The sequence below is a fragment of the Clostridioides sp. ZZV14-6387 genome (assembly GCF_020657835.1).
In the GTDB taxonomy this organism is placed as follows: domain Bacteria; phylum Bacillota; class Clostridia; order Peptostreptococcales; family Peptostreptococcaceae; genus Clostridioides; species Clostridioides difficile_A.
The window spans coordinates 1-57,671 of the sequence record NZ_JAGWCW010000016.1; the positions used below are offsets into that span (position 1 = coordinate 1).

Consider the following 57,671-nt stretch of genomic DNA (forward strand, 5'->3'; position numbering starts at 1 on the left):
AGATAATATGTTTTTATATAGGAGTGATTATAATTCAAATAAGAAGACCTTTATTAATTATATTAATATTTGTAATAGTTATAGCATTTATGACCACAAATAGCAAAAAGAAAGATGAAGAACTTAATGATAAGATAATAACTATACAGGGAGCTGTTAAAGGTAAAAGTGAAAAGAAAAAATACAATCAATATAAGGTAGGTGTTTTTTTAATAAATGATTATTCAAGAAATAAAAATTTGAAAATTGGACAAAAAGTTAGTATTACAGGAAAATTTAAGAGTTTAGACAAGATGAAGTATGATGATTTTGATTATGGAAGATATATAAAAAGCACTGGATATAGAGGTATAATATATATAAATAACTATAAAGTTATTGGTAAAAATAAAATATATTCTTTAGTTGGAAAAATAAAGCTTTATGTAAGTAAGACTTACAGATATTTATATAAGAAAAATTCTGATTTCATAAATTCTATATTATTAGCTGAAGTTGAAAATCTGACTGATGAACAAAAAGAAATGTTCACTAGAACAGGAACTAGTCATGTAATATCTATATCTGGCCTTCATACAGGTATACTTTGTGTAATTATATCTTTTTTATTAAGAGGTATAAATAAATTGTATAAATTATTAATATTGTCGATTTTTATAACTTTATATTGTATAATGGTAGGTGCGTCTCCATCCATAATTAGGTCTATAACATTTGTTGTAGTGTTCTATTTGTCAATATTTATTGATAGAAAAAAGGATGGTATATCAACATTGTCTCTAATAGGGATAGTTTTAATTATGAATAACCCCTATGTTATATATAATGTAAGCTTTCAATTGTCTTTTTTAGCTACACTTTCTATATTAATATTTTATAATAGAATAAATAGTATTGTAAAATTAAGTATGGTATCATTGACAATATCATCAAATATATTAACTCTACCTATAATTTATTATACATTTAAGGGCATACCATTACTTTCAATTATAGGAAATTTGATTATAGTACCATTTGTAGGTGTAATAATGTATTTGAGTATTGCAAGCTTAATAGTATTTAAAGTAAGTGTAGTTATAGCTAAAATTATATCCTTTTTCAATAGTTCGTTGATAGAAAGCATATTTTTTTTACTAGATAAGCTCAGCAACTTAAATTTTGCATATATTAATATAGAAAATCCTAAATTTTATATTGTAGTGATTTATTACATAGGAGTGTTTTTTTACATATTTTACATAGAAGGAAAAGAGATAAAGGAGCAAGAAAATGGATTACAAGGATATTATAAGGAATGTAAAAGAGAATAATTTTGAAAAAATGTATCTTTTTTATGGAAGAGAGTATTATTTAATCGAAAATGCAATAAAGGCATTTAAAGAGAGTTTAAACGAGGGAATGCTTGATTTTAATTTAGATATAATAGATGGAAAGGAAATAGTCTTAAATCAGCTTATAAGCTCTATAGAAACACTTCCATTTATGGATGATAGAAAAATAGTAATAATAAAAGATTTTGAATTACTAAAAGGAAAGAAAAAGAATTTTACTGATAGTGATGAGAAATACTTAATAGAGCATTTAGACAATACTCCAGATACTACCACTATAGTTTTTGTTGTGTATGGAGATGTTGACAAAAGAAAATCTTTAGTTAAGAAAATTGGAAGTAATGGAATTGTTTTTGATTGTGATAAACTTTCTGATATGGATTTATTTAAGTGGATAAAAAAATCTTTTGCTCTAAATGAAGTTATAATAGAAAATTCTCAAATAATGTATTTCATCGAGCAAGAAGGATACAGAGACAAGAGTAGTGAAAAGACTTTATCTGATTTGGAAAACGAGATAAATAAAATAAGTTCATTTGTTGGTAAGGGTAATAATGTAACTAACGAAGTAATTGATAAATTATCTCAAAAAAAAGTTGAGAATGATATATTTAAATTAATTGATTATATTGGAGAACAAAATGCTTCTAATGCAATGAAAATATTGAATGATATGATACAAGAAGGCGAGTCTGTTTTAGGGATATTTTCTATGATAGCAAGACAATTTAAAATAGTGATGCAAGTAAGACAGTTACAACTTGATGGATATTCAACAAAACTCATATCTGACAAACTGAAAATGCATCAATTTGTTGTAGGAAAAGCATTAAAGCAAACTAAGAATTTTTCTGATGATATAATTGTAGAAATCTTAAATTATATATTAGAAAGTGATTATAAAATAAAAACAGGTCTTATAAGGGATACTTTAGCAATAGAAATGTTGGTCAGTAGATACTGTAAAAGACAAATTATATAAATTAATAATATATAGAAAATAAATAGTAGAGTTATTCTAACTATTTATTTTTTTATTTTTTATTGTATAAATTTACAAAATAAAAAACCCCTACATAGGGGTTATTATATATAAGAAATATAAACTGGTAATTAAGCGTTCATACCGTTTAATTTTTGAGCTAATTTAGCTACTTTTCTAGCTGCAGCATTCTTATGTATAGTTCCTTTAGAAGCTACTTGGTATATTCTTTTTTGAGCGTATTGGAACTTAGCAACAGCATCTTCTCTGTTTCCAGCTGCAACAGCATCTTCGAATCTTCTTATTGCAGTTTTTATTTGAGATTTTCTAACTCTATTTAAAGCAGTTTTCTTTTCGATAACACCTATTCTTTTCTTAGCTGATTTTATATTTGCCACCGTGTTCACCTCCCTGTATTTTTTTATCATATTCATCGTCAACATATTAGATTTTAACAGAAATAAATCTAAAAATCAAGGATTATTATTTATATATTTTAATAATGTTTTTTATTTTGATTTTTTAGATTGTAGATTGTGTATAAATAATTTGCAATATCTTGTTTTTAGGTTGGGTTATGTTGTGTTTTAAATATTTTAATGTATATAAATTAATACTTCATTTTTGCAACAAATATTTTGAGATAACACAAACTATTAACATACATTTTGATAGTATTTCCAATTATTATAAGATAATACAAGAAATTGCTCATTTTTATAGATTTAGTAAAAAAATTTATAAAAATATAAAGTTATATGGTCTATTATGATAAATTTTCCATTGATTAAGATGATTTTTTATTTTATAGTCCATTATTTAAGGAGAGAAATAATATATAAGAAAGATTTATATTATTAAAATATAAAAAGAATTATTAACTGTGGAAATTTCGTTGTCACTAGTATTTTCTATTTTTCAATAATATCAAGTGTATCCATATTATTGACTAATTCAGTCATAAACAATATAATTATAATATGACTAATATAGTCATATTATTGGGTAAGGAGGTATCTAATTGAATAAGACGTTTGAAAATCTCAACAAGGAAAAAAAACGACGAATAGTAAATTCTGCAATAGAAGAATTTGCAAGCAAAGGATATAAAAGTGCAACGATAGATAATATAGTATCAAAAGCAGGTATATCAAAAGGCTCTATATTTCAATATTTTAAAAATAAAGAAAGTCTATACATATACCTTTGTAATTATCAAATAAATATCATCAAAGACGAGATATTGAATCAAAAAGAAATTAATGAAACTGATTTTTTTGAACTGTACAGACATGCAGTGCATACTAAGTTTAAAATACTTAAGAAAAATCCATATGTTTTTAAATTCTTTAAAACCTTATACTTAGATGATTCAAAAATAGCAAAAAAATGGTTAAATGATATATCTATGAACAAAAATCAATTAGTATTAAGTTTTATGGGGGATTATGATAAGACAAAATTTAGAGATGATATAGATATTGATATGGCAATAAAAGCGATTGAACTTACATTTGATGGACTATCAATGAAATGGATAGAAAAACTATCATATGAGAATTATGAAAAAGATTTGAAAAGTTTATTTGATGAAGTTGAAGATTATATAAATTTTTATAAAAAATTATACTATAAGGAGTAAAATAATGTTTATTGAAATCAATAACTTATGTAAATCATATAAGAGTGAGGATATAGAAACCATAGCATTAAAAAATGCGAATATTTCGTTAAATAAAGGGGAGATAGGTGTAATATTAGGACCTTCAGGAAGTGGTAAATCTACCTTGATGAATATTCTTGGAGGATTAGACAGTGCTGATAGCGGTGAAGTGATTGTAGATGGTATTGATATTGTTAAATTATCAGATGATGAATTAGTTGAATACAGACGAGAAAAGACAGGTTTTATATTTCAGTCATACAATCTTATTCCACATTTAACGGTACTAGAAAATATAGAAATAATACAAAATATTAGTAAATCACCACTTGATATTAATGAAGTATTAGAATCAGTAGGATTAATAGATAAGAAAAATAGATTTCCAAGAGAATTATCTGGTGGACAACAACAACGTGTAGCAGTAGCAAGAGCTATAATAAAAAATCCAGCAATATTACTTTGTGACGAATTGACAGGAGCCCTAGATTATGAGTCTGCTATTGATGTACTTTCTCTTGTACAAGAAATAAATAGAAAGTTTAATACTACAATTTTAATAATTACACACAATGCAGCAATAGGTGAAATGGCAAACAGAATATACAAATTTAGAAGTGGAGAAGTTAAAGACTATATTATTAATAATGACCCTATTGATGCAAAGGGAGTGGAGTGGTAATGAAGCTAAATAAAAGTATATTACGTGTAATGAAAGAAAATAGAGGGCAATACATAGGTATGTTATATATGTTGATATTATCAGTATTTCTGTTTGTTGCTTTAACTATTACAGCTCAAAACTTAAAGTATAATAAGGACATGTATGTAAAAAATAATGTTCAAGAAGATTTGGAATTTTATACTAGTAACAAAATTGATAATATAAGAGAAATAGAAGATAAGTTTGATTTAAAGTTTCAAGAGACGCTTGTAAAAGAATATAAATATGGTGATAAAACATTAAGATTATTTACACCAAATAAAAAAGTGAATATTACAGCAGTATTAGAAGGTGCTATGCCAAGAGTTGGAGAAATAGCACTAGACCCTCAATTTGCTAAATCTAATAAATTAAATATTGGGGATGAATATCATATTGGAAATTCTTCTTATAGAATATCAGGATATATTGGTATACCAAATTATGCTTATATACTTGAAAAAGATGGAGATGTGATTAATAATCCAAAGAATTTTGGTATAGGTATTTTAAATAAAGAAGATATGGTAAGTGGAGATTATTTATATTCAGTAAAATATAATAAAAATAGAGAGATATATACACAGTCAAAAAATCTTAAAAACTACCTGAACACTAATGAAGTAAATATAATTGATTGGACTTATGCTAAGAATAATATGAAAATATCAATGTTAGATATCGAAGTAACAGCAATAAGTGTTTATTCAGTTATTTTACCTACAGTCATATTACTAATAACAGTTGTATTAATAAGTATTGTTTTAGGTAGAATGATGAAAAATGAGATGGCAAACATAGGTACTTTATATGCCTTAGGTTATAGAAAAAAAGAAATAATGATTCATTACATGAACTATCCTATAATACTTTCAAGCATCTCAGGAGTAATTGGTGGGATAATTGGTATTATAGTACAGAAGTATCTATTTGATTTATTCCTTACGTTTTTCCCAATACCAATAGAAAAAATATCATATAGTCCTATTTATTTTATACTGGGTATAGTTTTATGTATGGTGTTTTCAATTATTGGAAGTTATTTATCAATTAATAAAGTATTAAAATTGTCACCAGTGTTGCTAATGAAAAATGAAAATAAGAGACAAAAGGTAAATATAATTGAAAGAAAGTTGACTTTAAATAATTTAAAATTTAAAAATAAATTTGCTATAAGAGAACAATTACGGTCAATATCTCGTTTAGCATTTTTGGTAATTGGAGTTTCTATAGCTACAGTATTTTTAATGTATGGGTTTATTGCTAAATGTTCTATGGATTATATGATAAATCAAGAAAGAAATGATGTAATTAGTTATAAGTATGAGTATATATTAAAGCAATTAAGTACAGATAAACCACCTATAGGTGGAGAAGGAGTATCAGGAGTTAAGTTCGTACTTGATAGTGAAATGAATAATGACTTTGAGTTAATAGGTGGAAATAAAAATTCACAGATGATTAGTTTAAAGGATAAAAAGGGAAATGAAATAAGTATAGATGATAACAAGTTTATTATTACATCTATAATGGCAAAAAAATATAACCTTAGTATTGGTGATAAGTTATCTTTTATTAATATAGTTGATGATAAGGAGTATTCTATAAAAATCACTGATATCGCTCAGACCAATTCGGGAGATTATGTATTTACTTCATTAAATAGCTTTAATCAGATGATGGGGTTGGAAAAAGGTTCATATAATGCGATTATGTCAAAAACGCCAATTGAAATTAACAAAGATATGGTATATATGACAAATACACCAAACAATATAACTAATATGTTAGAAGACTATATGCAATTAATGTCAGCTTTTATATATGGAATAGCATTTGTAGCATTTATTATAGGTGTAATTATCATATATGTAGTTGCATCTATAAGTATAGATGAAAATAAAAATCATATAGCCCTTATGAAGGTGTTTGGATATAAAAAGAAAGAAATAAACTCAATGATGCTTAATGGCTCAAGAATATATGTAGTCCTTGGATATATTATAGGAGTTCCTATAGGTTACTCTATAATAAAAGTAATATTTAAGATATTTGAATCATTAGATATAGCTTTAGAAGCAAGACTCAATTTATCCTATGTGATAATTGGTTTTGTTATAATAATTCTTACATTTGAAGTATCCAAATTTATGTGTGCTAGAAAAATTGATAAAATATCTCTAAGTGAAGCTCTTAAAACTCAAAAAGAATAGTAAAATAAATTATTTAAATCCACAAAGGGTTGTTGCACTAAAAATTACTTTTTTTAGTGTGACAACTCTTTTCTATACTCCTATATAAATAGATTATTTGATATTTTTATATCTATAAAATGGATTGATAAAAATACAATTTAAGTTATAATTACTATTTATATCATATACTTGAATAATCTAAAAAATTAGACTATAATATTTTTATAGACTAAAGAAAGGGATGATAAGATGGACATAGCAAAATTGATTTTAAATCCTGTTAGACTTCGTATTTTACAGTATATTAGACTTCATGGTAGTGTTCGAACATCTGACATTGTAAAGTATCTAAATGATATACCTCGTGCAACAGTTTATCATCATGTAAAAATTTTAGAAGAGAACAACATGATTGAAGTGGTAAAAGAAAATCGTGTGCGTGGCACTATTGAAAAAGTTTATGCACTAAAAGAATATACAGCAGATATGGAAGGAGAAACATTTGTTGCACTTTCAACAGCATTTCATGTAGGATTGATGCAGGAAATGAATGAGTATTTTAGTAGAAAAGAGCAAGAACATAAAAAAGATAATGTATTTTTTACTTCAGCATTACTATATATGAGTGATGACGAATATGAAAATCTTCTTAAAAGTATGGCTGATTTATTGAAGCCATATGTAGAGCAGAAGCCTAAGTCAAATCTAAAACTTAGAAAACTTTCAATTATATCTTCTCCACCAGTTGATAATGATAAGACAAAATAGTATACATCTCATCTTTATAGAAGGAGGTTACGTATGAAATTTCATGAATTTGGAAATGAAAACAAACCACATATTATGTTGATTCATGGAGGAGGGAATGCTTGGTGGAACTATTTACAACAAGCAGAAATTTTGTCCAAAAATTATTATGTGATACTTCCTACATTGGATGGTCATGGAGAAGAATATGAAACAACATACATTTCCACTGAGGATACAGCAGACAAGTTGATGGTATATATAGATGAAAAGTGTGATGGACACCTTTTTGCTCTGTGTGGGGTATCACTGGGTGGTCAAATTGTAATGGAGCTTTTATCTAGAAAACCTGATATTGCTAAAAAAGCAATTATTGATGGAAGTATCTGCTACCCAAGACCTACTATGGCACGATTTTGTATTGCTGGTATTCGATTTTTTGGAGGACTTTTATTCAGTGAGAAAGCTTGTCGTTTTCAAATTGCTATGATGCCAAAATTGTTACCTAAAAATATGCAGTATCCAGAGAAAATTAAAAAATATTATATGCAAGATATGCCACATGTCAGAAAAGAAACATTTTACAATATATATCGTACTTATATGATGAAATATACGCTTAAAGAGAGTATAAAAACCACCAAAGCAGAAGTAATGTACTGGTATGGAGAAAAAGAAATGAAATGTGTTAAAAACTCTGCAAAGATGTTTAAGTCTTTTGTTAGTACTTGCCAAATTTATGAAGCTAAGGATTATAATCATGGATATTTATCTCTTTATCTTCCAAATGAATGGTTGGAAATTGCTGAACCATTTTTTCAACAAGAATAAAGGAGTAAGGTGGTTATAGGGTAATCTATATAACGAATGAAAACTTAATAGGAAAATGATAAATAGATGAAAAGGTAGCGCCTATATAAATAGTTGCTACCTTTTTACATTTGTAAATAAATGATAGATAAGAATGTTTACTGACAAATTACTGACCAATCTCAATTTTCTTACATTGAAAGCCTTAATTTTACTTGTTTTAAATAAATTTATAGTTTTTTGTTATAAAATACTAAATTTTGTTAACAATTATAATTAGCATTTAATTTATACTGGAGGTTTATATGATTAGCGTAAGAACAGATTTAGCTTTAGAAGCTAGTGAAATGTGTGAAAAGTCTCAAGAAGGAAGTAGTATTCCTGGTGTAAAAATAGAAACGAAAGAATTAGAAAATTGTATTGTAACAAAAGTTGAAGTAATAGACAGGCAAGGCGCAGAGATAATGAATAAAGATATAGGAAAGTATATAACTCTGGAAAGTAATCTTATGAAGTTTGATGATGATGAGTCAAGAGAAGAAATGATAAATTATTTAAAAGAAGAGTTAGTAGATATATTTGGACAAGACAAAAATAAAAAAACCTTGGTAATTGGTCTTGGAAATAGAAATATTACTTCTGATGCGTTAGGACCAAAGAGTGTATCAAAAACACTTGTCACTAGACATCTTTTTAAAAATTATAATAAAGACTATGATGATGATTTCACTGAGGTATCAGCTTTAAGCCCAGGAGTTATGGGTGTTACTGGAATAGAGACTAGTGAAGTAGTAAAGTCATTGGTTGAGAAGGTTAAGCCAGATAGAGTAGTAGCAATAGATGCATTGGCTTCAAGAAAAATGGAAAGAGTAAATTCTACTATACAAATATCAACAGCAGGAATATCACCTGGTGGAGGTGTTGGAAATACTAGAAAATCTCTAACTAAGGAAACTTTAGGAGTAGAAGTTATTGCAATAGGTGTACCAACTGTGGTTGATGCAGCAACTCTTACTATAGATGTTTTAGATATGGCAATAGACAATTTAATAGCTCAATCAGAAGAAACAGAAAGCTTTTATGAAATGTTAAAAAAACTTAAAGAAGAAGAAAAATATCATCTAATAAAAGATTCATTAGACCCATATGACAAAAATTTAATAGTAACACCAAAGGATATAGATGATACAATCGAAAATCTATCTATAATAATAAGCGAAGGCCTAAATAGGTCTTTACATCCAGGTAGATTGGTATAAAATAAGGAGGAACAATTATGTTTAAAAAATGCATTAAAGTAGTAACCTTGACTTTTATATTAGCATGCATTTTACCAGGAAAATCATTGGCTTTGAATCAAGATGATTTTTTAAAGTTTCTAGTAAATTCATCTTATCCAGAAGCTAAAGTCGAAGGAAATAATACAGAAGATAAAAAGAATAATAAAAATAAAGAAGTAAATAAAGAAAGCAAAAACGAAAATGAAAAATCTGAAGATGTAAGTAAAGTTGATAATAAAAAAGAAAGTGAAAAAGAATATATAAAACTTTATGTTGGTAAAGAGAATGTACCAGATATTGAATCAAAAAATTCTGATACAACTGAAACTAACACTACATCTAGTTCAGAATACAAGGATGATTTAAGAGTAACTAAAGAAAATCCAAGGATTTTAATATATCATACTCATGGATGTGAAACTTATTCAAATTCACCTGATGGAAATTATCATTCAAGAGATAAGAAAAATTCAGTAATGGAAGTAGGAAGTGCATTGACTAGTGCTTTAGATAGTAAGGGATGGGGTGTAGTGCATACAACTAAGTACCATGACTATCCATCTTATAATAATTCTTATGCAAGTAGCTTAAAAACAATAAAAAGTATACTCCCTAAATATAATTCAGTGGACATAGCAATAGATTTACATAGAGATGCTAGGGATTTAACTAATCCAGCCACTAAAGAAAAAGACCATTTAAAATATACAACTATGATAAATGGAGAGAGAGTAGCAAAGTTTTTCTTTGTTGTAGGAGGTAAAAATACAAATAGAGCACAACTTAGAGCTTTAGCAGATGATATAACTGCTTTTGCTGAAAAGAAATACCCTGGTTTGGTGTCTCCAATAGTAGAAAAAGACTATGCTAGATTTAATCAATTTGCAGTTAAGAATCATATGCTAGTAGAAATAGGAAATAATGCAACAAGTATAGAAGAATCGAAAGCTACTACAAAGTATCTAGCTGAGATTTTAGATGAATATTTTAAACAAAAAAATTAGATTGTCAGGTATAATTAGGAGCATGTTAAATGAGCCGATTAGAAAAAAATATAGAAAGTAAAAGTAAATTAAGAAAATATAAGTATATTATGAGAATTGTGTTTTTGATTACTATGATTATAGGGACATCAGTTTGTGTCTTTATAGTAGATAGTAATGCAAAAAGCATGTTAGGAATGAAACAATATGATTTTCCAAGTATTAATTTTGATATAACAAATTTGAATTTTGATATAACGAGCTTTGATATAGATGGAATCCTCAAAAAATTTAATAAGTAGTAATAAGTGAATAAGGTTTATTGATTAAAATAAGCCTTATTTTAGTTATATGTTCCTAGTGTAGAAAATAAAAATACATTAACTGTGTCTTATAGGATTTACTTTAAGTTTATGATATTATATAATATTTAGTGTTAGACTTGATAATCCACATATAATGTGGATAATTTTGTTTAATGCCAATTAGTTTATATTCAAAAATTTTACATTATATATAAAGAGTTTTTATATAATGTAAAATAATAACTATAAGAATAATTAAGAGGAGGGAATTTTAAGGTGGACAATAAACAAAGTAGAACTAGAAATTTTAGTATAATTGCACATATAGACCATGGAAAGTCTACCTTAGCTGATAGATTAATACAACAAACGGGGCTTGTTAGTGAAAGGGACATGAAAAGTCAATTGCTTGACAATATGGACCTTGAAAGAGAAAGAGGAATTACTATAAAGCTTCAAAACATAAGATTAATGTATAAAGCGAAGGATGGAAATGAATATTATTTAAATCTTATAGATACTCCTGGACATGTAGACTTTAACTATGAGGTATCAAGAAGTTTGGCTGCATGCGAAGGGGCATTACTGGTAGTTGATGCAGCTCAAGGTGTTGAGGCACAAACCTTAGCTAATGTTTATCTTGCTATAGACCAAGATTTAGAAATATTACCAATAATAAATAAAATAGATTTACCAAGTGCAAGACCAGAGGAAGTAAAACATGAAATAGAAGATTTAATAGGACTTGACTCAAGTGAAGCACCTCTTATTTCTGCTAAGACTGGTTTAAACATAGAAGATGTCTTAGAAGATATTGTAAAAAATGTTCCGCCACCTAAAGGAGATAATGAAGCACCATTAAAGGCATTGATATTCGATTCTTACTATGATGCTTATAAAGGTGTTGTAGCTTATGTTAGGGTATTTGAAGGAACTGCAAAAAAAGGCATGACAATAAAAATGATGAACACTAATAAAAAGTTTGAAGTAACTGAAGTTGGTGTTATGGCTCCAGGTCAAACTGAGCTTAGTGAATTATCAGCAGGTGATGTTGGTTATATTGCAGCCAGTATAAAAGATATAAGAAGTTGTCGTGTGGGAGATACAATAACAGATTCAAACAATCCTACAGATGAACCTTTACCAGGATATAAAAAAGCTACTCCAATGGTATACTGTGGTATATATCCAGGAGAAGGAGAAAAATATGAAAATGTAAGAGATGCTCTTGAAAAGCTTCAAGTAAATGATGCTGCACTTGAGTATGAAGCTGAGACTTCAGCAGCATTAGGATTTGGTTTTAGATGTGGTTTCTTAGGTCTTTTACATATGGAGATAATGCAAGAAAGACTTGAGAGAGAATTTAATCTTGATATAATTACGACAGCACCATCAGTTATATACAGAGTTACAAAAATTGATGGAGAAGTTGTAATGATACAAAATCCTGCAAACCTGCCAGAGCCATCTGAGATAAAGATGATAGAAGAACCTATAGTAAAAGGAGATATAATAGTTCCTAAAGACTATGTAGGTGTAGTTATGGAACTTTGTCAAGAGAGACGTGGAAACATGTTAAATATGGAATATATAGATGAGAGAAGAGTAATGCTTCACTATGACCTTCCTCTTAATGAGGTTGTTTACGATTTCTTTGATGCTTTGAAATCAAGAACTAGAGGTTATGGTTCTCTTGATTATGAAGTTAAAGGTTATGTGGCATCTACACTTGTAAAACTTGACGTATTAATTAATAAAGAGCAAGTTGACGCACTTAGTTTTATTGTTCATGAAACTCGAGCATTCCCTAGAGGAAAGGCAATGTGTGAGAAACTAAAAGGTGAAATTCCAAGACATCAATTTGCTATACCTATACAAGCTGCTGTTGGTAATAAGGTTATAGCAAGAGAGACAATAAGTGCGTTAAGAAAAGATGTACTTGCTAAATGTTATGGTGGGGATATATCTCGTAAGAAGAAACTTCTTGAAAAACAAAAAGAAGGTAAGAAGCGTATGAGACAAATTGGTTCTGTTGAAGTTCCTCAAAAAGCATTTATGTCTGTACTTAAATTAGATGAGTAAATTTTTATAAATTTAGATAAGGATATTTAAAAGCTAGAGTGATTTTAGAATTATTTCTAAATTAATCTAGCTTTTTTGTGGTATATTTTAAGTAAACTCATAGAAAATATAAACAAGAGTATATTAAAGAAAAATAAAAAGGTGATACTTATGATTAATATAGAAATTCCTAAAAAAGTAGATTGTATAATTAAAGAATTAGAAAAACATGGTCATGAAGCATATGTAGTTGGAGGATGTGTCAGAGATTGTTTGTTAGAAAGGATTCCAAATGACTGGGACATAACAACTAGTGCTAGACCAGAAGAAGTAGTAGAGTTATTTGAAAAAACAATTCCAACTGGTATACAACATGGCACTGTAACAGTTATGATTGAGCATGAACCATTTGAAGTGACAACTTACAGAATAGATGGAAATTATAGTGATGGTAGACATCCAGATTCAATAGAATTTACAAATAACATAATTAAGGACCTATCGAGAAGGGATTTTACTATCAATGCAATTGCATACAATGCAAAGAATGGATTGGTTGACCCATTTAATGGGTATGAAGATATACGAAATAAGTATATACGTTGTGTTGGAAATCCAGTAGATAGATTTGAAGAAGATGCACTTAGAATGCTTAGAGCAGTTAGGTTTTCAGCACAACTAAGTTTTAAAATAGCTGAGGGGACTAAGCAAAGTATCTACAAAAAATCAGACTTGATTAAAAATGTTTCTATAGAAAGAATCCAAACAGAATTAAACAAAATACTAGTATCTGATTCATCTAAATTAGAATTATTAAATTCAACAGGTTTGTTGAAATTTATAATCCCTGAAATATGTGAACTAGAAGAGGTTACACAACATAATCCATATCATATTTATGATGTACAAAAACATACTTTAATGGCCACAGAAGTAATTGAGGATGAATTATATTTAAAACTTACAATGTTGTTTCACGATTTAGGAAAAAAAGTAACTAAAACGACTGATAAAAATGGAATTGACCATTTTTATAATCATAGTAGAGAATCTGTGAAGATTGCAAAGAGGATTTTAAAGAGACTCAAGTACGATAATTATACTATTAATAAAGTTTTGTTATTAATACAATATCATGATTATAGAATAGAGCCAAAACGGAAAATAATTAAAAAGTTATTAAATAAACTTGAAGATGTTGAACTATTTGAAGATTTAATAAAGGTTAATTGGGCAGATACACTTGCTAAAAATCCAAAATATGCAAAAAGAAAGATATTAAACCTTATTGAGTGTGAAAAAGAATTTAGACATATAATAAATCAAAATGAATGCTTCAATATTAAGGATTTAGCTATTAATGGAAGAGATTTGATATCTATAGGTGTAAAACCAGGTAAAGATATGGGACATATATTAAATAAGATGCTTGAAATAGTTATAAATAATCCAGAACTAAATGAAAAAGAAATACTGAAAGAAGAAGTATTAAATATATATACATTTTAGAATAGAGTATAAAAATTTTAGTTTAATTAATTTAAAAAGCTGAAAATATGGTACTTTTTTAGAAAAATAAATGATTTTTAGAGATTGTTTTAAACATTGAGATTGTATCTTTTTTAAATGTATAGAAACTTAATCTAAAATTAGCAGATTAATATAAAAAAAAACTTTGGGAATACTAAAACCATAATTTATAAAATTAATATTTTATGCACTATAAAACAGTGAGGAGGGACAGTATGCGTACTCAACTACAAAAGACTATTGGTCTTTCAGCAGCTCTTTCTACTGTTGTAGGTATGGTTATAGGTTCGGGAGTTTTTTTTAAGCCACAAGCAATATACACTACAACTAATGGAGCTCCAGGTCTAGGTATTATAGCATGGCTTTTAGGTGGCTTTATAACAATAACTGCAGGTCTTACAGCTACAGAAATCTCAGCTGCTATACCAAAAACTGGTGGTATGATGATTTATATTGAAGAGATATATGGAGAAAAGTTAGGTTTTTTAACTGGATGGATGCAAACTGTATTATTTTTCCCAGGAACATCAGCGGCGCTAGGAGTAATCTTTGCTCAACAAGCATCTGAACTTTTGGGCATGAGTCCAAATAATATGGCTAATGTACTTCCTATAGCAATTGGAGTTATACTATTTTTAGCAGTACTAAATATAATAGGCTCATCCTTAGGAGGGAAAGTTCAGACAGTAGCAACTGTTGGAAAAATGATACCTTTAATTTTAATAATAATTTTTGGGTTTATTAAAGGTCAAAGTAGTGAAGTGTTAAGTCCATTTGTAGGTGATGGTGTTAGTGTATCAAACGCACTTGGACAAGTCCTAATAGCAACGTTATTTGCATATGATGGATGGATAAATGTTGGGGCTATATCAGGAGAAATGAAGTCTCCAGAGAAAGATTTGCCAAGAGCAATAGTTGGTGGCTTATCGTTAGTTATGGCAGTTTATATTATAATAAATATAGCTTACCTTTGGGTAGTGCCAGCAAGTGAATTAGCAACAGTTACTTCCCCAGCTACATTAGTAGCAACAAGATTATTTGGAAACTTAGGTGGAAAAGTAATAACTGTTGGTATATTAATATCAGTATTTGGTACATTGAATGGGTACTTATTGACAGGTTCAAGAATACCATATACATTAGCTGAAATGGGAACTTTACCAGCATCTAAAGCTCTTTTAAAAGTAAATTCTGGAGGTTCTCCTGTAAATTCAATATTACTTATAACTGTATTAGCCTGTGTATATGCTTTATCTGGCCAATTTAATCTTCTTACAGATTTAACTATATTTTCAATATGGGTATTTTATGTACTGACTTTTATAGGAGTTATGAGGCTTAGAAGAGAAAAACCTGATTTACACAGACCATATAGAGTTCCTTTATATCCAATAATACCAATCATAGCTATACTGGGAGGTATGTTTGTAATAATAAATCAATTGTTGACTTCAACAGTAATATCTTTAGGTGGAATATTTATAACACTATTAGGTTTGCCAGTTTATTATTATATGAAGAAAAGATAAGTACTTAATTTAAGTTAGATGAATTTGGATAAGAGTAAAAATTAACTTTTATCCAAATTTTTTATAATATTACATAATATAAGTATTTTATATGTTACTTGATGTGCTATCTTGTTTGATTTATAATTTAGTAATTGATGTTTTAAGATAATTAAAGAAACGAGGAATAAAAAATGTTGGGACTTTATATACATATTCCATTTTGTGTAAAAAAATGTAAGTATTGTGATTTTAACTCTTACAAAATGGACATAGATGCAAAAAAAAGATATATAGAAGATTTAAAAATTGAAATGGAATTGTACAGTAATAAATTATATAAGGATAACAAATACAAGAAGAAAGAAGATTACCATCTAAATAGTGACGATACAATAACGAGTATATTTGTAGGAGGAGGTACACCTAGTATATTGACATCTGATGAAATAAGAGAAATATTTACAAGTGTAAGAGCAATGTTTAATATAGATAAGAATGCAGAAATAACTATAGAGTGTAATCCTGGTACACTGACACTAGAAAAATTAAAAACTATGAAAGATATTGGTATAAATAGACTTAGTATTGGTTTACAAGCTGTTCAAGAACAACATTTGAACTTTATAGGAAGAATACATACTTATGAAGAATTTGAGAAAAACTATAAAGATGCATTAAGTGTAGGCTTTAAAAATATTAATATAGATTTAATGTACAGTCTTCCAAATCAAACGCTATGTGATTGGAAGGAAACCCTTCAAAAAGTTTCAGACCTAAATCCAACACATATATCAGCCTATTCTCTTATATTAGAAGAAGGAACAGAGTTATATAATATGTATGAGAATAATAAGTTTGAGCTCATAGATGAAAATATGGATATAGAAATGTATGAGTATACAATAAACTATCTAAAATCAAAAGGGTATAATCAATACGAAATATCAAATTACTCAAAAGATGGTTATAATTGTGAACATAATATCTTATATTGGGAATGTGAACATTACATAGGTCTAGGAGCAGGAGCTTCTGGTTATATTAATAAGAATAGATATAATAATTTAGAATCTTTAGATGACTATCATTTGAGTTTAACAAAAAGAGAGAAACCAATACAAGAAAATGAGATTCTTTCTGAAAAAGATATGATAGAAGAGAAGATATTTATGGGGCTTAGAATGAATAAAGGTATAGAATTTGAAGATTTTAAAAAAAATTTTGGGCTAGATTTTAGAGAAAAATATAATAAGCAAATAGAAATGCTATTAGATAGAAAGCTTATAAATCAGAGCTTTGAGGGAATACAACTAACTCAAAAAGGAAGAGAAATATCTAATAGTATCTTTATAGAATTTATGGAATAATTTTTAAGGTGTTGACAAAATAAATTTATAATGGTATATAATATATATAATCTTTTTAGCACTCGAACTTGGTGAGTGCTAACAGCTAGGAGGCATAATAAGATGGAATTAAATGAAAGAAAATTAAATATCCTCAAAGCTATAGTTAAAGATTATATAGAAACAGCTGAAGCTATAGGTTCTAGAACAATATCTAAAAGACATGATTTAGGTGTTAGTGCTGCTACCATAAGAAATGAAATGGCTGACCTTGAAGAATTAGGGTACTTGATTCAGCCTCATACTTCTGCGGGTAGAGTTCCGTCTGAAAAAGGCTATAAGTTATATGTAAACTCTCTTATGAGTAAAAGCGAATTGGATGATAATGATAAAATTCTTATTGAACAATGTATGAATCATAATATAAATCATATAAAAGAATTGATTCATGAAACTTCAAAGCTATTATCTCAACTAACAAACTATACAACTGTAGCAGTTACTAAGAGTTTAATAAATCAAAGTGTTATAAAGCACATACAATTGGTTGCTATGAATGACAATAATATTTTACTTATAGTTGTAACAGATAAAGGAGATTTAAAAAAAGCTAACCTTACAACTAATGTATATTTAGATCAATCTAAGTTAAACTTGATTTCTGATAATCTTACAAGGAAGCTCTTAGGTAAAAGTATAACAGATTTGGATGATAATCTAATTGCTTTTATTAAATACGAAATAAGTGAGTATTCTGGGCTTATAGATGAGCTTTTAAATGCTTTGAATTCAAATATGAAAGAAGAAGATTTTTCTCTATCATTAAATGGAGCTACTAACATATTTAGCTATCCAGAATTTAATGATGTATTAAAAGCAAAGTCATTTTTAAATATGTTGGAGAAAAAAGAGACAATAGCTGACATAATTAAATCAAAGGGAATACAAAAAGACAATCTAAATATAATAATTGGTAGTGATAATGATTGTGAATTGGCACAGGATTGTAGTATAGTTACAGCAACTTATAATGTAGATAGAGACTTGGTTGGGCGAATAAGTTTTATAGGCCCTACAAGAATGGATTATGCTAGAATTTACTCTATAATAAATTATATGAGTTTATTAATTAATAGAAAGTAAAGAAATTTTAAATTGAGAGGTGTAAAGTCTTGGATAAAAAAAATGAGCAACAGGAAGTAAAAGAAGAAAATGATACTTCTATTAACCAAGAATCTGAAACTCAAGTAGAGTTAGAAGAGGAAATTGTTAATGAAGAATGTAAGGAATCAAGTGAAACAAGTGATGAAAAAGAAGTTGATGATGAAAATGTAACAGATATAAATTCTAAATTAGCAGAAAAAAAATTGCAAGACGAATTAGATGAATCAAATGATAAATATCAAAGACTTCAAGCCGAATATGCAAACTACAGAAGAAGAACTCAACAAGAAAAAGAGACGATAGGTGTGTTTGCAAATGAAAAGATAATAACTGAGTTGATACCAGTTATAGATAGTATGGAAAGAGCCTTAGATGCATGTGAAGATAAGGAAGATACTATGTATAAGGGTATAAGCCTTGTACATAAACAGTTAATGGACACTCTAGTAAAATTTGGAGTAGAAGAAATAGAAGCAGAATCTAAGGAATTTGACCCTAATTTACACCTAGCAGTTATGCAAGAAAGTGTAGATGGAGTTGAAGCAAATCAAATAGTAATGGTACTTCAAAAAGGATATAAGCTAGGAACTAAAGTTATAAGACCTTCAATGGTTAAAGTTTCTTGCTAAGTATAAATTAAAGGTTGATTATTTAACCTAATATAAAATATTCAAATAAGTAAAACTTAATTATATAATTACTCGAGGAGGATTTTAGTCATGGGAAAAATAATAGGAATAGATTTAGGAACAACAAATTCATGTGTTGCAGTATTAGAAGGTGGAGAAGCACAAATAATAGCAAATAGTGAAGGTATGAGAACTACTCCATCAGTAGTAGCATTTACAAAAGATGGTGAAAGAATAGTTGGAGAGCCTGCAAAAAGACAAGCAGTTACAAATGCAGATAAAACAATAACTTCTATAAAAACTCATATGGGAACTGATTACAAAGTAAATATAGATGGAAAATCATATACTCCACAAGAAATATCAGCAATAATATTACAAAAATTAAAATCAGATGCAGAAAGTTACTTAGGACAAACAGTAACAGAGGCAGTTATAACAGTACCAGCTTACTTTACAGATGCTCAAAGACAAGCTACTAAAGATGCTGGTAGAATAGCAGGACTTGATGTTAAGAGAATAATAAACGAACCAACAGCAGCTGCTCTTGCTTATGGTATGGATAAATTAGACCAAGAAAAGAAAATATTAGTATTTGACTTAGGTGGAGGAACTTTTGACGTATCTATACTTGAAATAGGAGATGGAACTTTCGAAGTTTTAGCTACAGCTGGTAACAATAGATTAGGTGGAGATGATTTTGACCAAATAGTAATAGACTATTTAGCGGATGAATTCAAAAAAGCTGAAGGTGTAGACTTAAGAAATGATAATATGGCTCTTCAAAGATTAAAAGAAGCAGCAGAAAAGGCTAAGAAAGAATTATCATCAACAATGAATTCAAACATAAACTTACCTTTCATAACTGCTACAGCAGAAGGACCAAAACACTTAAATATAGACTTATCAAGAGCTAAATTTGAAGAATTAACTAGAGGTTTAGTTGAAAAAACTATGGAACCAACTAAGAGAGCTTTACAAGATGCTGGACTTTCTACAGGTGATATAGATGATGTATTATTAGTAGGTGGTTCTACAAGAATACCAGCAGTACAAGAAGCGGTTAAGAAATTTATAGGAAAAGACCCTCATAAAGGTATAAACCCAGATGAGTGTGTTGCAGCAGGAGCTTCTATACAAGCAGGAGTTTTAGCAGGAGATGTTAAAGATTTATTATTACTAGACGTTACTCCATTATCTCTTGGTATAGAAACTATGGGTAATGTAATGACTAAAATAATAGAAAGAAACACTACAATACCAACTAAGAAATCTCAAGTATTCTCAACTGCTGCTGATAATCAAACAGCTGTTGATATACATGTTCTTCAAGGTGAAAGAAGTATGGCTTATGACAATACAACTTTAGGAAGATTCCAATTAACAGATATACCACCAGCACAAAGAGGAATACCTCAAATAGAAGTTACATTTGATATAGATGCAAATGGTATAGTTAATGTTTCAGCTAAAGACTTAGGTACAGGAAAAGAACAAAAAATAACTATAACATCAAACACTAATCTATCAGAATCAGAGATAGAGCAAAAGATAAAAGAAGCAGAAATGAATGCAGAAGCTGACAAACAAAAGAAAGAAAAAATAGAAGCATTTAACCAAGCTGAATCTACTATATATCAAACTGAAAAGACTTTAAATGAACTTGGAGATAAAATAAGCTCAAGTGATAAAGAAGATATAGAAAAAGCTATAGAAAACTTAAAATCTGTAAAAGACAAACAAGATGCTACAGCAGAAGAACTTAAGAAAGCTACAGATGAAGTAATGACTAAGTTCCAAAAAGTATCTCAAGAAATGTACCAACAAGCAGCTCAAGAGCAACAAGCAGCACAAGGAGCAGAACAACAAGCTCAAGACAATGGACCTAAAGATGACAATGTAGTAGATGCTGACTTTAAAGAGGTAGATGAAGACAAATAAGATATATAATATGTAACACTAAATGATAGCTGGATAATATATGATTTATGAAAATCATATAGATGTTAAAGATATATGGACAATATACATCATAAAGAATATAATATATCATAGATTATATAACTTAAAGTAGAATATAAGAATTAATGATAGCTTGTAGTTTATTATTCTACAAGCTATCGTTTTGTAAAATGAAGGTGGTGTCAATTTTTGAGTACAAAAAGGGATTATTATGAAGTCTTAGGCATCAGTAAAGGTGCAGAAGCTCAAGAGATAAAAAAAGCTTATAGAAAATTAGCAATGAAGTACCATCCAGATAGAAATCCTGGCGATAAAGAAGCAGAAGAAAAGTTTAAAGAGATAAATGAAGCTTATGAAGTACTATCAGATGATACAAAGAGAAAAACTTACGACCAGTTTGGGCATGATGGGCTAAATGGTCAAGGCGGTTTTGGCGGTCAAGGAGGATTTGGCGGTCAAGGCTTTGGTGGTTTTGAAGATATGTTTGGAGACATATTTGGAGACATGTTTGGAGGAGGCTTCGGAGGTGGAAGACAGAGAAGAAGAGGTCCTCAACGTGGTGCGGATATAAGACAAAGTGTCACTATATCTTTTGAAGAAGCTGCATTTGGTAAAAAGATGTCTATAAAAGTAAACAGAAGTGAAGAGTGTGAAGAATGTAGTGGAACTGGAGCAAAACCAGGTACATCAAAGAAAACTTGTTCAACTTGTAATGGAACTGGTCAAGTTAGAACTGTTCAAAGAACTCCATTTGGTAATATAGCAAGCTCAAGACCTTGTAGTGCTTGTAATGGAACTGGAGAAGTTATTGAATCTCCATGTAGTAAATGTCATGGAACTGGAAATACAAGAAAAGTTAAGACTATAGAAGTAGACATACCTGCAGGTATAGATGATGGTCAAATGATAAAACTTTCTGGTCAAGGTGAAGTAGGAGAAAAAGGTGCTCCAAGAGGAGACTTATATATCGTAGTTAATGTTAAGTCACATCCACTATTTACTAGGGATGGAAATGATATTTACTTTGAGATGCCAATTACATTTGTTCAAGCAACTTTAGGTGATGAGATAGAAGTACCTACTTTGGATGGAAAAGTTAAATATAGCGTGCCAGAAGGAACACAAACTGGAACTGTATTTAGACTTAAAGAAAAAGGAATCCCTAGAATTAGAGGTAATTCAAGAGGAGACCAGTATGTTAAAGTTGTAGTTGAAATTCCTAAAAAATTAAATGACAAGCAAAAAGACCTGTTAAAGGAATTTGCGAAGGAGTGTGGGTCGAACGTCCACGAAAAGAAAAAAACATTCGGACAGAAAATAGAAGATATGTTTAAGAAAAAGTAATTAAAATGGCCAATATATAATCGTATTTCTGAAATCTTATCTATTTAAGAGATTTCCAATGGAAATAGTATGATTTTTATATTGGCTATTTTTATAGAAAAAATAAAAACTGAATATAAATAATTTTCTGAAAAATACTTGTCCCAAAATATATAATATGCTATAATATAATCAAACAACAGAAAGGGGTGATTCCAGTGGGAACGAATGTGGCACTGCCAAATGATGAAGAAAATTCAATTATAATATGTAAGATAAAATTAGATACTTTTAGTGCTATATTAAGTACTGGAAAAACTCACGAGCTGGGATAATTATTGTAATTACCTAGACTTAAACCTTTAATAGTAAAATAGTAATATTCTATAGACAAGGTATCTAATTTTTAAATCTTTTGTATAGTATAAATTAATATTTTTACAAAAGATTTATCTGATTATAATTCAGTTATGAAAAGTTAGTTGTAAATTGATTTTAATATGTATATGTTGTGTAGAAAGTCAAATTCTATCTACTAAAAGGCATACTTAAGATTTGTTTGATATTTAGTTATAAATAATGTTGTAGATAAAAAATAAGTAGATATAAAGACTTAAGATACTTGTTTTAGATATAGTTTGTTTTGAACGCTTAACAAATTAAAATAATTAATAAAATAGGCATCTTCTCATAGTAAAAATATACTGTGGGAAGATGTTTTTACTTTGTGTATAAGTTGTTATGAAAAATTTGCATAGTGTCACATTTTAATATACTATATATATAATAAAATATAGAGCAAAATTAAATGATTCAAAAGAGAAAGGTGAAAAGGATGTATTATATAGGTGTAGATATAGGTGGAACAGGTATACAAGCAGGTGTAGTTGATAATAATGGAAAGATACTTTTTAGGTCAGAATGTAAAACTGTTATTGAAAAAGGTTTTGAAGGAATACTTAATGACATAAAAGTAATGATTGATAAGTTGCTAGAAGAGAATGAGCTTACTATTAGCAATATAAAATCTATTGGATTTGGAGTACCTGGCTTTATAAATAAAGATGGTTTAGTAACATGTGTAAATTTAAAATGGGATGGAAAAGATTTTAATAATGAACTAAAAAGAATCTTTCCAGAGGTTGAAATTCATGGAGAAAATGATGCAACAGTAGCAGCACTTGGAGAAGCTAAATTTGGAAGTATGAAGGGTGCTAATGTTGGTGTTTTATATACTTTAGGAACTGGTGTAGGTGGAGGAATAGTAATTAATCAAAAAGTTTTTTCTGGAGCACATGGATTAGGCTCAGAAATAGGTCATCAAATTATAGGAGAAAACTATTTTGATTGTAATTGTGGAAATAATGGTTGTGTAGAAACTTTTTGTTCCGCAACTGCAATTATAAAGTATTCTCAGAAGTTGATACAAGAAGGACGAGAAAGTATGATTTTAAATTTAGCAGAAGGAAATTTAGAAAATATAAATGCAAAGATGGTGTTTGATTCATATAGGGAAGATGATGAAGTTGCAATTGAAGTAATAAATCGATTTAAGGAGTATTTAGCTAAAACTTTTGCAAATACAATAAATTCTTTAGACCCAGAAATTATATCTATCGGTGGAGGTATTTCTAAAGCTAGTGATATAATACTCGATGGAATAGAGGACTTAGTAAGAAAATTTGTATTGTACAAAAAAGAAGATATAGCTACAATTACATGTGCAACTTTAGGCTCAGACGCAGGAATTATAGGAGCTGCTTTTTTATAAGGTAAAGGAGTTGCTTACTGGAGGCATGATATATGAGTAAGATAAATGCTAGAAGAACACTTTTTTTGATAGCAATAGGTTCAGGAACTATGCTTAATCCTCTTAATTCGTCTATGATTTCACTTGCTTTACATAGTATACAAAATGATTTTCATATTAGTTTTACAACTGTATCGTGGATTGTCTCAGCGTTTTATTTGGCTAGTGCCATTGCACAACCAGTTTCAGGGAAGATAGGAGATTTAATAGGTAGGAAAGTCTTGTTTTTGATTGGTTTGATACTTGTGATTTTGTCAGCATCTATAGTACCATTTGTTCAATCATTCTTTATATTGATTTTTATAAGAGTAATTCAGGCTATTGGAACAAGTACCCTATATCCATCTGGGGTTGCTCTTATACAAAATAATATAAAGGAAAGACAATCTTCTGCATTAGCCGTTTTAACTATCTTTGCTTCAACTACAGCAGGGTTAGGGCCAACATTAGGAGGTTTATTATTGGATTTAGGTGGATGGCATGCTATATTTCTTGTCAACATACCTATTGTTATGGTTTCTATATGTCTAGGATATTTTTTATTTCCAAAAGAAACAAAAGAGAAGAACTGTATAAAAGAGACTTTAAAAAATGTATTATCAAGATTAGATATTATTGGTATACTTATATTTTCAATTGCAATGATTTTTCTATTACTATTCTTGTTATCTATGAAGGAGTCTCTTAATTTAGAACAACTTGTATTGGGTGTAATATTGATGTGTATTTTTATTTGGCATGAGCTTAGAACAAAATTACCATTTATAGATATTAGGTTATTTGTAAATAATCCTAAGCTGTCAAAGGTCTATTTACAGTTTATTATATTAAATTTCTTTAATTATATTTTGTTTTTTGGTCTTCCTAGTTACTTTCAAGATGCACTACATTATAGTGCAAAATCGACTGGGTTATTTATGTTATTTATGTCTGGTATAGGTATATTTATATCTCCATTAACTGGGAGATGGATAGACAAATCTGGTACTAGATTGCCTCTGATGATGTCATCAATTTTTATGTTGATTAGTGCAGTACTTCTTTCAATAGTTTTTGTTCATATACCAGTAATAGGAAAGGGCATTATTTTATCATTGGCAGGTATTAGCTATGGAGTTGGGAATGTGGCATTACAATCCTCTATGTTTAAAGAAAGCCCTTCTGACAGTATAGGGACAGCTTCAGGTCTATTTCAAACTAGTCGTTATTTAGGTTCTATTTTAGCAACAGTTTTACTTGGAATGGTATTTGAAGCAAGTATAACATCAGCTCAATTTCAAATATTAGGTTATGTTATGGTGGTTTTAGGTACAATAAGTTTTTCATTGAATTTTGTTTTAAAGAAAGAATTAAGAACAGTAAAATAGTAGATTTATGGATTTAATAAGTCTAGTATTTTACACACTTGAAAATATTGTTTGTAAAACATGAGTGATTGATATTTATAAACTTCAAGCTTTTAAATAAAGAATACTTAATAAGTATACAATATTATAAATTAAAATTAAGCAGAACTTTGAACTAATGTTTTGGAGTTCTGCTTAATTTAGTACTTAAATTTTTTTATATAGAAAATAAGATTTGACACTCAGATAAAAAATCATTGCATTTTCAAAATTTTTCAAATCAAATCCAAGTATCTCATTGATTTTTTCCAACCTATATACCAGTGTGTTTCTATGTAAAAACATACTAGTAGATGTCTTAGAGATATTTAAATCATTATTTATAAACTTTATTCCTGTATATAGAAGTTCTTCATCAATAGATTTAATCTTATTAAAGTCTATTAATTTATTGAGTGTATTATCTTTATTAATCAAATCAAAAGTTTTATATCTAATGAGGTCAAATAAATTTAAAAATTTATTTTCAGCGTTATCTTTTACAATATAAGGTAGTAAGTCAGAACATAATTGTAATCTAAAATTAAAATCGGATTTATTATCTAACTCACCAAGATAAAAAATATAGGTACTTTGATAAGTTTCAGTTTCAATTATATTTTGTGTAGTTACATTAATATCTAAGTTGTATTTAGAATTTATAATAAAAAAACCATTGTGTTGTATTATATTTATATTATCATATAAGTTATAAAAAATATTTTTTAGATATTCAAAATCTATATGAGACTGATAAATTAAATAAAAGTTACCTTTTAGATTGTCGAGATTATTTTCAACTAGAAAATCAACAACATAAATAGTATTGTTGAAAGTAATTAAATTGCTATTAGAACTTAAACTTTGATTTTCATACGGATAGATATTTACTTTTTTATTAAGTTGTCTTTCTAAAAAACTTTTTAAATCTTCCATAAAGTCTCCTTAAAAATAAGATTATATTCTTATCTTATAGCTAAAGTAGTTTCTTTGTCAAATATGTGTATTCTACTGTTATCAACTGAAAGTGTTAAGTCATCACCAACATTAATTCTGTTTTTACTATCAAATCTAATTGTTATCGTATTTTCACCTAATTTTAAGTGAGCATAAGTTTCTGCTCCCATAAGTTCTTTTATTTCAATCTTTGATTTAAAACAAGTATCTGGGTTGGATTTAATAAAAGCATCTTCTACATGAATATCTTCTGGTCTGATACCTATAACGACTTCATTATTAATATAATTGTCTTTTATTAAATTGTAGTGTTTTTCCTTATTCAATTTAAGTTTAATATTTTCATTTTGTGCATAGATTTCATTGTTCTCCTCTATTAATATTACATCAATAAAATTCATCTGTGGTGCTCCAATAAATCCTGCAACAAATATATTAGCTGGATAATCATATACATCTTGTGGAGTTGCAATTTGTTGAACTACTCCATCTTTCATTACAACAATTCTATCAGCCATAGTCATAGCTTCAACTTGGTCATGTGTTACATAGATAAATGTAGTTCCAAGCTGTTGGTGAAGTTTAGTTATCTCTGTTCTCATGGCAGTTCTAAGTTTTGCATCTAAGTTGGATAGGGGTTCATCCATTAAGAATACCTTAGGATTTCTAACTATTGCACGCCCTAATGCAACCCTTTGTCTCTGTCCTCCAGATAATGTTTTAGGTTTTTTATTTAAAAGAGGCGTTAAATCTAATATTTTAGCAGCTTCTTTAACTTTTTTGTCTATCTCATCTTTGGATAATTTTCTAAGTTTAAGTGCAAATGCCATATTTTCATAAACTGATAAATGTGGATACAGAGCATAGTTTTGAAAAACCATAGCTATATCTCTATCTTTTGGTTCTATATCATTGACTAGTTTATCTCCAATGTATAATTCTCCTTCAGAGATTTCTTCAAGACCAGCAATCATTCTAAGTGTGGTTGATTTACCACAACCAGATGGACCTACTAAAACGATAAATTCTTTATCATTGATATCTATATTTATATTTTTTACTGCATTAAATCCATTAGAGTAAAGTTTTGATATATTTTTTAAGATTACTTCAGACATTGTGTTCTCCTTAATATTTAAATTTTAATTATATAGTATCAAATTTTTTTATTCTATTAAATGTGTAAAATAGCCAAATTTTTTTGTTTAATAGTTTAATTACTATTATTTTTACATATAATGTAGATTATTATGTAATCTGTAAAAGAGATTAAAAGTGATGTTTATTATTTTTTTAATAAAATTTAATAATATATGGTTTCTAAATTACTGTTTATATACTTAGCTTGGTAAAAATTGAAAAGTATATGTAATTAAGATATTACTATTAAAAATTTATAAAACAAAAAAGTATGATATTTATGATATAATAAAAGTTATGGAAAAACAGGAAGATTACTATAAAGAAGAGAGGTAAACTTATGAATAATTGGATAGAAGTAACTATAAAAACAACAACAGAAGCAGTTGAACCTATAACAAATATACTATATGAACAAGGAGCTGGTGGGGCTGTAATAGAAGACCCAAAAGACTTTTTATTTCAGAAGAAAAATGAATTAGATTGGGACTATGTTGAAGAAGAAGTATTTAAAAAGAATGAAGAAGATGATGTACTTATAAAAACTTACGTTTCAGAAGAAAAAAATGTGATGGAATTTGTCGAAATAATAAAGCAAAAAGTTTTAGGTCTAAAAGATTTTGGTATAGATATAGGTGAAGGAAGTGTATCATTAGACCAAGTAAATGAAGCTGATTGGGCAAATGCATGGAAGGCATATTACAAACCAACAAAAGTAGGACAAAGAGTAGTAGTAAAACCTACATGGGAAGATTATACTATGCAAGAAGGGGACTTAATAATAGAGCTTGACCCTGGTATGGCATTTGGTACAGGGACACATGAGACTACTAGTATGTGTATCAGAGAATTAGAAAAATATGTGAATAAAGATTCTAAAGTATTTGATATTGGTTGTGGTAGTGGAATACTTGCAATAGCAGCAGCCAAATTAGGGGCAAAAGAAGTTATAGCTGTAGATTTAGATGAAGTGGCAGTAAAAGTTGCAAAAGAAAATGTTATTGAAAATAAGGTAGAGGAAAATGTATCTGTAATGCATGGTAATTTAACAGATGTAATAAAAGATAAAGCTGATGTAATAGTTGCAAATATAATAGCTGATATAATAAAAATACTTGCAAAAGATGTTCAAAACTTTATGAAAGAAGATGCTATATTCATATCTTCAGGTATAATTCTGGATAAGGTAGAAGAAGTTAAAGAAAGTTTAATTGAAAATGGATTTGAAATAGTTGAAGTTCAAAAATTAGGTGAATGGTCAGCAATAGTTTCTAAGCTTAAAAAATAGAGGGTATGGTGGAGTATAATGGACAGATTTTTTGTTGAAAAAAATAATATAAATCTACAAAATAAAACTTGCACTATAGAAGGTGAAGATGTAAAACATATTTCAAAAGTTTTAAGATGTAAGTTAGGCGAGAAGCTTGAGGTATGTGACAAGAATAATAATGAGTATATTTGTGAGATAACGAATATAGATAAAAGTGTGGTTAATTTAAATATTTTAGAAAAAGTTGATATAAATAGAGAATCAGTACTTAAAATAAGACTATATCAAGGGCTTCCCAAAGCCCCAAAAATGGAGATGATACTTCAAAAGTTAACTGAAGTAGGTGTAGAAGAAATAATATTAGTTCAAACTAAGAGAAGTGTTACTAAAGTTGATGACAAAAAAGAAGACAAAAAATTTGAACGTTGGGAAAGAATAATTTATGAAGCAGCAAAGCAAAGTAAAAGAGGTAAAATACCAAAACTAAGAGGTATTTTAAGTTTTAGAGAAGCTTTAGAAGATATGAAGAAAAATAATATAAATATTTGCCCTTATGAAAATGAAAGAACAGTTTCAATAAAAGATGCACTTAAAAAGTGTGATTCTAATATAGATAGTGTTGGAATTTTTGTAGGTCCTGAAGGTGGATTTTCTGAAGAAGAGATAGAGCAAGTACAACAAGATAATTGTAGTGTTGTATCATTAGGGCCTAGAATATTGAGAACTGAGACAGCTTCTGTTGTAGCATCAACAATAACTTTGTATGAGCTAAGTGATTTAGGAGGAGAAAAATAAATTGAAAAAAGTAGCTTTTTATACACTTGGGTGTAAAGTCAATCAATATGAAACTGAGGCTATGTTAGAGCTATTTGAAAAAGATGGTTATGAACAAGTTAATAGTGAAGAATATGCTGATGTTTATGTTATAAATACATGTACGGTTACTCATATGAGTGATAGAAAATCTCGTCAATATATAAGACGAGTTAAAAAGAAAAATCCAGATGCAGTAATAGCCGTGGTGGGATGCTATTCTCAGGTATCTCCAGAGGAAATTTTGGATATAGAAGAAGTAAATTTAGTTATGGGTACAAATGACAGAAGAAAGATTGTTGAAGAAATTAAAAAGATAGATGCAAGTAAGAAAGTTAGTACAGTTGATGATATAATGAAGGTTAAAGCATTCGAAGAAATAGAAATCAGCCAAACTAACGGAAAGACTAGAGCATTTATGAAAATACAAGATGGGTGTGACAGATTTTGTACCTACTGTATAATTCCTTATGCACGAGGACGCGTTAGAAGTAGAGATATTGATAGTATAGTCGATGAAGTAAAAAAATTGGCTAATAATGGCTATAAAGAGGTCGTATTAACAGGAATACATGTTGCCTCTTATGGAAAAGATTTAAAAGATAAGGATATTAAACTTCTTGATGTAATAAAACAAATAAATGAAATAGATAAAATAGAGAGAATTAGACTTAGTTCTGTTGAACCAATCTTATTTACAGATGAATTTGTGAATGAAGTTTTAAAGATGGATAAAGTTTGTCCTCATTACCATTTATCACTTCAAAGTGGATGTGATGAAACTTTAAAAAGAATGAATAGAAGATACACAACTTCAGAGTACAAAACTATTGTAGATAGGTTGAGAAGTAAAATGCCAAATGTCGCAATAACTACAGATGTGATAGTAGGATTTCCAGGAGAGACAAACGATGAGTTTAAAGAAACATATGAGTTTTTAAAAGAAATAGAGCTTTCACAAATGCATATTTTTAAATACTCACCAAGAAAAGGGACTCCAGCTGCGACTATGGAAAATCAGGTTGACCCTCAAATGAAACATTTTAGAAGTGAGCAACTTTTAAATTTAAGCAAAGTAAATTTTAATAAATTTGCAAATAAATTTATTGGAAGTGAGTTAGATGTTTTATTTGAACAAAATACAGAAGGCAATAAATTTGAGGGACTAACATCAAATTATATAAGAGTTGTTGTTGAAAGTGACAAAAATATACAAGGTCAGATATTAAAAGTGAAAATAAATGACGTAAAAGATGAATATGTAGAAGGAATTTTGATATAACATGTAGAAATTATAATATTTATAAGATAGGAGGTGGAAAAAATGGATTGTATTTTTTGTAAAATAGCGAACGGAGAAATACCTTCAACTAAAGTTTATGAAGATGATAGAGTCTTAGCATTTAACGACTTAAACCCAGTTGCTCCATACCATATATTGGTAGTACCTAAAAAACATTACGATAGTGTAATTGATATTCCTGATAAAGAGATGGATATTGTGTCACATATTCATGTTGTTATTAATAAAATAGCTAAGGAGAAAGGTTTTGACCAAACTGGATTCAGAATCATAAATAATTGTGGAAGTGATGGAGGGCAAGAAGTTAAACATTTGCACTATCATATTTTAGCTGGTAAAAAGCTTCCTAATTACGAAGCGGGACAAAACTAAACTAAATTATTGAAAAATTGAGTTCCTTCTTGATAAAAATACTTGATAAAAGTAAAAATTTAGTTTATAATAAACAAAGTGTTAGGTTGTAATGCATATTATGCAAAAAGAACATAGTTACAGTCCCAGCATAATTGCGCTATTGGAGGGAGGGAAAAAGAAATGTCAGAAGTAAGAGTTAGAGAGAATGAAACATTAGACAGCGCTTTAAGAAGATTCAAGCGTCAATGTGCAATGTCTGGCATCATGTCAGAAGTGAGAAAAAGAGAGCACTATGATAAGCCAAGCGTTAAGCGTAAGAAAAAAGCTGAAGCAGCAAGAAGAAAAAACGCTAAGAAATAGTAGTAAATAAGAATAAAGAGGTGAAGGGGATGTCCCTTAAGCAAAAGTTACAAGAGGATTTGAAATCTTCTATGAAAAACAAAGATACAGTGAGAAAATCTGTAGTAACTTTAATAAGAGCTTCCATTAAACAGTATGAAGTTGATAATAGAGTCGAACTTGATGAAGATGGAATTATCGATGTAATAGCAAAGCAATTAAAGCAACGTAGAGATGCATTAGTTGAATTTGAAAAAGCTGGAAGAGAAGACTTAATAAAAGAAACAGAAGCTGAAATTGAAGTTTTAAAAGAGTACCTACCTCAACAATTAAGCGAAGAAGAGTTAGAAGAAATTGTAAAATCTACTATATCTGAAGTAGGAGCAACTTCTATGAAGGATATGGGAAAAATAATGTCAGTTATCCAACCAAAGGTTAAAGGAAGAGCTGATGGAAAACTTATAAATAAGTTGGTAAAACAAAACTTACAATAGATTGATATAGCCTAGAGAGAAATCTCTAGGCTTTTTATATTTTTTGAGAATAACAAGTCATATTTGAGCATATCTATAATCAAAGAAAATTTTGAAAGAAGGGGAAGAATTTGATTATATCAGTAAAGGAAATTAGAAATTTTTTGATAAACATATTGATACCATTAATAATAGGTTATTTAAGTAGTGTTTTAACAATGATTATTAGTGGGACAGATATCTCAACCTACTATTTACAGCTCACAAAGCCAAGCTTTGCACCACCAGCATTTATCTTTCCGATAGTTTGGACTATATTGTACATATTGATGGGTATATCTTCATACTTAATATTAAGAAAGGGTTACAATTTACCTAAAGTAAGAGATGCAATCTTTTATTATGGGTTACAACTTGCATTAAATTTTGTTTGGACTATATTATTTTTTGGATTTGGACTTAGATTTACAGCTTTAGTAGACATAATAATAATGATTTTGGTTTCTGTAATAATGATTTCAAAGTTTTCTAAAATAGATAAGAGAGCTGGATACATAAATTTGGTTTATTTGATGTGGCTTGTTTATGCTGGATTCTTGAATTATTTTATATGGTTTATTAATAAATAGAATGTAAAGATTCTGTAAATTACCCTGTACTTTTAATAATATCATATCAAATAAAAAATGAATAGACTATTAAAAAGAATCATTTTCATATACAATAATATTAATTTAAATATAATAAATTTATCAAAATTGTATTTAAAGATTAACATATTAAAGTATTAGAATTGGAAAGGCTTGAAGGGAGAGGTTTTTATGCAAATAATAGTATCTGGGAGACAAATGAAATTAACTGACGGAATAAAAGGATACGTAGATGGAAAATTAAGTAGGTTAGAAAAATACCTTGATCCTGAATCAGAAGTGAAAGTAACAGTAAGTGCGAAAAAGGATAGACAAAAAGTTGAGGTCACAATAATTCCTATTAGTGGGCAAATAATAAGAGCAGAAGATGTAGAAGATGATTTATATGCAGCAATTGACATTGTTTGTGACAAATTAAGTAGACAAGTTGTCAAGTATAAAACTAAAGTTAAAGACAAAGGTCAAAATAATAAGAGCATAAGATTTGAAAATGTTGACTTTATAGATAACAGCAGTGAATTTAATGATTATGATTATGATGATGAAGAAGATGAAAATATAGTTATAGAAAGAAGAAAGAAATTTAATGTAAAACCTATGAGTTCAGAAGAGGCAATACTTCAAATGGAATTGGTAGGACACAATTTCTATATGTTTAGAAATCAAGATAATTTTGAAATAAACATAGTGTATAAGCGTAAAGCTGGTGGATATGGTTTAATAGAACAAGACTAATAAAAAAATTGTATACATTGTAGATTCTATATAAGAAAAATAAAAAGGTAATCATGTTGATTTTTTATCAATATGATTACCTTTTTATTGTTTAAATAATATATTAATTATTAGGGTATTTATTGTATAAAAATTTTAGAACTAATCTGTTATAACATCAATAAAGTGCATAAATACCTATTTCAAGCATAAAATTAATTAAGGGGGTAATGCTTATGTTAGAAATATCCACTGATTTACAGGTAAATCAACCAGTTGTTACTGTTACAGGTAATACGTTTATTAGTATAGAAAATTATCTATCAATACTTGAGTATGAAGTTGATTTAATAAGAATAAAGACCAAAGTTAAAACGATTAAAATATCTGGTGATAAACTTTCGCTTAAGTATATTACTGATAGTGAGATAGGTATAAAAGGAATTATCTACAATATGGAGTATGTTGATTAGGAGGAGATACACTTGATAAGCTTTATAAGGGGATACTATGTTATAGTTGTGGAAGGAGTAGGACTTGAACAATTTTTAAATCATCTTATAAGAAATGGGATAAGTGTTTACAATGTAACTAGAATAAAAAATACTAAAATTGAGTTTCATATAGATAGACAAGATATAAAAGAATTTAAGAATATTTATAGAGGCAGTAAGTTTGAGATAAAGGTAAAACAAAAAACAGGGGTTCCTTTTATTATTAAAAGAATTTATAAGCACAAAGGTATGTGGATTTGTGCTATTCTCTCTTTATTTTTATTGATGTCGACATCGCAGTTTGTGACAGATGTATATATACAATCTCCTGAAGGTATAAAAAAAGAAGCTCTCAGAAGTGAGCTTTACAAGGTTGGAGTAAGGCCAGGGGTTTATAAGAAGAGTATTGATAGAAAAGAAGTTAGAGACCATATGATGTCGAAATTTAATGATGTGGCATATTTATCTATTAATGTAAAAGGAACAAATATATTTGTTACTGTTACGAAAAAAGCAGAATCCCTAAAATCTACAGACCAATCAAATTATTGTAATGTAATTGCTTTAAAAAATGGTATAATAGAAAAGGTAATCCCTAGAAGTGGTAAATCCGTTATTAAATCTGGAGATATAGTACAAAAGGGAGATGTATTGCTAAATGGAGCTAATACAAAATCAATACCAGAAGTATGGGCAAGTACTTTTTATGAATCTGCCAAGAAGGCAAGTTATGTGGACACTGTAAATAAAAAGACAGGAGAAAAGAAAAACATATACACAATAAGCTTTTATGATAAAGAATTTACAATGAGGAAAAATATAAAATATAAAAATTATGTTGTTGAAAATAAAGAAAAAAAATTAGCAATAGGAGATTATACTTTTCCAATAAAGATAAAGACGAGTACCTTCTATGAAACAAAAAAAGTTGAGGTAAAAAGAAATAAAGAAGAGTTGAAAAAAGAATTATCTGAAAAAGCTTTAAAAGAGTTAGAATACATAATCCCAGCTTCGGCTAGAATAATAGATGTAAAACATAACTTTAAGGTTAATAAAAACATGTTAGAATATTTAATAACAGTTCAAACTAGTGAAAATATTGCTAAAATTTATCCTCTTAGTAAATCAGAAGCAGAAAGATTTATAAAGGAAGAAAGTAAACCAAAAGAAGGAGAAGAGGAAGTTCCTTCTAATCCAGAAAAAAGACCATTAAATGATATAAGAAATGACTTTGATGAGGATACTAAAGATAATAATAAAAATAACTCTAATGAAAATAATAGTAATCAAAATAGTAACAACAGTCAAAATAATAATAGTAACAATAACTAATAAAATTAAACTTAAAACTTGAGGAGGAACAATTCAATTGATAATACAAAAAAAATTTACAATAGCAGATGGAAATTTTGAAAGAGAATTATTTGGAAATTTTGATGAAAATGTAAAATTAATAGAGAAAACTTTAAATATAGATGTGATACTTAGAGAAGGCAATATAATTTTAATTGGAGAAGAAAAAAATGTAGATTCTGCACTAAAGCTTATGAATGAATTGCATCAAACTGTATCAAATGGTAAACATTTAGATAAACAGAGTATTTCTTATTCGTTATCCCTTTTACTTGAAGGTAGTGAACAAAAAATAAAAGAACTTGAGGGAACCATTGTTATAACACAAAGAGGGAAAGCTGTTCAACCTAAAACACTAGGTCAAAAAGAATATATAAAGCTTATAGAAAATAATGATATAACTTTTGGCGTTGGACCTGCTGGAACAGGAAAGACTTACCTTGCAGTAGCTATGGCAGTAAAAGCCTTTAAAAGAGATGAGGTTAGTAGAATTATACTTACAAGACCAGCTGTGGAAGCTGGGGAGAGTCTAGGTTTTTTACCAGGGGATTTAAAGGATAAAGTTGACCCATATTTAAGACCATTATATGATGCATTATTTGAAATGTTAGGTGCTGATAAATTTAATAAATATTTGGAAAGAGGCACTATTGAAGTTGCACCACTTGCTTTTATGAGAGGTAGAACACTTGATAATTCTTTTATAATATTGGATGAAGCTCAAAATACTACTTCAGAGCAAATGAAAATGTTTTTAACTAGATTAGGATTTGGCTCTAAGGCTGTAGTTACAGGTGATATAACACAAACAGATTTACCACAAAATAAGAAAAGTGGTCTAATACAAGCTACAGAGATTCTTAAAGGAGTTCCAGGGATTGGGTCTATAATGTTAACAGATAGAGATGTTGTAAGACATGAGTTAGTACAGAGGATAATAAGAGCTTATGAGAAACATGATAAAAGAGAAGAATTTAAAAAAGAAGAACGTAAAAAAATGAAAATACAGGAAAATACTTTCAAAAGAAAGTAAAAGTGTAGTAATATAGATGTATAGCATTATTAATGAATAAAAAGTAGGTGTAATTAATGGATTTGATATTAGATGATAGACAAGATAAATTAGAAGTAAATGAAGAGCTAATTGAAAAGATAAAGGATATAATCATAGAATGTTTGGATTATGAAGGATATGATGATAATTATGAGGTGAGTCTTTCTTTTGTAGATAATAAAGAGATTCATGAGTTAAATAGAGAATATAGAGGTGTTGATAGAGCAACTGATGTTTTATCATTTCCTCTTTTAAGTGATGATTTTGAGGATGTTGAGTTAGAAGAAGAATCTCTAGGTGATATAGTAGTGTCTCTTGAAAGAGCTTTAGAACAGAGTATAGAGTATAACCATAGTTTTGAAAGAGAAGTGTGTTTTTTAATATGTCATAGTATGTTTCATCTTTTAGGTTATGACCATGATACAGATGAGAATACAAAGGAAATGAGAGAAAAAGAAGAACATATATTGAATAAGTTAAACATAACAAGGGAGTAGTTTTTATGAAACCAGGAAAAACTCGTCAAGGTATAATTAAAGCTTTTAATGCAGCTATAGAAGGGATATTGTATACATTTAAATTTGAAAGAAATATGAAAATACACTATTTAGGCTCAGTTGCTGTGCTTATAATAAGTTTGTTTTTTAACTTCTCAAAATTAGAAATGATAATGTTATTAATGTCTATATGTTTAGTTGTAGTTGCTGAGATGTTTAATACAGCTATAGAAAAGGCTGTTGATTTAGTGACTGATGAATACCATGTACTTGCTAAGATAGCAAAAGATGTTGCAGCAGGTGGTGTTCTAGTGGCAGCACTAAATTCAGTAGTGGTTGGATATATTTTATTTTATGATAAATTGACAGATATATCTGGGATATTAATTTATAAGATAAGAGAATCAGAATTACATATAACCTTGATATGTATATTATTGGTTCTTATAGCTGTAGTGGTTGTAAAAGCATTGACTTCTACAGGAACACCTCTAAAAGGAGGTATGCCAAGTGGTCATGCTGCATTAGCATTTGCTATAGCAACTGCAATTACACTTATGACTGAAAGAGTAGTTGCGTCTACTCTTGCATATATAATGGCTGTATTAGTTGCCCAAAGTAGGATTGAAGGAAAAATACATACATTTTGGGAAACTATAGCTGGAGCTTTGTTAGGTGTATTAATAGCTATACTAGTGTTTCAGCTTGGAATGTTCTACAATTAAAATAAATGTACATAAAATGTTTAAAATAAAACAAATCTGTGCTAATTAAATTTTTATGATATAATGTAGAGTATTAAATAAAAATAACTTTTAATTATTGTATACAGGAGGAGATGTTGTGGATAACATAGAATTGTTAAAGTTGGCAGAAAATGCCAGGCAACATTCTTATGCTCCTTACTCTGGTTTTAGAGTAGGTGCAGCTCTTTTAACTAAGAGTGGTAAAGTTTATACTGGGTGTAATATTGAATGTGCATCATTAGGTGGAACAAATTGCGCAGAAAGAACAGCTATTTTTAAAGCAATATCAGAAGGAGACAAAGATATATATAAAATAGCTATAGCAAGTGACAACTCAGAAAATAATGAGCAAACATATCCTTGTGGAATATGCAGACAGGTAATTATAGAGTTTGGTTCTGATATAAAAATAATAACAGGATATACTAAAGGAGAGGTTTTTGAGCAAGATATAAAGGATTTGTTGCCAAACTATTTCTCTGGAAATGATTTAAAATAGATTTAAAAAATATAAATAATTAAAACAAGAAGATAAATAAAGTTAGGAGACAGTTAATGTTCAAATCAGGTTTTGTCAGTATAGTAGGGAGACCAAATGTAGGGAAATCTACTTTAATGAATAATGTAGTTGGAGAAAAAATAGCTATAATGAGTGATAAGCCTCAAACTACAAGAAATACAATACAAGCAGTATATACAGATGAAGAGATGCAGATAGTATTTTTAGATACACCAGGCATTCACAAACCAAAAAATAAGTTAGGTGAATTTATGGTGAAAGCAGCAACAGATGCCTTCAAAAATGTAGATTTAATATTATTTGTAGTTGATGATTCTAAAAAAATAGGTCCTGGAGATAGAAAGATAATGGAGGACTTAAGAAGTGTTAAAACACCAATAATTCTAGTTGTAAATAAAATAGATCAACTAGACCAAAAAGATGAGTTATTTGATATAATCAAAATGTATGATAATGAAGGTATTTTTAAAGAAATAGTACCAATATCAGCATTAAAAGGAAAAAACACGAATACCTTAATAAAAGTTATACAAAATTATTTAGAAGAAGGTCCAAAGTATTTTCCAGATTATATGATTACAGACCAACCAGAGAGAGTATTAATAGCAGAACTTATAAGAGAAAAAGTTCTTCACTATCTTAATGATGAGATACCTCATGGTGTAGCTGTTGAAATTGAAAAAATGAAAGCAAGAAATGATAAAGAGATAGTGGATGTATCTGCTGTGATATATTGTGAAAGAGATTCACATAAAGGAATAATAATAGGAAAGAATGGTAGGAAACTAAAAGGAATAGGAAAATCAGCAAGACAAGATATAGAATTACTTTTAGGGTCACAAATAAATCTTCAATTATGGGTTAAGGTTAAAGAAAATTGGAGAAATTTACAAAATTATATAAATAATTTTGGATATAATGATAAATAAAGGTGGGTTATATGGATAGGAAACTGGATGCTTCCCAAGATTTATTATATGAAGTAAAATCATTAATTGCTAATAATAAAGTATTGGAGTTAAGAGAATTAATAGAGGAATATCATATAATTGATATATTCGATATAATGGAAAATTTAGAGGAAGACATGAAAATTCAATTATTTGAAGTACTTCCTTTAGATATGGCATCTTCTATATTAGAAGAAGGTAGTGTAGAGTTTTTTGTTAGTATTTTATCTAAGCTTGATGTAGAACACTCAAAAAATATACTTGAACTTATGTCTCTTGGAGATATGGCAGATAAATTAAGTGAGCTTGAAGAAGAAGAGAGAGAACATATAATAAATCTTTTGAATCAAGAAAATGCTGAGTATGTAAAAGAACTGTTATTCTATGATGAAGATTCTGCTGGTGGAACAATGACGACTGGATATATATCTATAAATAAAGACATGACAGCTCTTGAAGCTATAGACCATATGAGGGAAGAAGCTGAAGAAGCTGAAACTATTTATTATATATATGTGGTTGATGATGAAGAAAAACTAGTTGGAGTATTATCATTAAGAGAATTAATAATAGCAAGAGATGCAAATATAGTAGAAGAATTAATGAGTGAAAATATAATCTCTGTTTATGTAGATGAAGATAGAGAAGAAGCAGTAAGATTAGTATCTAAATACAACTTAATAGCAATTCCAGTAGTTGATAGACAAGAAAAATTAAAAGGAATAATAACAGTAGATGATATAATCGATGTAATGGAAGAAGAAGCAACAGAAGATATGTATAAATTTGCAGGAAGTTCAGAACATGAAAGAGAAGTTGCTGAAAAAGAAAATCCTACATTGAAAGAGCAAACAATATCAGCACTTAGAGGAAGATTACCTTGGTTAATTATTACATTAATAGGAGGATTATTAGCTTCCTTAATACTTTCTAACTTAGATTATATAATGAATCCTGTATATGCTCCATTAGTGTTCTTTATACCTGTAGTAATAGGTATGGGTGGAAATATTGGAACTCAATCATCATCTGTTACAGTAATAACACTATCTAATAAAGATTTAAATTTTAGTAATGTGGTAAGAGAAGGTATTGTAGGAATTATTACAGGTCTTTTATGTAGTATAATAACTGGTATTGTGATTTACTTTGTTATGAGAAAATTAGACATTGTACTAATTGTTTCAATATCATTATTTATAAATATGGTTTTAGGTGCAACAATAGGTGCATTTATGCCTGTTCTATTAAAAAAAATGGATGCAGACCCATCTACAGTTTCATCACCAATTATATCTACAGCTCTTGATATAACTGGTATAGCAGTTTACTTTATAATAACAACGGCATTATTGTCAAAAATTGTTTAATAACTTTATGTATGATTTATCCTCTTCTTACTAAAAATATAAGTATAAATGTAAGAAGGGGGTTTTTTAAAAATGAACAATATAAGTTGGGAAGTTTTTAAAAAAACAGGTAGTATAGATGCATATCTATATTTCTGTGATTGCAAAAACATACATGAAGAAATTGAAGAAGTAAGGGAGAAAAAAGAAGACGATGATAATCCTGAACACCCAGGGGATAGTACTTAAAGCTATAAGGTACAAGGAAAGTGACGTAATACTTACACTATTTACAAGAAAGCTTGGAAAAGTATCTGCAATAGCAAAAGGAGCTAAAAAAAATAAGAGCTCTTTACTTTCATCATCACAGTTATTTTCTTATAGCAATTTTACCTTAAAAAAACAAGGTAATATGTACAAGGTTACTCAAAGTGAAATAATAAAAAGTTTTTATAATATATCCTATGATATAGAAGCATTTTCTTATGCTACATATATTACAAAATTAGTTGAGAATTCTATACTTGAAAATCAGACTAATAATAGGCTATTTATATTACTTGCACAGACATTGTACTTGTATACACAGGAGAATACAGATAATAGGTTTATAACAGCAGCATTCGAGTTGAAATTTTTAGACTATATAGGATTTAAACCTATAGTAAATAAATGCATTAATTGTGAATGTAAAATTTTACAAAATTCTGTGTTTAATATCTATGAAGGTGGTATACTATGTAGTAAGTGTAGTAAACTTTTTGATAATAACATAAAATTAGACTTAACAACTATAAGTCTTATGGAATATGTATTAAAGAATGATATTTTAACATGTAGTAAAGCTAAAGTATCAAAATATATAACACATGAGCTTGAAAATATTCTAGACAAGTATTTGAAAGTTTATGTTGATAATATTAATTTTAAATCATTACACGTATTACAAAGTGTAAAAAACAATAAGGGAGTGGATAATGATGAGTAGTAATATAACTATTGAAATGGTTGATTCAGTCTTTGAAAGAGTTCCAGGAGCAACTTATGCAGAAGCAAAAGAAGCATTAGTAGTATGCAATGGAGACGTAATTGAGGCAGTAATATATTTAGAAAATAAAAAAAATACTTGTAATTGTAAAGCAAAATCTGCTAAAGAAACTATGGAAGAAGTGTTTGGTAAAGATGGAGAAAATATAAAACTTCAACTAAAAGAGCTTCTTAGAAAAAGTAGTGTAGTAAGAGTAATAGTTGAGAAAGATGGAAAAACTATGATGAACATTCCTTTAACAGTTGGAGTTGTTGGATTAGCTTTTGTTCCATTAGCTACTTTAGTAGGCTTATCAGCTGCTGTTATAAGTAAATATCGTATAAAAGTTCAAAATGAAGAAGATGGAGAAATCGTAGACTTAGGTGAGTTGAATGAAGAAAAACTTCATGTTTTGAAGAATATGATAACTAATGCTGCTAAAGATGTTAAGGATGTAGTAGTTGACAAAAAAGAAGATGATAAAGATGTAACTGCTGACCTTATGAAAGAAGAATTTGAAAAGAATAAAGAAGACGAAGACGAAAATAAATAGATATAAAGTGACTTTTAAAAAATGAAGAGAAGATAATTATAAGAATTATCACTAACATTGACAAATTTTATAGAATTTGATATTCTAAAAGTTGTAGAAGAACTATTAAAATAGCCTTTCGTGTAGACGAGAGGCTTTATTGTTATAGGAGGGATTTTTATGAATTTTCAAGAGATGATACTAGCGTTGCAAAAATACTGGTCAAAGCAAGGTTGTATCATGATGCAACCTTATGATATTGAAAAAGGTGCAGGAACTATGAATCCAAATACTTTTTTAAGATCACTAGGACCTGAGCCTTGGCAAGTATGTTATGTAGAACCTTCAAGAAGACCAGCAGATGGAAGATATGGTGAAAACCCAAACAGGCTATATCAACATCACCAGTTCCAAGTTATATTAAAGCCATCTCCAGATAATATACAAGAGTTGTATTTGGAAAGTTTAAAAGAAATTGGAATTGACCCAAGTGAGCATGATATAAGATTTGTTGAAGACAACTGGGAAGCTGCTACAGTTGGTGCATGGGGACTTGGATGGGAAGTTTGGCTAGATGGTATGGAAATAACACAATTTACGTATTTCCAACAAGTAGGTAATATTGAATGTGAGCTTGAGACAGGAGAAATTACATATGGATTAGAAAGATTAGCTATGTACATTCAAGAAGTTGATAGTGTTTATGATTTAAAATGGAATGATAAAATAACTTATGGTGAAGTATTTAATAAAGCTGAGTATGAAAACTCAATGTATGCGTTTGAATTATGTGATGCAGATATGCTGTTTAATCTGTTTGATATATATGAAAAAGAAGCATTAAGACTTATGGAAAAAGGACTTGTAATACCTTCATATGATTATGTATTAAAATGCTCTCATGCATTTAATACATTGGATGCAAGAGGCGCAATAGGTGTTAGTCAAAGAGCATCATTTATAGGTAGAGTTAGAAATATGGCAAAGACTGTTGCAGAAACTTTTGTAAAACAAAGAGAAGAAATGGGATTCCCTCTTTTAAAGGACGGTGACAAATAATGAAAAATTATCTTTTATTTGAAATCGGTGTTGAAGAAATGCCATCTAGATTTGTAGGCAGCACACTAGAACAATTAAAAAACAATCTTAACAAATTATTTGATGAAAATAGAATATCTTTTGACAAAATAAGTGCATATGGTACACCAAGAAGACTGACTTTGGTAGTTGAAGGATTGAGTGATAAACAGAGTGACTTAGAAGAAGAAATAAAAGGTCCTGCTAAAAAAATTGCTGTTGATGCGGAAAATAATTTAACAAAGCCAGCATTAGGATTTATAAAAAGCAAAGGATTAAGTGAGTCTGATATATACTTTAAACAAGTTGGTAAAGATGAATATATATTTGCAACTATAAAACAAGATGGAAAAGAGACTTCAGAAGTATTAAAAGATATATTACCAGAGACTATAAAATCTGTAGTATTCCCAAAAGCTATGCGTTGGGGAGGTAAAAATCTTAAATTTGCAAGACCTATAAGATGGATAGTTACATTGTTGAATGACAAGGTATTAGAGTTTGACTTAGAAGGAATAATATCTTCTAATATAACAAAAGGTCATAGATTCTTAGGAGAAAGTACAATAGAAGTAAATTCTATAGAAGACTATCTTGAAAAATTAGAAAAAAATTATATAGTTTTAGACCAAAATAAGAGAAAAGAAATTATAAGAAAACAATGTATAGAAGTTGCAAATTCTTTAGGTGGAGAAGTTGAATTTGATGAAGATTTACTTGAAGAAGTAACTTACTTAGTTGAGTATCCAACTGCTTTTTATGGAGAATTTGATACAGATTATATAAAATTACCAAAAGAAGTTGTTATAACTCCTATGAAACAACATCAAAGATATTTCCCAGTGCTTAAAGATGGAAAACTGTTACCTAACTTTATAGCTGTTAGAAATGGTGATTCTTACAGAATAGATAATGTTAAAGCTGGAAACGAAAAGGTTTTAGAAGCAAGACTTGCAGATGCTTTATTTTTCTATAGAGAAGATACTAAGAGAAACTTAGAAAGCTACATAGAAAAATTAAAAACTGTTGTATTCCAAGTAAAACTAGGAACTATTTATGATAAAACTTTAAGACTTGAAAAATTAAGTGCTGATATACTTGATAGTTTAGGTTTAGTAGATGAAAAGACAGACGCTATAAGAGCTGCTAAGTTATGTAAGGCAGATTTAGTTACTGGAATGGTAGGAGAATTTGACGAATTACAAGGTTTTATGGGAAAAGAATATGCAAAAGTTGGAGGAGAGAATGATGTTGTAAGCGAAGCTATTTTTGAACATTATCTTCCAAGATTTGCAGGAGATATACTTCCTAAAACTAATGCTGGGGTTGCATTATCAATAGCTGATAAGTTGGATTCAATAGCAGGTTTCTTTGCTATAGGGATACAACCAACAGGTTCTCAAGACCCATATGCTTTAAGAAGACAAGCTTTAGGTATACTTAGTATACTAATGGATAGAAAAGTTGCTGTAGATATAAAAGTGCTTATTGAACATGCTTTAGATAATTATTCTGATTTAGATTTTAATAAAGAAGAAGTTGTTGAACAAATAATGAATTTCTTCAATGAGAGAGTGAAAAATCTGTTTAAAGATTTAGGTATAAGATATGATGTTGTTGATGCTGTATTAAGTTCTGATATAAATGATGTTTCTGATATGCATATGAGAGCTTTAGAGCTTAATAATTGGTTAGAAAAAGATGAGTTAGTGGAAATGCTTACTGCATTTAATAGAGTTTCTACTTTAGCTCAAAAATCAGATTGTGATAAAGTTGACGAAATGTTATTAAAAGAAGATGCAGAAATCAAACTTTACAATGAGTTTAAACAAGTAAAAGTAAAAGTTAAGGAATTATTGAAAGATAAGAAATATGGTGTTGCTTTGGATGAATTTGCATCTTTAAGACCAGTAGTTGATAACTTATTTGATTCAGTTATGGTTATGGATAATGATGAAGCTATTAAGAATAATAGACTTGGTTTACTTAAACAAATATATGATACTATGTTAGAGATTTGTGATTTATCTAAAATAGTTTATAAATAAGAAAACTTAAATTACTTATAAAAAATGAGATAGCTTATAGCTATCTCATTTTTTATAAGCAAACATAATAAATTATATCTTATACTTATCAGTTATTTTATTTAAAATATCACTATTAGAATTTATCCACTCATAAAAATCTCCTGAAGAAACTTCAGATATTTTATAAAGCATTTCAGGAATATCACTAGCTTTAAAATCACCTATAGATTTTCCTAATTTAGTTTTACCTATCTCAAAACTGCCTCCAACAAACAATTCAAATGCATCTGTAGATACACCATCAACACTCTTCTTTTTACCACATAAACCGATACTACCAACTTGATGAACACCACATGAATTTAAGCATCCTGAGATATATAATTTAGGAGCTTTATTTAAAATTTCTTCATTATTTTGCAATCTAAAGTAATCTATGATTTCATGTAACATTTTCTGACTGTTTTGTATACCCATTTGACATATTGGAACACCTATACAGGAGATACTTTGTTCTAGTTGAGAATTACAACTAATAGTCTTACTTATTTCCAATATTTTTTTTGCTTCATTTCCATTTAAATTTAAGATGTATAATCCCTCTGTCATTCCTAGTCTAATCATAGGAGATTCAATAATGTCTAATTCTTGAAGTAAAATACTTAAATCCTTTGTCGATAAGATACCCCCAACAGGATGTATATATACAGTGTATAAACCATCTTGTTTTTGAGGTATCAATCTAGAATCCTGAACATCTATTTTAACACCAGGCTTTGAGTAATCTATTTCTTCAACATTGAGTTCAAGGTTACCTTTTTCTTTTTCTACTTTATAATATTCTTTAAACTTCTCTAAAAATAACTCCTCACCAAGTGTTTCGACCATATATCTAACCCTAGCTTTATTTTTATTTTCATAATTACCATAAGCCATAAAAAACTTAATCATACCTTCAACACAGTATAGTGCATCTGTAGGTTTTATAAGTTCACCAAGCTCTAAAGCGACCTTAGGTTGTTTACCTAAACCTCCACCTAAGAAAACTCTAAAATATGGTTTACCATCTTTTAAAGTAGCCACAAATCCTAAATCTTGTATGCTACAATGAGCAGCATCTGTATAGCAACTAGAATAAGAAACCTTTAATTTTCTAGGTAAATTATATGTAGTAGCATTTTTGATAAAATATTTATCAGTAGCAACTGCATATGGAGTAACATCAAAGGCTTCATCAGGGTCAACTCCCGATAGTGGAGATAATCCGACATTTCTAGGATAATTACCACCACCACCTCTAGTAAAGATGTCGTTTTTTATTCCTTGTTCCATAACATCAACAATGGAGTCTATAGACAAATCATGTAGTTGTATAGCTTGTCTAGTTGTTAAGTGTATTTTATTTAAGTCATTCTTAACAGCCATTTCGTAAATTTTATTAAGTTGATATTTGGATAAAACTCCAGCAGATACTCTAAGCCTTATCATAAAAGACTTTTTGTCCCTTTGAGCATAAACTCCATATCCACCAGAAAAGCCTTTGTATTGCATTTTATTTATCTCTTCATTTAAGAACTTCAAAGAATATTCTTTAAAGTTGGGTAGTTCATTTAACAATCTTTTCTTAAAATTATCCATTGTCACACCTCGTTATTAGTCTTGTATAAAACTGAATCTATTGTATAATAGAGATATATATTATTATTATCTAGATAGGATGAAAATATAACAGTACAATATCATTCAGAGAAAAAATAAGGAAGACATAGCAAGTATTTTGTTTTTATTTTATAAAATAAGTATAATATTTTTGTTTTATAAAATATAATTAAGATAAATAGATAATTTTGTAATTTTAATATATAATATTTAGTAGAGTGTTGAAGTAGCACTTAATATTCGCAGGAGGAGTATTTGTATATGGGAGAAATAATAAATGCATTAGATAGAGCCCTAGACATAATTTTGCTATTGTATCATGAAAAGAGAGAAATGGGAATAACTGAAATAAGTAAAGCTATGGGAGTATATAAAAGTACTGTACATAGAACTTTAGTCACTCTTGAAAACAAGGGTTTTGTTATACAAAACACAGAGAATGGTAAGTATTGGCTAGGAATAAATTTATATGCAATAGGTATGGTTGTGGGAGAAAAAATGTCATTGAATGAAATAGTAAAACCATATACGAAAAAATTAAATCAAGAATTTAACGAAGTGGTTAATGTATCTATATTAGAAGAAAGAGCTCAAGATTCTCCAAGAAGTATAATAATACATAAAGAATATGGTTCAAATCAACTACTCTCAGTAAATCCATCAGTTGGCTCCAGTAGCGAATGTTATTGTTCAGCAGTTGGAAAATGTCTTATGGCATTTAATGATTCTATAGACTTTGAAAAATATAGAAAGACACCAATACACAAATACACAGAGCATACAATTGATAATTGGGATGATATGATGCTTTTTTTAGCAAAAATAAAAGAACAAGGATATGCCATAGATGATGAAGAATTAGAACATGGGCTAACTTGTATTGGAGCACCTATTTTAGATAAAGATAATAAAGCTATTGCAGCAATAAGTTTATCTGGTCCAACTATAAGAATGAGAGAAGGAGATTTTGAGTATAAAATTAAAAGAGTTATGGAAACTGCAAAAAGTATATCTGAGCTTTTTAGATAATTTTTTAATCGAAACAATAAAAAGAGGTTATATTTAAATTGTTATTTGTGAATATCAGTTTAAATGTGACCTCTTTTTATTTAATCAAAAATTAAATATTCTTAAAATTTAAAATGTTGTTGAAATATATAAGCGAATGTGTTATCTTTTAATTAAGCAATACAAAATAGAACGATGTTCTAAAGTATGGAACAATGCTGAAGCATATATAATGTCTATATAAAATATAAATATTATATATTTAAAATTAAGTAAAAAATATTACATAAAGGGGAGATTTAAGAAATGGAAAAAGTCAAGTTGAGTGTTGAAAGATGTAAGGGGTGTTATCTTTGTATTGAAGCTTGTAAAAAAGATGCAATAAGTCTTTCTGATTACACAAATAAAAAAGGCTTTGTAACTATCAAAGTTGATGAAGAAAAATGCATTCAATGTGGCGCTTGTTATACAATGTGTCCTGATTTAGTATTTGAGATATTATAAAATATATTTTATTGGAGGGGAGAAAAAGTATGCAGAGTTTATTAATTAAGGGAAATGAAGCTTTAGCAGAAGGTGCTATACGTGGTGGCTGTAGATTTTATGCAGGTTATCCAATAACACCACAATCAGAAATATTAGAAATGATGGCATGGAGACAAAAAGAAGTAGGAGGAGTATTTATTCAAGGTGAATCAGAAATAGCCAGTGTAAATATGGTTATGGGAGCGAGTGCACTTGGAGCAAGAGCTATGACTTCTTCATCTGGGCCAGGATTTTCATTAAAACAAGAAGGCATCGCATACTGGGTATCAGCTGGTTTGCCAGCAGTTGTAGCATGTGTACAAAGATATGGTATAGGTGATGGATTTATAGGAGCAGGTCAAGATAACTATTGGCAAGCTGTAAAAGGTGGAGGAAATGGAGATTATCATTTAATTGTATTGGCACCTAATAGTGTTCAAGAAAACATGGATATGGCATATGAGTCTTTTGAGTTAGCTGAGAAATATATGCATCCAGTGCTTATACTTTCTGATGCTACAATAGGTCAAATGGTAGAGCCTTGTATAGCCCCACCAATGAAAGAGTATGATAAAGATAAAGCTCCATGGGCAGCAAAAGGAACTCCTGTAGGAGAAAAAAATAAAGTTATAACTGATATAACATATTTTGAAGACCAAGATACATGGCAAAAAGGCTATATAGAAAAAATGAGAAAAGTTCAAGAAAATGAACAAAGATGGGAAGAAATAGAGATAGAAGATGCTGATGTAGTATTTGTAGCATATGGGATTTCATCAAGAATAGCAGAAGGTGCAGTTAGAGATGCTAGAGCAAAAGGAATAAAATTAGGATTAATAAGACCAAAAACATTGTGGCCTTACCCAAGAAAAGCATTTAAAAAATTGAATGATTCACTAAAAGGTCTTGTAACAGTTGAAATGAACATGATGGCACAAATGAAGGAAGATGTAATTATAGCATGTGATAATAGATTCCCAGTATATTCAGTAGCAACAGCTCAATATATGGCAGAAGTAAATCAATTGATAGATTTTGCTCAACAGATTATAGATGGAAAAGCTAAGCAAGAGGAGGTATTTTAATTATGGCTAAGAAAGCACCAGCAATAATGATGTGTGAAAATATGTTCTGTGGAGGCTGTGGACACTCTATAGTCGATAGAATTATTGGAGAAGTATTAACAGAAATGGATATATGTCAAGATACAATTATATGTTCAGATATAGGTTGTAATCATATGTTTCAATTTAGTATGAATGTAGATGTTGTCGTTCCACCACATGGTAAAATGGGTGCAGCAATGGCAGCTATGAAAAGAGTTAGACCAGATAAATATATATTTACAATAGCTGGAGATGGTGGAGCTTATGCTATAGGGCTTGGGGAAACTATGTCAGCTGCTACTAGAAATGATAATGTTATATTCCTTGTTATGAACAATAATATGTTTGCAATGACAGGTGGTCAAATGGCTCCAACTACTATAGAAGGTCAATATACAGCTTCTACTCCAAATGGTAGAAATTACGCAGATCATGGTTCAACATTTGATGTTGTAAAAGTTATGGGTAATTTAGATATAGCGTATCTAGCAAGAGGAACAATAACTAACCCTAAAGAAATAAATACAACAAAAAGATACATCAAAAAAGCACTAGAAAAACAAAAAGAAAATAAAGGTTTTTGTTTAATAGAAGTACTTGTACCATGCCCAACAAACTGGGGGTTAAAGCCAGTAGATGCTATGAAGAGAATCGAAAATGAACTTGTTCCAAAGTATCCACTTGGAGAATTTATTGATTAGGGAGGAAATGATATGTTAAATGAAATCATATGTGCTGGTTTTGGAGGACAGGGAGTTCTTACAGCAGGAAAAATTATAATGTATGTTGCATATAAAGCAGATAAGAAAATTACATGGTTCCCATCTTACGGAAATGAGATGAGAGGAGGAAGTGCAAATTGTAATGTTGTTGTAAGTGATGAGAAAATTGCAAATCCTTGTGTAAAAAATCCAGATATATTATTAGGAATGAATAGTGTATCAGTAGATAAGTATGAAAGTTTAATGAAAGAAAATGGTTATATGTTTGTCAATGAATCACTAGTAAGTGAGGATAGAAAATATAGAGAAGATATAAATGTTATAAAAGCACCTGTTACTGAAATCGCACAAAATTTAGGTAATGAAAAAGCTGCTAATATTTGTATGTTAGGTGTTATGGTAAAAAATTTAGATTTATTTACAAAGGAAGAATTTGAAAAGGGTATGTGCGAATACTTTGAAAATCAAGGAAAAGGCAAGTTTAATGCCAAAAACATAGAAGCATTTGAAGCTGGGTATGATTATAAGTGAATATTTTAAATATTTAAAATAATTATTGAAATACTTATTTTTATATGTTAGTATTTAATTAATAAAATATAGAACGTCGTTCTGAGTAGTAGGACGTAACTTTTTAAAACGAAATATCAGAACGATGTTCTACATAGTGAAACTGGGGGTGTTAAATTGAAAGTTTTAGTAATAAATCCTGGTGGTACATCTACAAAGATTTCTGTTTTCCAAGATGAAAATGAAGTTTTGAAAAAAAATATAACTCATACAAGAGAGGATTTAAAAAAATTTTCTAAAGTATTTGATGAATATGACTATAGAAAACAATTAATAGTGGATATCTTAAGTAGCGAGAATCATAGTATAAATTCTTTTGATGCAGTAGTTGGACGTGGTGGACTTATGAAAGCTATAAAAGGCGGCACTTATACTGTTAGTGAAGAAATGATTGAGGATATGAGAAATGAGATAAATGGAGAACATGCCTCTAATCTAGGTGCATTATTGGCTAAGACTATAGCAGATGAAATAGGAGTACAATCATTTGTAGTAGATCCAGTTTCTGTAGATGAGTTTGATGATGTATCAAGGATTACAGGAATTTCAGACATAGAAAAAGCTAGTTGGTTACATGCATTAAACCATAAAGCTGTTTCAAGAAAAATTGCACAAAAACTAGGTGGAAAATACGAGGATTATAACTTTATTGTAGCCCATCTAGGTTCAGGGATATCAATTGTAGCACATAAACAAGGGAAAATGATTGATGGAAGTGGTGGAAGGTCTGATGGTCCATTTTCTCCAGAAAGAAGTGGTGGATTACTTGCATATCCTCTTGTAGAATTGTGTTACTCTGGAAAATATACTCATGATGAAATGGTCGCAAAAGTAAGTTCAATTGGAGGAATGTACGATTACTTAGGAACTAAGGATATGATAGAAATTGAGAATAGAATTAATGATGGTGATAAAAAGGCAAAACTTATAATGGATGCATTTATTTATCAAATAGCAAAAGAAATATCTATGTATGGAGCTTCACTTTCAGGGAATGTAGATAGAATTATTTTAACTGGGGGGATATCACATTCGGAAATGGTAGTTAAAGGAGTAATAGAAAAAGTTTCATATTTGGCACCAGTAGAAATAGTTCCAGGAGAAATGGAAATGGAAGCACTTGCTCTTGGAGCACTTAGAGTACTTAAAGGAGAAGAAATAGCAAAAACTTATTAATATTTAGGAGAGAGAGTATGTTAAAAGATTTTAATAATTTATTAGAAGAGGCTAAAAAGCTTGAACCTGTTATTGTAAGTGTTGCTGTTGCAGAAGATAAAGAAGTATTAAAGGCTGTAAAATCAGCAACAGATTTAAATATTATAAAGCCAATTCTTGTAGGAGACAAGGATAAAATAGAAAATATATCAAAAGAAATTGGATTAAAAGGTCACGAAATAATAGGATGTCAAAATCCTGATGAATCAGTTAAAAAAGCTGTAGAGATAGTTAAGAATAAAGAGGCTAAAGTTCTTATGAAGGGATTAGTTAATACGAGTGTCTATATGAGAGCTATATTAAATAAAGAAACAGGTCTTAGAACAGGGAGATTATTGAGTTTACTTGCAGTATATGAATTACCTCAATATCACAAACTTCTTTATTGCACTGATAGTGGTATAAATGTATCACCAAATTTAAATCAAAAAAAAGATATAATGATAAATGCACTTCTTACTATGAAGAGTATAGGCATGGAAAATCCTAAAACTGCTATACTTACTGCAAATGAAATGGTAGATCATAAAATACAATCTACAGTAGATGCAAACCTACTTGTAGAAATGGAAAAATCAGGAGAAATACCAAAATGTATAGCAGAGGGTCCGATAGCATTTGATGTGGCATTTGATGCACATGCAGCAGAACATAAAGGTATTAAAAGTAATATAGCTGGTGATGTTGATTTGCTAGTATTTCCAAATATAGAAGCAGGGAATATATTAGGAAAATCATGGCTTAGATTTAATCAAGCTAAGTGGGCTGGTATAGTTTTAGGAGCAACAAATCCAATAATTTTAGGTTCACGTTCTGATACAGCTGAAATTAAAATAAATTCAATAGCATTAGCATGCTTAGCGTCACAATAAGAAATTATTATTAAGGAGGAGAAAGTATTATGAAATATGCAAAAAGAATGGATATGGTAAAAGCTTCAGCTATAAGAGCTTCTCAAAAGAAAATAGCTCAGAAGGTGGCAAGTGGTGGTACTGTTATATCTTTTGCTGCAGGACTTCCTGACCCAAACTTATTTCCAATAGAAGAGATAAGTGAAGTAACTCAAAAAGTACTTAGTGAAAGAGGCAAATTTGCTTTAGCATATGGACCTACTAAAGGTGAAGATGAGTTATTGGAGTTATTAGTAAAAAGAATGAAGGAAGAAGAAAATATTGATACAAAAGCAGAAAATATCATAATAACTACTGGCTCACAACAAGGTATATCTCTTAGTGCTATGATTTTATTAGAAAAAGGAGACATAGTAGTTACAGAAAATCCAAGTTACTTAGGTGCAATAAATGCATTTAGACCTTATGAATGTGATTTTTTAGGAGTAGATACTGATGATGAAGGAATGGTAACAGATGATTTGGATAAATTATTATCTGAAAATTCTAACATAAAGGTAATCTATGTAATACCAACATTTCAAAATCCTACAGGAAAAACATGGTCTTTACAAAGAAGAAAAGATTTTATGGAAGTCGTGAATAAGTATGATGTCATAGTAATAGAAGATAATCCTTATGGAGAAATAAGATTTACACCAGAGCCTCTACCTACACTTAAATCTCTTGATACTAAAGATAAAGTATTATACTTAGGTTCATTTTCAAAAGTATTATGTCCAGGGTTTAGAGTTGCTTGGATGTGTGGTAATGTAGACATCATAGATAAAGCAGAACTTTTAAAACAAGGTATAGATTTACAATCAAATCAATTTTCTCAAGTACAAGTAATAGAATTCTTAAAGAAATATAATTTAAATGAACATATAGAAAAAATAAGAGCTGAGTACAAAAAAAGATGTTTATTGATGTTAGATGCTATGAAAAAACATTTTCCAGAAGAAGCTAAATATACAGAGCCAGATGGAGGAATGTTTATATGGGTTGAGCTTCCTGAAAACATAAATGTAGATGATTTACTAGACAAAGCTATTGATGCTGGAGTTGCATACGTTTCTGGAGAGTCATTCTTTGCAAATAATGGACCAAAGAACACTATGAGACTTAACTATACAACTATGTCAGAAGAACAAATAGTTAATGGAATTCAAATACTTGCAGAAGTTATAAAAAAAGAACTCAATTATGCTTGTGAATAAATATAAAAAGTGAGGGCTTAAATATGGGAGAAAAAGGGAACGGTATAAAGTTTGGAAAGTTAATGTTTCAACTTGTTATTATAGCAATATCTTGGGAATTAGTTTATATTATACCATTTATCCAATATACATTATATGATCCAATCTTAAAAGCATTAGAGTGTACAAATACTCAACTAGGTTTTCTACTTACGATTTATGGATTAGGGAATATATTTGGAGCTCCTATAGGGGGTTGGTTAGCAGATAGATTTGATTATAGAAAGATAATTTTAGGTTCTATATTTCTTAATGGATTAGTATCATTTGCATTTGCATTTAACATGAACTATCCGTTTGCAGTTGCAACTTGGGTAGGTTGTGCAATCACATCATTAGTTATGAACTATCCTTCTATGGTAAAAATACTTAGAGTTATAGGAAAAGATAATCAAGGTAAAGTTTATGGATTCAATGAAGCTATGGTTGGAGTTTCTGGCGTAGTAATGGGAGCAATATTCTTATATATTTATACATGCTTTTCAACTCCTGTATTGGGTATGAGATGGGTAATGATATCTTTAGGAATATTATCAATAGTAATGTGTCCAGTATTATGGTTTGTAATTAAAGATGTAGATATCAGAGAAGACAAAGAAGAAGAAGCAAGTGAAAAAATGTCTGCTGGTGATTTTATGACAGTACTAAAATCACCAAACACTTGGCTAGTAGGAATAAGCATATTCTGTGTATATTCATTCACAGTTACAATGTCTTATTTTACACCATATATAACATCAGTACTTGGAGGTTCTGTGGCATTGTCTGGGGCATTAGCAATAATAAGACAACATGGTCTAAAATTGTTTGGAGCACCATTTGGAGGATATTGTGCAGATAAAGTAAAATCACCTACAAAAGTACTACTACCAATATATGTATTTGGTATAGCAGTAATAGTTTTATTCCTAGTATTACCTGCATCTACTCCAATGACTATATTTATAGCTTTGACATTTGTAGTAGGCATATTAGGTTACATGGGAAAAGGTATATACTATGCAGTTCAAGATGAAGTAAAAGTTCCAGTTAAATATTCAGCAACTACTATAGGTATAGCAGCAGCTTTAGGATTTTCACCAGATGTATTCCAATTTGCATTAATAGGACACTGGATAGATACTTATGGTAATAAAGGTTACACATATACATTTATATTCCAGATAGCAATTCTAATAATTGGTATACTATCTTGTTTATATATATTAAAAGTTAAGAAGAAAAGAGAAAGTAAGTTAGAAGCATAAATATTGTAAAAATACCAAATTATTAAGTTTTATAGCAATACTTAAAATTTAAAGTGCAACACACCAAAATGTTATCAAGTTTTCTAGGTTTTAGTATAAAGTTACCCCTAAAGGTCTGGAATTGAGTAGCAATTATCATCTATTTATATATTTACATAAACCTATTTAATTTAAATTAAAAGAATTTTAAAAATAGGTGGTAATTGTACTCAATTTTACACCTCATAATAAATACGAAAATTTAAAATCTAACTATATACTATTCAATTATATATTAATAATTGTATATGGTACTATTTATATAGTAACAGTTTCAGGCTTTTCATTACATGTATTCCAATTTATATTGTTTGATTACTTGTCAAATACATATCGTTAAAAAGTTTATAAATTTACGTTTATATATCGATTAATATTCTTTGTTTTAGAAATAGATACTTATAGTTTTTGGATTAAAAATAATATAAATAGAAGATAGATTTTTTAGATATATTTAGTTGAAGATTATATAGAATGTTGAAACATAGCTATTTAAATTATTGTCTATAAATATAAAATGAATGGTGGTGAGTTAAGTGACCGATTTAGTTAACACCATTAATGGAATTGTTTGGTCACCTGTATTAGTTGCAATGTGTTTGTGTATAGGATTATATTTTTCAATGAAATTAAGATTTTTTCAAATAAAAGATGTAAAAGAAATGTTTACTCTTTTGCTTGAAGGAGATAGCTCTCATGTTGGAATATCTTCTTTCCAAGGTTTTGCTACATCTATGGCAGGAAGGATAGGAACTGGAAATATAGCTGGTGTAGCTGTAGCGATAGCAATGGGAGGACCAGGAGCATTAGTGTGGATGTGCATAATGGCTACATTAGGGTCGGCAACTGCATTTGTAGAATCTACTTTAGCTCAGATATATAAAGATGAGCATGATGGACAGTACAGAGGAGGTCCTCCATATTACTTTGAAAAAGGTCTTGGTTGGAAAAAATGTTCAATTTTATTTTCAGTGGTTGCAATCATAAGTTATACATTTTTTATGCCTGGCACACAATCAAATACTCTATATCTAGCAATGAATCAAGCATTTGGATTTTCAAAAATGACAATAGCAGTTACATCTTCTATTGCACTAGGTATAATAATTTTTGGAGGAATTAAAAGAATTGGTTTATTTGCTGAGAAAGTAGTACCTATAATGGGTGGAGCATATCTTATTATGACATTGGTAATAATCATAGCAAATATAAATCTAGTTCCAGGAGCTATTATGACAATGTTTAAATCTGCATTTGGATTTGGTTCGGTTTTTGGAGGGATGTTAGGTTCAGCAATATCTTGGGGAGTAAAAAGAGGTATATACTCAAATGAAGCGGGAGAAGGTTCTGGAACTTATGGTGCAGCAGCAGCAGAAGTGAGTCATCCAGCCAAACAAGGATTAGTCCAAGCTTTTTCTGTTTATGTAGACACACTATTAATATGTATGGCTACAGGTATTATGATTATAATAACAGGAATGTATAATGTTACAGATGTTTACACAACATTACCAGGTGTAGAACCAGGTCCACAATATGTACAGAGTGCAATAAATACATTACATCCTCAATTAGGTGATATTTTTATAGCAATAGTTTTACTACTATTTACATTTACAACATTATTAGCCTTCTCATACATGATGGAGACCAACGTATCTTACTTAGTGACTAGAATTAAGGCAGAAAAACATGAAAAGCACATAATTAATGTCTGTAGATTTATGCTTATAATATGTGCAGCAATGTGTTGCTTTATAGAACCACTTACAAGTTGGGCACTTGGTGATATATGTATAGGTGTATTAACATATATAAACTTAGTTGGTATATTTACACTAAAAAAACCAGCTATAAAAGCATATTACGATTATCAAAGGCAGAAAAAGATGGGAGTAAAAAGGAGCGATAGAACTTTTAATCCTATAGAATTAGATATAAAAAATGCTGAATTTTGGGAAAGTAAATACATAAAAGAAAATAAACATGAGTTAAATTAAAGATATTTTACAGAGTCCTATACATGTTTTATTTAATTATTTATAATAAAAATTAAATATGAACTT

Annotated in this window: 55 protein-coding genes; 51 read left to right on the plus strand and 4 right to left on the minus strand. The window is 29.0% G+C overall.

Annotated elements, in window-relative coordinates:
* Nucleotides 1-17: 17 nt before the first annotated feature.
* Nucleotides 18-1,313, plus strand: a complete 1,296-nt coding sequence (locus tag KGF38_RS11305) for a ComEC/Rec2 family competence protein (RefSeq protein ID WP_236733283.1) — start codon at nt 18-20, stop codon at nt 1,311-1,313.
* Nucleotides 1,273-2,316: a DNA polymerase III subunit delta gene (gene holA / locus KGF38_RS11310; RefSeq protein WP_054271083.1), complete on the plus strand. Its 1,044-nt coding sequence runs from the start codon at nt 1,273-1,275 to the stop codon at nt 2,314-2,316. The genes KGF38_RS11305 and holA overlap by 41 nt, the downstream gene beginning before the upstream one ends.
* Nucleotides 2,317-2,447: 131 nt before the next feature.
* Here holA and rpsT read toward each other — a convergent pair whose 3' ends face one another.
* Nucleotides 2,448-2,714, minus strand: a complete 267-nt coding sequence (gene rpsT, locus KGF38_RS11315) for a 30S ribosomal protein S20 (RefSeq protein ID WP_021385419.1) — start codon at nt 2,712-2,714, stop codon at nt 2,448-2,450.
* Between the two features lie 623 nt (nt 2,715-3,337).
* On the opposite strand from rpsT, the gene KGF38_RS11320 reads away from it, so the two are divergent.
* The 18 genes from KGF38_RS11320 to KGF38_RS11405 all read left to right on the plus strand — a co-directional run bounded on the left by KGF38_RS11320 (nt 3,338) and on the right by KGF38_RS11405 (nt 25,705).
* Nucleotides 3,338-3,958, plus strand: a complete 621-nt coding sequence (locus KGF38_RS11320; protein ID WP_054271082.1) for a TetR/AcrR family transcriptional regulator — start codon at nt 3,338-3,340, stop codon at nt 3,956-3,958.
* A gap of 4 nt (nt 3,959-3,962) precedes the next feature.
* Nucleotides 3,963-4,661 carry an ABC transporter ATP-binding protein gene (locus tag KGF38_RS11325; RefSeq protein ID WP_054271081.1) on the plus strand — a complete coding sequence of 233 codons (699 nt, stop codon included), beginning with the start codon at nt 3,963-3,965 and terminating at the stop codon, nt 4,659-4,661.
* Nucleotides 4,661-6,895, plus strand: a complete 2,235-nt coding sequence (locus tag KGF38_RS11330; RefSeq protein WP_074178436.1) for an ABC transporter permease — start codon at nt 4,661-4,663, stop codon at nt 6,893-6,895. Before KGF38_RS11325 ends, KGF38_RS11330 begins: the two co-directional genes overlap by 1 nt.
* Before the next feature lie 231 nt (nt 6,896-7,126).
* Complete coding sequence (locus KGF38_RS11335) at nt 7,127-7,645, plus strand: helix-turn-helix domain-containing protein (RefSeq protein WP_054277197.1); 519 nt, start codon at nt 7,127-7,129, stop codon at nt 7,643-7,645.
* A 33-nt stretch (nt 7,646-7,678) separates the two neighbouring features.
* Nucleotides 7,679-8,455 carry an alpha/beta hydrolase gene (locus tag KGF38_RS11340; protein ID WP_074178435.1) on the plus strand — a complete coding sequence of 259 codons (777 nt, stop codon included), beginning with the start codon at nt 7,679-7,681 and terminating at the stop codon, nt 8,453-8,455.
* Between the two features lie 284 nt (nt 8,456-8,739).
* Nucleotides 8,740-9,693, plus strand: coding sequence for a GPR endopeptidase (gene gpr, locus KGF38_RS11345; protein WP_054271077.1), 954 nt, complete (start codon nt 8,740-8,742; stop codon nt 9,691-9,693).
* A 17-nt stretch (nt 9,694-9,710) separates the two neighbouring features.
* Nucleotides 9,711-10,718: a stage II sporulation protein P gene (spoIIP, locus tag KGF38_RS11350; protein ID WP_054271076.1), complete on the plus strand. Its 1,008-nt coding sequence runs from the start codon at nt 9,711-9,713 to the stop codon at nt 10,716-10,718.
* 29 nt (nt 10,719-10,747) lie between these two features.
* Nucleotides 10,748-10,999 carry a hypothetical protein gene (locus KGF38_RS11355; RefSeq protein ID WP_074178434.1) on the plus strand — a complete coding sequence of 84 codons (252 nt, stop codon included), beginning with the start codon at nt 10,748-10,750 and terminating at the stop codon, nt 10,997-10,999.
* Between the two features lie 279 nt (nt 11,000-11,278).
* A complete protein-coding gene (gene lepA, locus KGF38_RS11360) occupies nt 11,279-13,084 on the plus strand; it encodes a translation elongation factor 4 (protein ID WP_054271068.1) in 1,806 nt (601 codons plus the stop codon).
* A gap of 150 nt (nt 13,085-13,234) precedes the next feature.
* Nucleotides 13,235-14,572, plus strand: a complete 1,338-nt coding sequence (locus KGF38_RS11365; RefSeq protein WP_176702453.1) for a CCA tRNA nucleotidyltransferase — start codon at nt 13,235-13,237, stop codon at nt 14,570-14,572.
* A gap of 236 nt (nt 14,573-14,808) precedes the next feature.
* The gene (locus KGF38_RS11370; protein WP_054271067.1) at nt 14,809-16,122 is read left to right on the plus strand and encodes an APC family permease; all 1,314 of its coding nucleotides are present in this window, start codon (nt 14,809-14,811) and stop codon (nt 16,120-16,122) included.
* Nucleotides 16,123-16,295: 173 nt separating this feature from the next.
* A complete protein-coding gene (gene hemW, locus KGF38_RS11375) occupies nt 16,296-17,471 on the plus strand; it encodes a radical SAM family heme chaperone HemW (protein ID WP_074178432.1) in 1,176 nt (391 codons plus the stop codon).
* A 102-nt stretch (nt 17,472-17,573) separates the two neighbouring features.
* Nucleotides 17,574-18,593: a heat-inducible transcriptional repressor HrcA gene (gene hrcA, locus KGF38_RS11380; RefSeq protein ID WP_004454754.1), complete on the plus strand. Its 1,020-nt coding sequence runs from the start codon at nt 17,574-17,576 to the stop codon at nt 18,591-18,593.
* A gap of 29 nt (nt 18,594-18,622) precedes the next feature.
* Nucleotides 18,623-19,243, plus strand: a complete 621-nt coding sequence (gene grpE, locus KGF38_RS11385; protein ID WP_054277192.1) for a nucleotide exchange factor GrpE — start codon at nt 18,623-18,625, stop codon at nt 19,241-19,243.
* Nucleotides 19,244-19,333: 90 nt separating this feature from the next.
* A complete protein-coding gene (gene dnaK / locus KGF38_RS11390) occupies nt 19,334-21,184 on the plus strand; it encodes a molecular chaperone DnaK (RefSeq protein WP_054277191.1) in 1,851 nt (616 codons plus the stop codon).
* Between the two features lie 210 nt (nt 21,185-21,394).
* Nucleotides 21,395-22,549 carry a molecular chaperone DnaJ gene (gene dnaJ, locus KGF38_RS11395; protein WP_054271063.1) on the plus strand — a complete coding sequence of 385 codons (1,155 nt, stop codon included), beginning with the start codon at nt 21,395-21,397 and terminating at the stop codon, nt 22,547-22,549.
* Between the two features lie 814 nt (nt 22,550-23,363).
* Nucleotides 23,364-24,299: an ROK family protein gene (locus tag KGF38_RS11400; RefSeq protein WP_074178430.1), complete on the plus strand. Its 936-nt coding sequence runs from the start codon at nt 23,364-23,366 to the stop codon at nt 24,297-24,299.
* A gap of 32 nt (nt 24,300-24,331) precedes the next feature.
* Complete coding sequence (locus tag KGF38_RS11405; protein WP_074178429.1) at nt 24,332-25,705, plus strand: MFS transporter; 1,374 nt, start codon at nt 24,332-24,334, stop codon at nt 25,703-25,705.
* A gap of 186 nt (nt 25,706-25,891) precedes the next feature.
* On the opposite strand, the gene KGF38_RS11410 is transcribed toward KGF38_RS11405, so the two are convergent.
* Nucleotides 25,892-26,659: a PucR family transcriptional regulator gene (locus KGF38_RS11410; RefSeq protein WP_074178428.1), complete on the minus strand. Its 768-nt coding sequence runs from the start codon at nt 26,657-26,659 to the stop codon at nt 25,892-25,894.
* A gap of 29 nt (nt 26,660-26,688) precedes the next feature.
* Nucleotides 26,689-27,798, minus strand: a complete 1,110-nt coding sequence (locus KGF38_RS11415) for an ABC transporter ATP-binding protein (protein WP_054271058.1) — start codon at nt 27,796-27,798, stop codon at nt 26,689-26,691.
* 362 nt (nt 27,799-28,160) lie between these two features.
* On the opposite strand from KGF38_RS11415, the gene prmA reads away from it, so the two are divergent.
* The 21 genes from prmA to glyS all read left to right on the plus strand — a co-directional run bounded on the left by prmA (nt 28,161) and on the right by glyS (nt 45,383).
* Nucleotides 28,161-29,108 (plus strand): 50S ribosomal protein L11 methyltransferase, encoded by a 948-nt coding sequence (prmA, locus tag KGF38_RS11420; RefSeq protein ID WP_054271057.1) that lies wholly within the window; start codon nt 28,161-28,163, stop codon nt 29,106-29,108.
* Nucleotides 29,109-29,126: 18 nt separating this feature from the next.
* Complete coding sequence (locus tag KGF38_RS11425; RefSeq protein ID WP_054271056.1) at nt 29,127-29,885, plus strand: RsmE family RNA methyltransferase; 759 nt, start codon at nt 29,127-29,129, stop codon at nt 29,883-29,885.
* A gap of 1 nt (nt 29,886) precedes the next feature.
* Nucleotides 29,887-31,185: a tRNA (N(6)-L-threonylcarbamoyladenosine(37)-C(2))-methylthiotransferase MtaB gene (gene mtaB, locus KGF38_RS11430; RefSeq protein WP_074178427.1), complete on the plus strand. Its 1,299-nt coding sequence runs from the start codon at nt 29,887-29,889 to the stop codon at nt 31,183-31,185.
* Nucleotides 31,186-31,227: 42 nt separating this feature from the next.
* The gene (locus tag KGF38_RS11435; protein WP_054271054.1) at nt 31,228-31,578 is read left to right on the plus strand and encodes a histidine triad nucleotide-binding protein; all 351 of its coding nucleotides are present in this window, start codon (nt 31,228-31,230) and stop codon (nt 31,576-31,578) included.
* Between the two features lie 162 nt (nt 31,579-31,740).
* A complete protein-coding gene (gene rpsU, locus KGF38_RS11440; RefSeq protein ID WP_003416618.1) occupies nt 31,741-31,920 on the plus strand; it encodes a 30S ribosomal protein S21 in 180 nt (59 codons plus the stop codon).
* 29 nt (nt 31,921-31,949) lie between these two features.
* Nucleotides 31,950-32,393 carry a GatB/YqeY domain-containing protein gene (locus tag KGF38_RS11445; protein ID WP_054271053.1) on the plus strand — a complete coding sequence of 148 codons (444 nt, stop codon included), beginning with the start codon at nt 31,950-31,952 and terminating at the stop codon, nt 32,391-32,393.
* Between the two features lie 110 nt (nt 32,394-32,503).
* Complete coding sequence (locus KGF38_RS11450; RefSeq protein ID WP_054271052.1) at nt 32,504-33,001, plus strand: TspO/MBR family protein; 498 nt, start codon at nt 32,504-32,506, stop codon at nt 32,999-33,001.
* Nucleotides 33,002-33,193: 192 nt separating this feature from the next.
* Complete coding sequence (hpf, locus tag KGF38_RS11455) at nt 33,194-33,757, plus strand: ribosome hibernation-promoting factor, HPF/YfiA family (protein WP_054271051.1); 564 nt, start codon at nt 33,194-33,196, stop codon at nt 33,755-33,757.
* Between the two features lie 215 nt (nt 33,758-33,972).
* The gene (locus KGF38_RS11460; protein ID WP_021385288.1) at nt 33,973-34,209 is read left to right on the plus strand and encodes a YabP/YqfC family sporulation protein; all 237 of its coding nucleotides are present in this window, start codon (nt 33,973-33,975) and stop codon (nt 34,207-34,209) included.
* A 12-nt stretch (nt 34,210-34,221) separates the two neighbouring features.
* Nucleotides 34,222-35,562 (plus strand): sporulation protein YqfD, encoded by a 1,341-nt coding sequence (yqfD, locus tag KGF38_RS11465; RefSeq protein ID WP_054271050.1) that lies wholly within the window; start codon nt 34,222-34,224, stop codon nt 35,560-35,562.
* Between the two features lie 37 nt (nt 35,563-35,599).
* Nucleotides 35,600-36,616: a PhoH family protein gene (locus KGF38_RS11470; RefSeq protein WP_074178425.1), complete on the plus strand. Its 1,017-nt coding sequence runs from the start codon at nt 35,600-35,602 to the stop codon at nt 36,614-36,616.
* 56 nt (nt 36,617-36,672) lie between these two features.
* Complete coding sequence (ybeY, locus tag KGF38_RS11475; RefSeq protein ID WP_021385287.1) at nt 36,673-37,134, plus strand: rRNA maturation RNase YbeY; 462 nt, start codon at nt 36,673-36,675, stop codon at nt 37,132-37,134.
* 5 nt (nt 37,135-37,139) lie between these two features.
* The gene (locus tag KGF38_RS11480; RefSeq protein WP_021385290.1) at nt 37,140-37,859 is read left to right on the plus strand and encodes a diacylglycerol kinase; all 720 of its coding nucleotides are present in this window, start codon (nt 37,140-37,142) and stop codon (nt 37,857-37,859) included.
* 118 nt (nt 37,860-37,977) lie between these two features.
* On the plus strand, nt 37,978-38,379 hold the full coding sequence (locus tag KGF38_RS11485; RefSeq protein ID WP_054271048.1) for a cytidine deaminase: 402 nt from the start codon (nt 37,978-37,980) through the stop codon (nt 38,377-38,379).
* Nucleotides 38,380-38,435: 56 nt separating this feature from the next.
* Nucleotides 38,436-39,329, plus strand: a complete 894-nt coding sequence (gene era, locus KGF38_RS11490; protein ID WP_227832377.1) for a GTPase Era — start codon at nt 38,436-38,438, stop codon at nt 39,327-39,329.
* Nucleotides 39,330-39,340: 11 nt separating this feature from the next.
* The gene (gene mgtE, locus KGF38_RS11495) at nt 39,341-40,720 is read left to right on the plus strand and encodes a magnesium transporter (RefSeq protein WP_054271046.1); all 1,380 of its coding nucleotides are present in this window, start codon (nt 39,341-39,343) and stop codon (nt 40,718-40,720) included.
* A 72-nt stretch (nt 40,721-40,792) separates the two neighbouring features.
* The gene (locus KGF38_RS11500) at nt 40,793-40,948 is read left to right on the plus strand and encodes a YqzL family protein (RefSeq protein ID WP_003416649.1); all 156 of its coding nucleotides are present in this window, start codon (nt 40,793-40,795) and stop codon (nt 40,946-40,948) included.
* On the plus strand, nt 40,914-41,687 hold the full coding sequence (gene recO, locus KGF38_RS11505; RefSeq protein WP_054271045.1) for a DNA repair protein RecO: 774 nt from the start codon (nt 40,914-40,916) through the stop codon (nt 41,685-41,687). The genes KGF38_RS11500 and recO overlap by 35 nt, the downstream gene beginning before the upstream one ends.
* Complete coding sequence (locus KGF38_RS11510) at nt 41,680-42,279, plus strand: DUF4342 domain-containing protein (RefSeq protein WP_021385335.1); 600 nt, start codon at nt 41,680-41,682, stop codon at nt 42,277-42,279. Before recO ends, KGF38_RS11510 begins: the two co-directional genes overlap by 8 nt.
* 159 nt (nt 42,280-42,438) lie before the next feature.
* Nucleotides 42,439-43,317, plus strand: coding sequence for a glycine--tRNA ligase subunit alpha (gene glyQ, locus KGF38_RS11515; RefSeq protein ID WP_021385338.1), 879 nt, complete (start codon nt 42,439-42,441; stop codon nt 43,315-43,317).
* A complete protein-coding gene (glyS, locus tag KGF38_RS11520; RefSeq protein ID WP_054271044.1) occupies nt 43,317-45,383 on the plus strand; it encodes a glycine--tRNA ligase subunit beta in 2,067 nt (688 codons plus the stop codon). Before glyQ ends, glyS begins: the two co-directional genes overlap by 1 nt.
* Before the next feature lie 72 nt (nt 45,384-45,455).
* On the opposite strand, the gene KGF38_RS11525 is transcribed toward glyS, so the two are convergent.
* A complete protein-coding gene (locus KGF38_RS11525; RefSeq protein ID WP_227832378.1) occupies nt 45,456-47,003 on the minus strand; it encodes a nitrite/sulfite reductase in 1,548 nt (515 codons plus the stop codon).
* A 282-nt stretch (nt 47,004-47,285) separates the two neighbouring features.
* Between KGF38_RS11525 and KGF38_RS11530 the strand changes: the two genes are divergently transcribed.
* The 10 genes from KGF38_RS11530 to KGF38_RS11575 all read left to right on the plus strand — a co-directional run bounded on the left by KGF38_RS11530 (nt 47,286) and on the right by KGF38_RS11575 (nt 57,605).
* On the plus strand, nt 47,286-48,053 hold the full coding sequence (locus KGF38_RS11530; protein WP_054271042.1) for an IclR family transcriptional regulator: 768 nt from the start codon (nt 47,286-47,288) through the stop codon (nt 48,051-48,053).
* Between the two features lie 285 nt (nt 48,054-48,338).
* Nucleotides 48,339-48,536 carry a 4Fe-4S binding protein gene (locus tag KGF38_RS11535; RefSeq protein ID WP_003416663.1) on the plus strand — a complete coding sequence of 66 codons (198 nt, stop codon included), beginning with the start codon at nt 48,339-48,341 and terminating at the stop codon, nt 48,534-48,536.
* 29 nt (nt 48,537-48,565) lie between these two features.
* The gene (gene vorB / locus KGF38_RS11540; RefSeq protein ID WP_054271041.1) at nt 48,566-49,642 is read left to right on the plus strand and encodes a 3-methyl-2-oxobutanoate dehydrogenase subunit VorB; all 1,077 of its coding nucleotides are present in this window, start codon (nt 48,566-48,568) and stop codon (nt 49,640-49,642) included.
* 2 nt (nt 49,643-49,644) lie between these two features.
* Entirely contained in the window at nt 49,645-50,364 is a 720-nt protein-coding gene (locus KGF38_RS11545) for a thiamine pyrophosphate-dependent enzyme (protein ID WP_054271040.1), read from the plus strand.
* Between the two features lie 12 nt (nt 50,365-50,376).
* Nucleotides 50,377-50,916, plus strand: coding sequence for a 2-oxoacid:acceptor oxidoreductase family protein (locus tag KGF38_RS11550; RefSeq protein WP_227832380.1), 540 nt, complete (start codon nt 50,377-50,379; stop codon nt 50,914-50,916).
* Between the two features lie 156 nt (nt 50,917-51,072).
* Entirely contained in the window at nt 51,073-52,131 is a 1,059-nt protein-coding gene (gene buk / locus KGF38_RS11555; protein WP_227832382.1) for a butyrate kinase, read from the plus strand.
* Between the two features lie 17 nt (nt 52,132-52,148).
* Nucleotides 52,149-53,042, plus strand: coding sequence for a bifunctional enoyl-CoA hydratase/phosphate acetyltransferase (locus tag KGF38_RS11560; RefSeq protein ID WP_054271037.1), 894 nt, complete (start codon nt 52,149-52,151; stop codon nt 53,040-53,042).
* A 29-nt stretch (nt 53,043-53,071) separates the two neighbouring features.
* Nucleotides 53,072-54,280, plus strand: a complete 1,209-nt coding sequence (locus tag KGF38_RS11565) for a PLP-dependent aminotransferase family protein (protein ID WP_054277173.1) — start codon at nt 53,072-53,074, stop codon at nt 54,278-54,280.
* A 23-nt stretch (nt 54,281-54,303) separates the two neighbouring features.
* Nucleotides 54,304-55,566, plus strand: a complete 1,263-nt coding sequence (locus tag KGF38_RS11570) for an MFS transporter (RefSeq protein ID WP_054271035.1) — start codon at nt 54,304-54,306, stop codon at nt 55,564-55,566.
* A 575-nt stretch (nt 55,567-56,141) separates the two neighbouring features.
* Entirely contained in the window at nt 56,142-57,605 is a 1,464-nt protein-coding gene (locus KGF38_RS11575) for an alanine/glycine:cation symporter family protein (RefSeq protein WP_054271034.1), read from the plus strand.
* The last annotated feature ends 66 nt before the right edge of the window (nt 57,606-57,671 follow it).

What these genes read in the sequence shown, in the direction of transcription:
- holA (WP_054271083.1), top strand. Translation starts at nt 1,273, where the DNA reads ATGGATTACAAGGATATTATAAGGAATGTAAAAGAGAATAATTTTGAA.
- KGF38_RS11325 (WP_054271081.1), top strand. Translation starts at nt 3,963, where the DNA reads ATGTTTATTGAAATCAATAACTTATGTAAATCATATAAGAGTGAGGAT.
- KGF38_RS11330 (WP_074178436.1), top strand. Translation starts at nt 4,661, where the DNA reads ATGAAGCTAAATAAAAGTATATTACGTGTAATGAAAGAAAATAGAGGG.
- KGF38_RS11335 (WP_054277197.1), top strand. Translation starts at nt 7,127, where the DNA reads ATGGACATAGCAAAATTGATTTTAAATCCTGTTAGACTTCGTATTTTA.
- KGF38_RS11340 (WP_074178435.1), top strand. Translation starts at nt 7,679, where the DNA reads ATGAAATTTCATGAATTTGGAAATGAAAACAAACCACATATTATGTTG.
- gpr (WP_054271077.1), top strand. Translation starts at nt 8,740, where the DNA reads ATGATTAGCGTAAGAACAGATTTAGCTTTAGAAGCTAGTGAAATGTGT.
- spoIIP (WP_054271076.1), top strand. Translation starts at nt 9,711, where the DNA reads ATGTTTAAAAAATGCATTAAAGTAGTAACCTTGACTTTTATATTAGCA.
- KGF38_RS11355 (WP_074178434.1), top strand. Translation starts at nt 10,748, where the DNA reads ATGAGCCGATTAGAAAAAAATATAGAAAGTAAAAGTAAATTAAGAAAA.
- KGF38_RS11365 (WP_176702453.1), top strand. Translation starts at nt 13,235, where the DNA reads ATGATTAATATAGAAATTCCTAAAAAAGTAGATTGTATAATTAAAGAA.
- KGF38_RS11370 (WP_054271067.1), top strand. Translation starts at nt 14,809, where the DNA reads ATGCGTACTCAACTACAAAAGACTATTGGTCTTTCAGCAGCTCTTTCT.
- hemW (WP_074178432.1), top strand. Translation starts at nt 16,296, where the DNA reads ATGTTGGGACTTTATATACATATTCCATTTTGTGTAAAAAAATGTAAG.
- hrcA (WP_004454754.1), top strand. Translation starts at nt 17,574, where the DNA reads ATGGAATTAAATGAAAGAAAATTAAATATCCTCAAAGCTATAGTTAAA.
- dnaK (WP_054277191.1), top strand. Translation starts at nt 19,334, where the DNA reads ATGGGAAAAATAATAGGAATAGATTTAGGAACAACAAATTCATGTGTT.
- KGF38_RS11400 (WP_074178430.1), top strand. Translation starts at nt 23,364, where the DNA reads ATGTATTATATAGGTGTAGATATAGGTGGAACAGGTATACAAGCAGGT.
- KGF38_RS11405 (WP_074178429.1), top strand. Translation starts at nt 24,332, where the DNA reads ATGAGTAAGATAAATGCTAGAAGAACACTTTTTTTGATAGCAATAGGT.
- KGF38_RS11410 (WP_074178428.1), bottom strand. Translation starts at nt 26,659, where the DNA reads ATGGAAGATTTAAAAAGTTTTTTAGAAAGACAACTTAATAAAAAAGTA.
- KGF38_RS11415 (WP_054271058.1), bottom strand. Translation starts at nt 27,798, where the DNA reads ATGTCTGAAGTAATCTTAAAAAATATATCAAAACTTTACTCTAATGGA.
- prmA (WP_054271057.1), top strand. Translation starts at nt 28,161, where the DNA reads ATGAATAATTGGATAGAAGTAACTATAAAAACAACAACAGAAGCAGTT.
- KGF38_RS11425 (WP_054271056.1), top strand. Translation starts at nt 29,127, where the DNA reads ATGGACAGATTTTTTGTTGAAAAAAATAATATAAATCTACAAAATAAA.
- KGF38_RS11435 (WP_054271054.1), top strand. Translation starts at nt 31,228, where the DNA reads ATGGATTGTATTTTTTGTAAAATAGCGAACGGAGAAATACCTTCAACT.
- rpsU (WP_003416618.1), top strand. Translation starts at nt 31,741, where the DNA reads ATGTCAGAAGTAAGAGTTAGAGAGAATGAAACATTAGACAGCGCTTTA.
- KGF38_RS11445 (WP_054271053.1), top strand. Translation starts at nt 31,950, where the DNA reads ATGTCCCTTAAGCAAAAGTTACAAGAGGATTTGAAATCTTCTATGAAA.
- hpf (WP_054271051.1), top strand. Translation starts at nt 33,194, where the DNA reads ATGCAAATAATAGTATCTGGGAGACAAATGAAATTAACTGACGGAATA.
- KGF38_RS11460 (WP_021385288.1), top strand. Translation starts at nt 33,973, where the DNA reads ATGTTAGAAATATCCACTGATTTACAGGTAAATCAACCAGTTGTTACT.
- ybeY (WP_021385287.1), top strand. Translation starts at nt 36,673, where the DNA reads ATGGATTTGATATTAGATGATAGACAAGATAAATTAGAAGTAAATGAA.
- KGF38_RS11480 (WP_021385290.1), top strand. Translation starts at nt 37,140, where the DNA reads ATGAAACCAGGAAAAACTCGTCAAGGTATAATTAAAGCTTTTAATGCA.
- era (WP_227832377.1), top strand. Translation starts at nt 38,436, where the DNA reads ATGTTCAAATCAGGTTTTGTCAGTATAGTAGGGAGACCAAATGTAGGG.
- mgtE (WP_054271046.1), top strand. Translation starts at nt 39,341, where the DNA reads ATGGATAGGAAACTGGATGCTTCCCAAGATTTATTATATGAAGTAAAA.
- KGF38_RS11500 (WP_003416649.1), top strand. Translation starts at nt 40,793, where the DNA reads ATGAACAATATAAGTTGGGAAGTTTTTAAAAAAACAGGTAGTATAGAT.
- recO (WP_054271045.1), top strand. Translation starts at nt 40,914, where the DNA reads ATGATAATCCTGAACACCCAGGGGATAGTACTTAAAGCTATAAGGTAC.
- KGF38_RS11510 (WP_021385335.1), top strand. Translation starts at nt 41,680, where the DNA reads ATGAGTAGTAATATAACTATTGAAATGGTTGATTCAGTCTTTGAAAGA.
- glyQ (WP_021385338.1), top strand. Translation starts at nt 42,439, where the DNA reads ATGAATTTTCAAGAGATGATACTAGCGTTGCAAAAATACTGGTCAAAG.
- glyS (WP_054271044.1), top strand. Translation starts at nt 43,317, where the DNA reads ATGAAAAATTATCTTTTATTTGAAATCGGTGTTGAAGAAATGCCATCT.
- KGF38_RS11525 (WP_227832378.1), bottom strand. Translation starts at nt 47,003, where the DNA reads ATGGATAATTTTAAGAAAAGATTGTTAAATGAACTACCCAACTTTAAA.
- KGF38_RS11530 (WP_054271042.1), top strand. Translation starts at nt 47,286, where the DNA reads ATGGGAGAAATAATAAATGCATTAGATAGAGCCCTAGACATAATTTTG.
- KGF38_RS11535 (WP_003416663.1), top strand. Translation starts at nt 48,339, where the DNA reads ATGGAAAAAGTCAAGTTGAGTGTTGAAAGATGTAAGGGGTGTTATCTT.
- vorB (WP_054271041.1), top strand. Translation starts at nt 48,566, where the DNA reads ATGCAGAGTTTATTAATTAAGGGAAATGAAGCTTTAGCAGAAGGTGCT.
- KGF38_RS11545 (WP_054271040.1), top strand. Translation starts at nt 49,645, where the DNA reads ATGGCTAAGAAAGCACCAGCAATAATGATGTGTGAAAATATGTTCTGT.
- KGF38_RS11550 (WP_227832380.1), top strand. Translation starts at nt 50,377, where the DNA reads ATGTTAAATGAAATCATATGTGCTGGTTTTGGAGGACAGGGAGTTCTT.
- KGF38_RS11560 (WP_054271037.1), top strand. Translation starts at nt 52,149, where the DNA reads ATGTTAAAAGATTTTAATAATTTATTAGAAGAGGCTAAAAAGCTTGAA.
- KGF38_RS11565 (WP_054277173.1), top strand. Translation starts at nt 53,072, where the DNA reads ATGAAATATGCAAAAAGAATGGATATGGTAAAAGCTTCAGCTATAAGA.
- KGF38_RS11570 (WP_054271035.1), top strand. Translation starts at nt 54,304, where the DNA reads ATGGGAGAAAAAGGGAACGGTATAAAGTTTGGAAAGTTAATGTTTCAA.